The organism is Ruegeria sp. AM1, assembly GCF_056540745.1.
Genome location: NZ_JBQFXH010000001.1, coordinates 949,651 through 1,005,322 on the forward strand (window position 1 = coordinate 949,651; position 55,672 = coordinate 1,005,322).

Below are 55,672 nucleotides of genomic sequence, written 5' to 3' on the forward strand. Positions count from 1 at the left end.
GCCGCGCGCATGAAAAAAGACCAATTGAAAATCAGCCTGCGCATCTTCGACATGAATGCGATATGCGCCCCCCCGGTTGCGGGACGGACGATGCGGCCCAACGGTGACCTCAACCGTCAGGGTCGTCGGCAAATCGACCCCTTGAATGGTATCGCGTCGTCGCCGATCAATAACTGCATAAGGCAGCCCGAACAGAACGTCGCGCGGGGTCTCAACCCCGATCTGCACAAGCAGCTGCGCGGTCTTAGGCCCAACGCCGTCAAGCGTTTCTAACCCAGCAAACAACGGAAAGAGGAGTTCGGGGCGCCCGCTCATGCATCCCCGATCAGCTGCAACCAGCCATCTTCGTCCAGAGTTTCAATTCCCAGATCCGCTGCTTTCTTGGCCTTGGACCCCGCCCCCGGCCCGGCCACAAGCAAATCCGTCTTGGCGCTGACCGATCCCGAGACTTTGGCCCCCAGCGCCTCGGCCCGGGCTTTGGCTTCGGCGCGGGTCATTTTCTCTAATGTTCCGGTGAATACGACGGTTTTGCCTGCCACCGGGCTGTCAGAGCTGGGCGCTTCGGGGGGCACAACCTCAAGATGTTGCAGCAACTCATCAAACGCGGTGCGCTCTTCCGTGTTGGCAAATGCATCCGACAGGGACAGGCCCAGCGTTGCGCCGATGCCGTCGATCCCGATCAGGTCAGACCAGACCGAGGCGGCCTCGGGCCGTACCTCAGACGCGGCAATCGCAGCGTCGCGGGCTTCTTTGATCCTGGCCCTGCGCCCCTCTGCGGCTGCGGCCCGGCGTTCTGTGTCTTCGGCCTCGTCCGCGGCGCGCTGTGCCAGCGCCGCTGGGCGGGCCGTATCAACCGCCTGTGCCATCGCCTCCCAACTGCGATAATACAGTGCCAGATCGCGCGCGCCGACCTCACCCACGTGGCGAATGCCAAGCGCGAACAGCAAACGCGCAAAAGGAATCCGTCGCTTTTCCTGAATGGCGGCGAACAGGTTGCTGGCGGATGTATCACCCCAGCCATCCCGGTTTTTCAGACGCGAAAGGCTCTCTGCGTCGCGGCTTTGCAGGGTGAAAATATCGGCCGGTGTCCGAATGGGAAGTGCCGGGTCATCATAGAACATCTCGATCTGCTTTGCGCCCAACCCTTCGATATCAAAGGCCTTGCGCGAAACAAAATGCTTGAGCTTTTCCACCGCCTGCGCCGGGCAGATCAGACCACCTGTACAGCGGCGGACGGCGTCACCCTCCTCCCGGATCGCATCGCTGTTGCATTCTGGGCATTTGAATGGAAATTCAAATCGTTGCGCGCCATCAGGGCGCTTTGACAGGTCGACATCGGCGAGCTTTGGGATCACGTCACCGGCACGATAAACCTGCACCCAATCCCCGATCCGAAAATCCTTGCCGTCCCGGATTTCGCCCCCTTTTGCGTCGCGCCCTGCAATGTAATCTTCATTGTGCAGCGTCGCATTGGAAACGACCACGCCACCCACCGTCACCGGCTGCAGACGAGCCACGGGGCTGAGCGCACCGGTTCGTCCGACCTGGATATCGATCGCCACAAGTCGGGTCCAGGCCAGCTCGGCTGGGAATTTATGCGCAATCGCCCAACGCGGCGTGGTTGACCGAAATCCCAAACGCGCCTGCAAGGAAAGGTCATCGACCTTGTAAACCACCCCATCGATGTCATAGCCCAGCGTCGCGCGCTGTCCCTCGATCTTTCGATAGTGCTCCAGCATCTGCGCAGGCGTTTCACAGCGGCGGGTCAGATCGTTGGTTTGAAAACCAAGTGCTTTCAACCGCTCAATCGCCGCCATCTGTGTTTCGGCCAAAGGTTCTGAGACTGCGCCCCAGGCATAGGCAAAAAACCTGAGCGGCCGCGTGCGTGTAATACTGGAATCCAGCTGCCGCAACGATCCGGCCGCTGCGTTGCGCGGGTTGGCAAAGGTCTTGCCGCCTGTTTCCGTCTGGCGCGCGTTGAGCGCATCGAAGTCCTCGTGAGACATATAGATTTCGCCCCGGACCTCCAGGATTCCGGGGACGTTTTCCAAGTGTTTGGGAATGTCTTCCACGGTCAGCGCGTTGGCGGTTACGTTTTCGCCAACCGCGCCATCCCCTCGGGTGGCTGCCTGAACCAGTTGACCATCTTCGTACCTCAGCGAGAGTGAAAGCCCGTCGATCTTCGGCTCGGCCGTATAGGCCAGCGGCGCATCATCGCTCAGGCCCAAATACTTGCGGATGGACCGGTCAAAGCCAGCGACATCCTCATCATTAAAGCCATTACCCAACGACATCATACGCACGGCGTGCGTTACTTTAGCAAAGCCATCGCCGGGTCGTGCGCCGACCTGTTCGGTCGGGCTGTCCTGGCGTTTCAACGTAGGAAAACGGGCTTCGATTTCTTGATTGCGGCGCTTCAGAGAATCGTATTCAGCATCCGAAATCTCTGGATCGTCTTTGGCATGGTAATGCTCATTGGCGCGGCGCAGCAGCCCAGCAAGCCGCGCCAGTTCATCCTGTGCCTGCTCTTCCGTCAGGTCTTGTACTGCAATGGAATCGCTCATGCCCTCGCCCTGTCACATCTTTCTGGCCTAGTGATAGGGTGAGGGCATGAGCAGGTCCAGTGTCGTGCTGAGCCGTGAGTGAGCAAGATGCCGCCCTGGACCAATAGCGGCAATTTCAGGATTTGGTTCAGGCGCCGACCGCCATCCGCGTTTCTTCAACCGAGATGCTTTGCGGGTCGCGCAGGACATATCCCCGCCCCCAGACGGTTTCGATATAATTGTCGCCGTCGGTTGCGTTGCTGAGTTTCTTACGCAGTTTGCAAATAAACACATCGATGATCTTGAGCTCGGGCTCGTCCATACCGCCATAGAGGTGGTTCAGAAACATCTCTTTGGTCAGCGTGGTCCCTTTGCGCAGGCTCAGGAGTTCCAGCATCTGGTATTCCTTGCCCGTCAGATGAACAGTTTTTCCACCGACCTCGACGGTTTTGGCATCCAGATTCACAGCCACCTTACCGGTCTGGATAACTGACTGCGAATGCCCCTTGGATCTGCGGATGATGGCATGAATGCGGGCCACCAGCTCTTCGCGATGGAAAGGCTTAGTCAAGTAATCATCGGCGCCAAAACCAAATCCTTTGATCTTGCTTTCCGTATCATCCGCGCCGGACAGGATCAGGATCGGCGTTTCCACCCGCGCGATCCGCAATTGCCGCAGCACCTCATGCCCGTTCATATCCGGCAGGTTCAGATCCAACAGAATAAGGTCGTAGTCATAAAGCTTTGCGAGATCGATGCCTTCTTCGCCAAGATCGGTTGCATACACATTCAGATTGGCATGTGTCAGCATCAACTCAATGCTTTTTGACGTTGTAGGATCATCCTCAACAAGAAGTATGCGCATTATCACTGCTCCAGTTCGGGTCAATTATTCCTGTTCAAATTGAGCCTGAACAAAAATGGTTAATCTGACGTTACCGTTGAATCATTTATTCACTTTCTACCTTAGGTTGTCGATATTTTTTTAATGCGGTGACCTTCAAAGCGTCCACACCATGCTCGGCCACTGCGGAAACCCACGAGTTGAATTCCTCTTCGCTGATCCCATACCTTTTTTTTGCATCCGACAGCGTGATCAGCCCATACAGGACGCCCCGCACAACAATCACCTTTCGCGAAGCAACCCAGCGGCGTGTATCAGCCGGGGGCAAATCCGCACGTGTTAAAACCGTTCCATCCGGCAGGGTTACCGACCGAGGTCCTTCAACTTTGTGCAAATACATCTTCTCGACCCTTTCTTGCTGTCACAAAGCTGACCCCAGCCTACTTAATGCTGCGTGAAACCGCCTCTTGAGAGTGTGTAGAATTTTCTTATATTCTGCCGGTCTTCCTTAACCCGAAACGGAACCAACCATGGCCCTCGATACCGAGACCCCGCTGAACTCGCTTGGCTTTGCCAAACCGCCCTCGGAAACGCGGGTGGTTGTTGCCATGTCCGGTGGCGTCGACAGCTCGGTCGTGGCTGCGTATCTGGCCGATCAGGGTTATGACGTGGTGGGCGTGACGCTGCAGCTTTATGATCATGGCGCGGCGCTGGCCAAGAAAGGCGCTTGCTGCGCCGGGATTGATATCCACGATGCGCGCCGCGTGGCCGAGGAACGTGGCTTTCCACATTATGTGCTGGACTACGAGAATATCTTTAAAGACGCGGTAATTGACGAATTCGCTGACAGCTATCTTGCGGGAGCGACGCCGGTACCCTGCATTCGCTGCAATGAGCGGGTGAAGTTCAAGGACCTGCTGGAAACGGCCAAGGATCTTGAGGCCGACTGCATGGCAACCGGCCACTATATCCAACGCAAGATGGGCCCCAACGGGCCTGAACTGCACAGCGCCGAAGATGCCAATCGCGACCAGTCCTATTTCCTGTTCTCGACGACACCGGAGCAGCTGGATTTCCTGCGCTTTCCGCTTGGCCATTTGCCGTCAAAAGACGCCACGCGCGAGATGGCGGCGCAGTATGGGTTGGCCGTCGCTGACAAGCCCGACAGCCAAGACATCTGCTTTGTTCCCGACGGTAACTACGCCAGCGTGATCGAGAAACTGCGCCCCGGTGCCGCAGAACCGGGTGAGATCGTTCATGCTGATGGCCGCGTGCTGGCGCAGCATGACGGCGTTATTCACTATACAATCGGTCAGCGCCGCGGGCTTGGGATCGGTGGCCTCAGCGAACCGCTATATGTGGTGAAACTGGACGTCGACAAAAAGCAGGTTGTGGTTGGCCCCAAAGACCTGCTGGCCACCCGTACCGTTCCGGTGCGGGAAATCAACTGGCTGGGTGATGCGCCCCTCATGTCGCGAGAGGAATGGCATGTCTCGGTCAAGGTCCGCTCGACCCGCCCGCCGCGCGAGGCGATCATCCGGCCCCTGTCCGACACAACCGCCGAGGTCGAATTGCTGACAGCTGAGGAAGGGGTTTCCCCCGGACAAGCCTGCGTGTTCTATGAGACAGGTGGAAGCCGTATTTTCGGTGGCGGCTGGATTTGGCGCGGCTATTAAATAGCGTCAGTCCAGGAGTTGCTGAGGATATAGAAGCCAGCGCAGATCATCACATACGGCACCAGAGTTTCCAGCCGGCGTGCCAGGCCGCCGGTCATGATGGGCGTGCGTGCGCCGACAAATCCAAGAACGGCCAGCCCCAAAGCAGCCGACACCGCCCCAAGCGCACCGGCGACCCGAAAACTGGGGGCCGAGTCGGCCAGCAAGGGGGCCAGCACCGCGAACGTGTCCATCGACAGGCTGATGAACAATAACATGGTCATTAAAACGGGGGCGCCGGACGCGAGATGTGGCTCTCGCTGATCCGAGGCTCCCCGAAGCTGTCGCACGACCCCAATCAGCCCGAGCGTCAGAGGCAGCGCACCCAGATATCCGGCCCAGTGCGGGATCACATCGTCCACCCCAACGGCCAGCAAAAAGGCCGCGCAGATCACCAGCATCTGAGCCAGAAGGAACCCCAATACAGCACGACGCGGGCCAGAGACGAACATCAGGGCCAAAAGTGCTGCCAGATTATCAAGGTTCGTCAGGACCTGAGCCATGAAGGCAGACGCGGCAAAGACCACATGATCCAGCATCACGCGCGCATCCGCCCGATCACGGCTCGCGCGGCCCGCAACCCCGGAGCTTCACCCCCTCGGCCTAGGCGTTCCATCGTAATGGCCATCGCATCCTGTTGTGCGCCCGGATCTGAGACGACGGTGTTCAGTGCAGCTGCGATCTTGTCGGGCTGGCACTCATCCAGCAGGCATTCAGGAACGGCGCGGGTTTCTGAGACCAGATTGACCAGTGTCACCGTGTCCAGCTTAACCAGTCGCTCGGCCATTTTCTGCGTCAGCCAGTTCAGCTTGTAGGCAATCACCATAGGCGTGTTCTGGGCCGCAAGCTCCAGCGACACCGTTCCTGACGCAGCCAGCGCAAGCTCCGCTGCCCCAAATGCCGCACGTTTATAGGCTGTCGCCTCCGCCGCGCTCATGTCGCGCGGGTCTAGAACCACGGGATTACCGGGCCATTCTGTGACTACGGCTTGAATAAGATCTGTCACATGCCCAACCGTGGGCACAACAACCCGGTACTCCGGGTGATCTGAGGTAAAACGATGCAGGGCCTCTCCGAAACATCCGGCAAGCCGTTCCACCTCTCCCCGTCTTGAACCCGGCAGCGCCAGCAGAACCGGTGCATCCCCCAAATCAAAGGTGTCGCGAAAGGCCGAAACCTCTTGTTGGGTTGCAACCGCTTCGCTGGCGACCGGGTGGCCGACGAAATCGCACTCCATGCCTACGCGTTCCATATAGGGCGGTTCAAACGGCAGCAGCGCCAGAACATGATCGATGACCTTTGCCATCTTGTCCGCCCTGCCCGGTCGCCACGCCCAGACGCTGGGTGCAACATAGTGAACCGTACGGATCGTGCTGCTGGCCTTGACCAGTTTCGCGACACGCAGCGAAAAATCCGGGCTGTCGATTGTAATTAGGACATCTGGTTGGGTCTCAAGTACGGCTTGCGCCGTCTCGGATATGCGGCGTTTCAGATGAAAAAACTTGGGCAGAACCTCGACCAGTCCCATAACGCTGAGCTCGGACATCGGAAACCGGCTGACCAGCCCCTGCGCCTGCATCAGCGGGCCACCGACCCCGTCGAATTCGACGTCGGGGACCAGCGTTTTCAGCCCCTCCATCAAAGCACCGCCCAATCGATCGCCCGAAGGTTCCCCGGCGACCAGAAAGACGCGCATCAGACCGCCCGCTCGCGTACGAACAGAAACAGGCCAAGCCGGTCGCATTCTGCCACAACGCGTTCACGTTCAAGCACAATGACACCGCCTTTTTCGATCACAATCCCCGTCAATCCAGCCGCAACCGCCGCCGTGACCGTCTCGGGCCCGATGGCGGGCAGGTCTGCGCGGCGATCCTGATCCGGCTTGGGCCCTTTGAACAGGATTCCGCCCCCGGCATCGGGGCGTTGCGTGAGGGATTGGAGCATCCAGGCCGTGCCGAAAATGCCTTCAATCGCAAGGGCCTGCCCCTTAAGCACCGCGCAGGCCTGACCGGTATCTGCCGCCCCCATGGCGCGCAATATGCCAGCCGCCCGATCTGCATCTGCCAGATCACTTTCTGATGGTGCGGCCTGTGTCAGGCATCCCAAGGGCGGCAGTATCTGAGGCGCAACCTCATGCGCCGCACGAACCGTCAGACCGGCCTGTTCAAACACGCCGATGATGGCGCGCAGGGCATCATCATCCCCTGTCATCATAGCTTGCTGCAATATCGGCACCAAAGGCATCGTCGCCGCATCGATCCGCGCCGGATCAATAACCGGGCGGCGCACAGCCCCTGCCATACAAATCTCGGTAACGCCGCGCTGCTGCAGCTCGGCAATAAAACTGCCCAATTGTTCGAGCGGGAACACCAGATCAGCTGTCAGAGTGTCCGGCAAGAACCCTTCCATAGCGCAGATCAAGGGGCGTTCTGGCAGGCTGGCAACCAACTCATCTGGCAATATGCCCGTTCCTGCGATCAGCGCCAACATGCGTTCATTTCCTTGGGGTCAGGAAGGACCGGTCCGAATGGCCCGTGACAAAGTCAAAGATCTGACGGACATAGTCGCTGTCGATCTCCTGCAAGCGGTTAGCCCGATCCATAAAGGTGCCGTCGCCCTCAGACAGTTCGCGAAAGGCCGACCGCAAGGCCGAGATATCCGCACGCGACACGCCGCGTCGCTTGAGCCCCACCAGATTCAACCCGTCCAGTTCGCCACGAGAGGCCTGAACCAGGCCGTAGGGAATGACATCGTTTGCGACCATGGTCAGCGCGCCAATGATCGCACCGCGTCCAACGCGCACCCATTGATGCAGCCCCGAGATACCGCCAACGATAACATCATCTTCGATGATACAATGACCTGCGGCCCCGGCATGGTTCACCATGATGACCCGATTGCCGATCTGCACGTCATGCGCCACGTGAACGCCGGCCATGAACAGACAATCATCCCCGATCCGCGTCACACCACCGCCGCCTTCGGTGCCGGTGTTTATGGTGACATGCTCGCGGATACGGTTGCGTTTGCCGATCTCCAGCCGCGTATTTTCGCCGCCAAACTTCAAGTCCTGAGGGATCTCCCCGATGACAGAAAAGTTGAAGATAATCGTATCGTCACCAACCGATGTATCGCCCGTCACCACGGTATGAGACTTGAGCTCGACCCGATCCCCTAAACGCACCTGCGCGCCGACATAGCAGAACGGTCCGACTACACAGTCCCGACCAATCTGCGCACCGTCTTCGATGATCGCGCTGGGATGAACGCCGCTCATGTCGTCTTTTCCATGTCCCAATCGACATAGGCTGAAAACTCGGCCTCAGCCGCGACTTCACCATCAACGGTCGCGCGACCGCTGAACTTGAAAATCTTACCGCCTTTTTTGCCGCGCACCGTCTCGACATGCATTTCAAGTACATCGCCAGGCACGACCTTGCGGCGGAACTTACATTTGTCGATATTCATGAAATAGATCAGCAGTTCGCTGTCGATCACATCCATACCAACACCCAGCATGACGCCTGCGGTTTGCGCCATCGCCTCAACTATCGTAACACCCGGCATGATCGGCGTGCCAGGGAAGTGTCCCTGAAAGTGCGGCTCATTCATCGTGACATTCTTGATGCCCACAGCCGAGGTGTAGCCGGTAATGTCCACCACTTTGTCAACCAACAGAAACGGGTAGCGATGCGGCAGAATGCGCTGAATCAGCTGAATGTCAGCGCTCTTTGTTTCCGTGGTCATGATGCGGATGTCCTGTGCTGGATTTCTCTTTTGCGCGTGGTTAGCAATACCGTCTGACAAGAGCAAGCCAAGCTATTGGCCGTCATTGGCCTGCGCGGCGGTCCCATCGCCGATTGCAGCGTTAATCCGCGCGATGGCGATGTCGGTAATGTCCGAGGCGTCAGAGCTGAGAAATACGCTCGATCGTTCGATGATCATCGAGGCCCCGGTTTCACGCAGCAGATCAATCAGGACGGGCTGTGAAAGCTCAAAAAATCGGGCGCGCGCCTCTTCGCTGCGCCTTGCAAGCCCATCCAGTTTTGCGCGCTGGCTGTCCCGGTGCAACTGAACCTTTCGATCAAACGCGTCTGCCAGAGGCCGGAATTCCGTTGCCTCAAGCTGGGCACGCTGTTCGGTCAGAGCCTTCTCTTCCTGGCTCAATTCGGCAACGATCTTTTCGTTCTCAGCGGCTAGCGCGGCGCTCTCTGCTTCGATCTCGCCAAAGACACGCAGGCCAAAGGCGGAGTCTGAAAACAGGCGGTCGCTGGATATGGTAAGTACACCCGTTTCAGGCAACCCCAGCTGCTGGGCAGGCAGCGCACCCGGAAACAACAAGAGAAATAAAATGCACAGGGCCCGAAACGGGCCCCGAAACGTGATCTTAGTACCCTTCGACATACGCGTCAGAACTGAGCCTGGATGGTCAGGTCAAAGTTCTGCACCTTGTCGAATTCTTCCTTCTTCAGAGCCTGAGAAAAGTTGAACCGCAAAGGTCCAAACGGCGTGGTCCAAAGAACCGAAAGACCAACAACATGTCGAATAGAGCCGTCAGCGCCAACAATGTTGCCACCAGCAGTATTCACATTGTCGATGTTGTACAGGTTGCCCACATCATAGAAAACACCGCCCCGCAGGCCGAACTCTTCGGGCAGACCCAACGGGAAATCGGACTCGAAACGGGCGACCCAATAGTAGTTGCCACCGATTGCGTCATCCTGCCCGTTCGACAAATCCCGCGGACCGATACCGGCCGGCTCAAAGCCACGGAAGGTGTTGGGGCCCAAAACAAAACGATCAATCGTTCTGCTGAAGTCATTCCCTCGCCAATGCAGTGCGCCCAACTCCAGCGAAGCCCGCAACGTCACTTCTTCATTCAGCACTCTGGTCTGCGCGATCGAACGTGCCGTGGTTTTGAAGTATTGGTTGTCGCCACCAAGGCCGGCGGCATCGACGCCCACTTCGAACAACACACCCGCGTTGGGATTCAATCCACCAAGACGGCTATCGTAAATGTAGGATAGACCCAATGAACTGGTCACACGCTCGCCTTGCGCAATCTCCGAAGCGATCACTGCACCGTTTGTCTCACCGCTTTGCTGCGTCATCTCGCTACGATTCCAGTTATAGCGCAATCTCAAAGCCGACAATTCTCCAATCGCATAGCTAAGCTGCGGTTCAAAGAAGACGGTTTGGGTGTCATAGCTCGCAAAGCTCGAGTTTGTGCTGGCAAGGCCCAGCCCAAGATCAAATCGCAACTTACGGCCCAACAAATAGGGTTCAGTGAAGTTGATTGTATACTGCTCGGAATCCTGCGCGGTAGACAAATTGATACCCAGCGTCTGACCGCGTCCAAGGAAATTGGCTTCCTGAAGACCAAGCGCAAGCCCGAAACCATCTGATGCAGAAAAGCTCCCGCCGATACTCAACGACCCTGTTGGCTGCTCTTCAACATCCACATCAACAATGACCTGACTGGGGGAAGACCCTTCGCGCGGTTCGACATCTGCGACGGCAAAGAAGCCCAAAGCGCGAATGCGCTCGGCGCTCTGACGAATTTCTCGCGGATTGAACGGGTCACCTTCTACAGTATCGAACTGACGGCGGATCACCCGGTCAAGCGTGGTTGTGTTGCCCTCGATATCAATCCGCTCGACAAAGATGCGCGGACCTTTGGTCAGGACAAATTCGATATCCAGCGTCAGATCACGGTCATTGCGAGTCACCCGCGGCTCAACCCGCAGGAAATCAACGCCTTGCTTAACGCCCAGACGCTCTTGTCTGGCAATCGAGTTCTCAATCAGCGTCGGCGAATAAGTCACGCCAGGCTTGATCTTCAGCGCATTCTGATAGTCAGCCGCGTTAACGCCTGGGATTTCGCTGACAGTCGTGATTTTGCCGAACGAGAACTTTTGTCCTTCGGTGATATTCATGACCAAGAAGAAAGCATCCCGCTCACGGGTGAATTCAACATTCGCGCTGTTCACACGAAAATCTACGTACCCACGCGAAAGGTAAAAGTCGCGCAACACCTGCTTGTCGAATTCAACCCTATCCGCAATGAACGTATCGCTCCGCAGGAAAGTGCGTAGGAAATTCGCTTGTTTAGTCTCCAGTACGCGGCGCAAACGGCGGTCAGAATACGCGCGGTTGCCGACAAAACTGACCCGTTCGATTTCGATCGGGGTGCCTTCGGAGATTTCGAACACCAGATCGACACGATTCTCGTTGCGGCGGATGATCCTTGGAATAACTGTCGCCGCGACCCGGCCTTGCGCCGAGTAAATTTCTGCAATCAGATCTGCATCTGCTTCAGCAACCTGGGGCGTGAACACGCGGCGCGGCTCTGACGATATGGCCTGAAATAGAACGTCGTCCTTGATCCGGCGATTGCCCTCGATGCTGATTTGATTGATCGTGGGGTACTCTTCGACATTGATAACCAGGGTGTTACCGCGCGGCGTTAACTCGACTGTTTCAAAAACACCACTGTCAAGCACGCGCTGATAAGCGTCATTCAACTGCCCTGCGGTTACCGACTCCCCTGCCGTGATTCCCGTTCGGGCGATGATGGTCGAGGTTTCAATCCGTTGATTGCCCTCAACCTCGAACGAATTGATGGTGAAATTCTGAGCCTGCGCGACCTGCGGCAACGCCGCTAAACTCATTGCAAAAAAGAGGAAAAAAAACGTTAGGGCCTGCCACAAAATATTGCCTTGCGGTTGCTCTACACCGCAGGATGTGCCCGCGCCTCGCCTGTAAGCCATATTTTTCTCTACCTAGAACTTTCGGACTTTAGCAGTTGAGTAACGGGATTGGCGCGTCTTGTCAAAAGACCAAACGCAAACGCGGCCCGATAGGCCGCGCAATCAAAACTCAGGACGTTTCAGCAGGAATCAGAAAGTGAGGATGTTGGCGCTTGCTGCCAGATACGCGCCCGCCGCAAGGGCAAGCGTGGTGACACCAAAACTCAGCAAAACATCCCAGTTCAAAACGAACAGGAAACGAAAACTCTGATAAGATTTTTGCAGCACACTGGCCATGACACCAAATCCAACCCGAAAAATTGCCCCGATCTTATGAAGCTGAAATGAGGCAATTTTACGACTTTAACGTGCCACCGCCGCCACAATCAGCAAAACAGATCGTTGCTCACCGAAAACAGCATAAGCGACAGAATCAAGGTGACACCGACCCCCATCAGCACCCGCAAAGCTTTGTCGCTTGGTGGTTTACCCGCGACAGCCTCATAGGCGTAAAAGACAAGGTGACCGCCATCCAGAGCCGGAATTGGAAACAGGTTCAACAGACCAACCGCAGTCGACAAAACGGCGATAAAGAAAATAAAGCTCTGTGCGCCCTGGCTGGCCATGGCCCCCGACGTTTCGGCAATGCCAATCGGCCCGGACATATTGCAGGTACTGATCGCGCCCGTGATCATATGCCAGATGCCCGAAAGCGACCCTTCGATGATCCGATAGGTCTGTCGGACACCGCCCGTCAGGGAATCGACAAAATCCGCAGGCACGGTTGCGGGTTCCAGCATCATCCCTCCGACAATGCCGATGCGCCAATGGGTGACGAAACCGCCTTCTGATTGCGGCTCATCCGTACGCCGGGGCGCCAGTGCAAATTCCAGATCCGCGCCGTCGCGCCAGACATTCAGCAACAGAACTTTCCCGTCCGAGTTTTCTACGTGCTCTTTCAGCTGTTCAAACGCAAAGATCGGCTCACCGTTTACGGCCGTGATCACATCTCCGGCGGCAAGCTGAATATCCATGGCGGCACTGCGCGGGGACACCTGTTGAATCAGCGGCGGAAACAGCCATGGAGCCGCGACATCAAACTGCTCTCCGTCACGGATGACCGTGTAGTCCAGCACGGGCTCCACCGGCAGCGAGGAGGTAAACCGCCTCCATCCGCCCTCTTCGTCGAAATCCGGGGTCGGGATGCCTGCGATGGCAACGATCTCGTCCCCTTCCTGCAGTTCCTGAACCGTTCCGGGGATCGGGTGTAGTGACCCGACGGTCAGCGGCTCGCGAGAGACGCCCTCGGACCAGAAAATCAGCCCAAACACCAGTATCGACATAACGAAATTGAACACAGGACCCGCAGCGACCGTTGCCGCGCGCGCACAAAGCGGCGCGCCATGCATGGTGCGGCGCAACTCCTCTGGGCTCTGCTCGGCGATTTCCTCCATGGCGTCTTCGTCTTTGCCCGACGCCGCGTTGGCATCGCCCAGAAATTTGACATATCCGCCGAACGGCAGCAGAGCGATCTGCCATTTGGTACCCCGCTTGTCGACGCGGCTCCACAGAACAGGGCCGAACCCGATCGAAAACACCTCGGCATGGATACCGGACCAGCGCCCTACGATGTAGTGACCGTATTCATGCACCGCCACGATCACAGACAGCGCAACAACAAAGGCCACGATCGTGTAAAGCAAGCCGCCGAATTGCGGAATAAGCGAGAGTATGTCCAAGATTTTTATCCTGCTCTTTGTAATACGGCTTCATCGACCCATTCACGTGCGAGATGGTCCGTTTGAAATACGTTATCAAGGGTCAAAGGGGCATCAATGAGGCTAGTTTCAGCCTCGAACCGGTCAAGGACGCCAGCCACGGCATCCGCCATATCGAGAAACCCGATATGGCGTGCGATAAACAGATCAAGCGCGCGTTCCTTGGCGGCGTTGAACACGGCACCGGACAATCCACCACGCTCCATCACCTCGCGCGCCAGCCGCAGCGCCGGATAGCGCGCCTCGTCCGGGGCCTGAAACCGCAACTGTCCAAGCTGCGTCAGATCCAAACGGTTCACCGGCAAATCGCGCCGTTCCGGCCAGTGCAGCGCATAGCCGATCGCATGCCGCATATCGGGCGCCCCAAGATGGGCCATGACCGCGCCGTCACGAAAACCGACAAGCGAATGCACAATCGATTCCGGGTGAACAACCACTTCGATCTGGCTCGGCGCAACACCAAAGAATTCTTTGGTTTCAACCAGCTCCAGCGCCTTGTTGAACATCGATGCACTGTCGATGGTGATCCGTTGCCCCATATTCCAGTTCGGATGGTTCGAGGCCTGCTCGACAGTTGCCCCCGCCAGATCACCAAGCGGCCAGTCGCGGAAAGCCCCGCCGCTTGCAGTGATGATGATCCGCTCGACGGCGGTCATGTCTTCACCGACCAAAGCCTGAAACACTGCCGAATGTTCGCTGTCGACGGGCAAAAGACGCGCGCCGTGTGCCCGCGCGGTCTCAAGTACCAGCGCCCCGGCGCAAACCAGTGTCTCTTTGTTCGCCAGTGCCAGCGTCGCGCCCTGTTTCAAGGCTTCGATCCCCGGCGCCAGCCCGGCCGCGCCCACAATCGCAGACATCACCCAGTCTGCCGGCCGCGCGGCAGCCTCGATCAAAGCCGCGGTCCCGGCAGCAGCCTGAACGCCGCTGCCGGCCAATGCCGTGCGCAGATCGTCCAATCTGTCGTCAAACGCGGTGACCGCAATATCCGCTTTTAGCTTACGCGCATCGTCAGCCAGTTGCGCGATATTCGCACCGCCCGTCAGGGCCACAACATCATAAGCGTCAGGGGCTCGGGCAATCAGATCAATCGTGTTTTGACCGATCGAGCCGGTTGCACCCAAAATGGATACTTTGCGCATCACATCCCTCCGGGTGCGTAAAACAGCCCTGCTATCAGAACAAACAGCGCGGCGCCCATCATCCCGTCAAATCGATCCAGAAAGCCGCCGTGCCCGGGGATCAGGTTTGAGCTGTCTTTGACACTGAATTTTCGCTTGGTTGCGCTCTCAACAATGTCTCCGGCCTGGCTGGCCATCGAGGCGAGTACCGAGATCACCACGAACATGACGCCGAACCCCGCCTGAGCTGCAAACAGCGCACCGACTATCGCGGCGGCCACCCAGCCCCCAGCGGTACCGGACCATGTCTTTTTGGGACTGACTCTGGGCCAAAACTTAGGTCCGCCAATAGCTTTTCCCACAAAATACCCGGCGACATCAGTGGCAACGACAACCGAGATCAGCCAGACCATCCAGCCAAATCCCATATTCTCTCGAATCGACAGAAAGCCCAGACCCGCCGCCGCAATCCAGAACGCAAACAGGATATAGACGCCACGCGCCTTTTTAACCTGCCCTGCCCCGACCAGTGCCGGGGCCAACAGGAAGGGCAGCTTGTAAAGTGGCGGCAGGTGATAGCTGAGAACTACGGCGAGCCCGGTCAGAACACCCAGTTGGATCGCAACACCACTGCTGTCCGGATCGACCATCCGAACCAGTTCCCAAATCATCACACCACAGGCGGCAGCGATGAACGCTTCGAACCACAAGCCGCCCAGCCAGACTTCAATCGAGCCCACAGCGATCAGCACCGCAGCCGACAGAACGCGGGCCGTCAGATCAGACCATCGGCCCTCACTCATGCCAGAACCGCTCCAAAACGCCGTTCGCGTGAGCCATAGCTTTTGCACAGGCGTTCCAGTTCTGCAGCGGTAAAGTCCGGCCACAGCGTATCAATGAACTCATATTCCGAATAAGCCGACTGCCAGAGCAGAAAGTTCGAGATGCGCGCCTCACCGCTGGTTCGTATCACAAGATCCGGGTCGGGCAGAACGCGGGTATCAAGATATTTGGGCAGCGTTTCCTGATCGACATCTTCGGGGCGCAGTTTGCCATCAGCCACATCGCGGGCAAGCCGTTTCGTCGCACGGGCAACCTCATCCCGTCCGCCATAGTTCAGGGCGACGGTCAGGTGGACCAGGTCATTGTCCTGCGTTTCCCGTTCAAGCGTATCCATCAGTTCGGTCAGCTTTTTATCCAGCCGAACCCGATCACCGATAAAACGCACGCGGATGCCATTGTCTCTGAGGGTCCGGGTTTCCTTGACGATATAGCGCCGGAACAGGCTCATCAGGCCCGCGACCTCAACCTGAGTACGTTTCCAGTTCTCGGTCGAAAAGGCAAAGACTGTCAGATACTTAATGCCCAGACCCGGACAAGCCTCAACAACCTCGCGCACCCGCCGCGCGCCAGCGTGATGGCCAAACAGACGAGGCCGCCCCCGCGCCTGAGCCCAGCGGCCATTTCCGTCCATAATAATGGCAACATGGCGCGGTCCCTGGACCGGCGGAGTTTGGGGATCCTTGGGCATAATCGCGGCTCAGACCTGCATGATCTCAGCTTGTTTGGTTTCAAGCGCGCCGTCGACGGCCTTGATCATCTCGTCGGTCAAATCCTGCACTTCGCCCTCCCACAGCTTTTGGTCGTCCTCGGACATGCCATCAGCTTTGGCCTTTTTGATCTGATCCATACCGTCTCGACGGACATTGCGGATCGAAACGCGGGCGTGCTCGGCGTACTGACCAGCGACCTTGCCCAACTCGCGGCGACGTTCTTCGTTCAGCTCCGGAATAGGCAGCATGATGATGGTGCCGTTCAGTTGCGGGTTGATCCCTAACCCGCTTTCACGAATGGCTTTTTCCACCTTGCCCACAAGGCCTTTGTCCCAGACGTTCACGGTGACCATACGTGGTTCCGGAACGTTCACCGTGCCGACCTGATTGATCGGCGTCATCGAGCCGTAAGCGTCAACCATCACCGGTTCGAGCATCGAAGCAGATGCGCGCCCGGTTCGCAGCGAGGCAAACTCGGTTTTGAGGTTCGACATGGCGCCGTCCATGCGGCGTTTAAGGTCATCGGTGTCCAGTATAAAATCATCAGACATGCTGCTCACTCCCCGTATTCAGGTGCTGTTCGGATGGGTCTTAAGCCATCGCAAATGGGATGTATAGCAATCATGCTTAGGAATTGTACCAATGGCCAGAGGTGTTTCTTCCGTTTTGTACCATTTCCGAAAACAAAAAAACGGGCCAGCGCAGCCACTGGCCGGTCTGAAAATGTTGAACGCCGCACGAAGCAGACCCAACCGTCATAGTGTGACCAGAGGCCAGATGAGCGCCTATCCTCAGATCACAGGTTAATGCGAATATTTCTTTTGCGGTGAAGCAGGAATTGAGCGGGAGCCCCTTACGATGACGCGATGCAACAAATGTGGCTTGGGCTGAAAAGCTCGGGCTATTTCGGCGAGCGAAGCGGGAACCTTTCGTCCAATGGTTGCATCGGCTGGCACCCTCAGGCAACTTGCCGGGAAAAGGTGCCCAGTTATGTTCCCGCTCAACGACCATACAATTTTCTCTCTTGTCTTGACGGGTGCGGCTCTGCTTTCAGCCGTGGCGTTTCGTTTTCGATGGAAGGTCCGTGCGCCTCTTCTTCTTATTGCATTGGCGCTCCCGGCTGCTTTTTTATGGTCTATTTGGCCAACTGGTGAATACGCCGGGCTAGCGTATGTGCTTACTATTGTTCCATCTATTGTACTATTAATAGTTGGCGCGGGTTGGGGCAGTCTCATGAGATTGGCGCGGGTCCGTCCGTCGGTTTCTGTCTTGGTTCCGGTCATCGTTGCCGGTGCATATTCAGGCTACGTGCTATGGCTTCAATACGTTCCAAGCACTTGTCTTGAAACACCTCTTCAAGTTCGCACAGCCGGTGAAACCCTAAATATTCCACCGGAATTGCGCCCGCGCCTTGAGAGAGGAGCAGATATTAACTTCTTCGGTAGATTGGACAGAAAATCTGATTTTTCGCGTGTATGCCGGATTAGTCGCAACGGTACACAAGCTATCGATATGGATGTGGTTTGGATAACCCCAGCATCGAATTACTCACGTTTGACCTCCGCATGTGCAGCCGGTGAGCCGCCTAACTGGTGCAGCGGTTACTCCCCTTCTCCATACCGTCACATCGGGAAAGTTCTGATCGCGCCAGATTCAGAGACTGGCTTTCCAATGCCCTACTGGAAAGAGGGAGGATCACTTAAAAAAGAGCGGTTAGGTGATCTGACCAAAGGTTCCGTTTGTCTATTGTCGGAAAATGGAAGTAAAACTCAGTGCTGGGTTTGGCAACCATTTGGGAATGGCTCTCGTCTGACGGTCAGCACTAACAATTTGGATCCAGCATTCATTGACATGCCCGTTGAACAAGCTCGTGAAATGGCACACCAAGCGCTTGAGACCACACTTTCTATTGTCACGCCATAAGTGAATGGGCCAAGAGTTTTCTCGGAATTCTTCAATTTGGACATTGGGTTGCACGATTTGAACGGCAGCTTTGTCCACGCATCGCCCTAGGGCCAGAAATGTTTTACGTCTTGGGCCAACTGCGCTTGATGCGGTGCTCTGATTTGACTCAGAACAATCCGCATCAGGTGCTGTAAATTATGACGGTCCACAGACCGCTATGCTTTTGAATCAGTTATTTACATCGACCACGATCCGGCCCTTGACCTGACCTTGCAAAATATCGGCGCCCAGTTGCGGCAAATCTGACAGGGTCGCGGGGTGAACCATCGCGTCCAGCTTGTCCATCGGCAGATCAGTCGCGATGCGTTGCCAGGCGCGGACGCGGTTGTCGTAGGGTTGCATCACGCTGTCGATGCCCAAGAGGTTCACGCCGCGCAGCAGGAACGGGATCACTGTCGCCGGCAGCGCGGCCCCGCCCGCCAGACCAACAGCCGCCACCGAGCAGCCGTATTTCATCTGCCCCAGCACGCGGGCCAGCATCTCTCCGCCGACCGCATCGACGCACCCTGCCCATGTTTCGCTTTCGAGCGGGCGCTTGGTTGTCTCGTTCAGGTCCTCGCGCGGCACGATCGTTGTGGCGCCCAAAGCCTTGAGATAGTCGCCAGTTTCCGGGCGACCGGTCACTGCGGCGACCTCATAGCCGAGATTGGCAAGAATAGCCGTTGCCACAGATCCGACCCCTCCGGCAGCACCGGTCACCAGTACCGGGCCGTGAGACGGTGTGAGGCCATGATCTTCCAGCGCCATCACAGCCAGCATCGCGGTAAACCCTGCGGTTCCAACAGCCATGGCCTGACGGCTATCCAAACCATCCGGCAACGGCACCAGCCAGTCCGCCAGCGCATGGGCCTTTTGCGAATACCCGCCCCAATGCGCCTCACCCACGCGCCAGCCTGTCAGAACCACTTTGTCGCCGGGTTTGTAGCGGTCATCCGAGGACGCCTCGACCGTGCCAGCATAGTCGATGCCGGGGATATGCGGATAGTTTCGCACCAATCCGCCGCCCTTGGGCGACATGCAGAGCCCGTCTTTGTAGTTCACGGTCGAGTATTCGACCGCCACCGTGACCTCGCCATGCGGCAGCATATCTTCGGAGATCTGCTTGACCGACGCGCTCGCCAGGCCGCTTTCTTCATCTTTTTCAACGAGTAATGCCTTAAACATTATCTTTCTCCTTACGAGGGCACAATCGCCCATATTTCCTTGTCTGACCTGATCAGCGCCAGAATTTTTCCTGCACTTCGGCCCACCGCATTCCGTGTTCGGTCAACACCTCAACCCGCGTTCCGGGCGTCCAGTGAGAGCGGTTGACCATCCCAATGGCGACGTTGACCCCGAATTCAGGCGAAAACGCCGCTGACGTCACCTGCCCGATCTGATGCCCATCTGCCTTCAGCTGCCAGGCCTCGGTACAGGGGCCGATCTCTCCATCGATAATCAGCGGGCGGATCTGGCGCGGAGGGCCATTTTGCGCCTGTTCCTGCAACGCCGCTTTGCCGATGTAATCCTCGGGTGAATTGCAAAAGCGCGCCAAACCGCATTCATAGGGTGTATTCTCGCGCCGCATATCCGAGCCAAAGCTCAGCAAGCCGCTTTCAATGCGTTCAATCGTGTTCGGGCACCCTGCCCGCACATTAAGGTCGCGCCCAGCAGCAAACAAAGTATCCCACAACGGCATGCCGTAGTCGGCCCCTTCGATATAGATTTCAAAGCCGCCCTGCTTGGACCATCCCGACCGGGCAACCACAAACCGGGTATCCTCGAACGCGAGACGTTTATAGCGGAAGAACTTGATATCGCGGACTTCTTCGCCAAAGACCCGCGCCATGAGCTGCTCGGCTTTGGGGCCTTGTACCGCCAGCGGAGATACGTCCGGTTCGGTGATTTCGACATCCAGTTCCAGAGCGACAGCGATCCCCAGTGCAAACTGCCAGAAATCGCCGTCGGCCACCGAAAGCCAGTACCTGTCTTCGGCCATTTTGAGAGCCACCGGGTCGTTCAGCATGCCTCCGTTCTGGTCGGCAAGCGGCAGATAATAGCATTGATCGGCCTGCATCCGATCGATGTCGCGCGGGCTGATCTTCTTCATCAGGCGCAGGGCGTCCGGTCCTTTGATCTGCACCTGCCGTTCGCAGGACACATCCCAAACCTGAACATGCTGTTTCAGATGCGCGGCATCTGCCGCAACGCTATCAAAGACGGTTGCCAGCAGCATGTGGTTATAGACGGTGTAGCCCTGCACCCCTTCGGCTTCGACGCCAGCGGTGAACGGCGTTTTGCGCACCCGGCGGTTAGGGGTGATGGTGGCCATTTATTTGGGTCCGTGCCAGTCGATGGGGCAAATCTCGGCAGATTTGCCGCCGAAATCCCAAACCCGGCCATAGTCGCGCACTTTCGACTTGGTGCCACGTGCCACAATGATATCGGGACCCATCCAGTATTTCGAGTTTGAGACCATGACCGGATGGTCGGGGTCCTTCCCTGCTAACATCTCGATCTCGCCCTGAATTTTGCGGCCAATCATGATGCGGCGCTTGTTGCCATCGCGTTCGATTTCAACCGGTGCGCGTTCGGCGCCAATGATCTCGCTGACCAGCATGGTGAACAGACCCGTAGTGCCGCCAGCCTGACCGCTAAAGATTTGCAGCAGCCCGTTATAGGCCTTGCCGCTGGCGCGTTCATCCACATAGGCGGCGACCTTCCACTGACCTTCACCCATCCGGCCGGGAATATCGACCAGCAGGCCCACATTCAGACCCGAGATGTCTTCGCCCTCGTAATGCCCTTCGTCGATGATGATGCCCATCCAGGCATGGCAATGCCCTTCGGTCGGAGGGTGCGCGCCCAACGACACCACGCAGGGGCAGAAGACATCGCAGGAACAGTTGAGGATCAGCTCGCCCCTGATGGCCCAGTTGGTCGGGCTCATCTCGCGACGTTTGGGATTGGGCATCCGGCTGTCGATCCTCTGGCTGATCGGCAACCGGTCCGCTTCGGGTTTTCTGTTCTTTGCCATTGGCTTATCCTCCGTAAGCAACGGGATAGACGAGCAGGATCACGCCGCCCGCAATCAATATACCCCCCATCGGTCGGGTCACGACATGCCCGATCTGAGGGAGCTTTTCCAAAACCATAAACAGGGTCGCCAGACCCATCCACAACAGGCTCATCACACCGCCCACGAACCCAAGCGCCATGAAGCCCCAACAGCACCCCACGCAGAACGCACCGAGGCCAAGCCCCATGCGCAGCCCGCCGGTGAACCCGGTCCTCCAGTGCCCCAGAAAATAGGTCATGGGCGCGTGGCAGACACCGTGGCAGACCTCTTTCGCGCGGGTGAACTGGAAAGCGCCGACAACGATCATCAGGCCACCCGCCAGCAGACCGGATTTTGCGATCCCAAGCATATCCACCGCCCCGCCAAACAGCAGGATCAGTTGCACGCCGGTGATCAGCGCGGCAAAGCCGACCCAGACGACAAAATACCCGGTCAGCACACCGACCCACCCGGCGCGCGAGCCGTCCGCGCTGTGGATCAGGTCTTCGTAACTGCGCAGGGTCGGCACCAGTGTCGGCAGCATCATCGCCGCCATCATGATCGCCCACATCCAGAACAGCGGGCCGAATTCAGCCATGGGCATATACATGTCCATGCGCGGATCCATCGCCGCCATGGCCTGACCCATGGGTCCGGGCCGCCCGATCCAGTCGAGGTCCATGGCGCGGCTCATCGAGAACATCATCCACCACGACCACAGGATCGCGACATAGAAACCCAGCCACAAGCCATTGCGTAAAACGGCGCGATGCACGTGTCCCTCCCGACTCATCTCTTGCAAATCAAATGTCAGACTTTTAAATGTCAGACAAATGAAAATTTACCCTGACGACCGCGCCATGAAACAAAAAATCCGAAAACCTGCTGATTTATCTGCACAAATCGCCCAAGCCATTCGGGACGCGATTGTGTCGGGTGAACTGATTGTCGATGAACGCCTGCCGTCCGAAGCCGAGTTGTCCGATCAGTTCCAGGTCTCGCGCCCCACCGTGCGCGAGGCGCTGAAGCGGCTGGCGGCCCAGTCGCTGATCCGGACCCAGCGGGGCGCGGCCGGTGGGGCATTTGTCAACCGGCTGAGCTTTGAAGACGCCTATTCCCAGCAAGTCACCACCTCGACCCTGCTGCTGTCGATGAATGCGGTGAGTTTTGATACAGCCTGTGAGGCACGTTTTGCCTTGGAACGCGCCTGTGCGGCGCTGTCGGCGGAACGGCGCACGGCGGACCAACTGGCCACCATGCGGGCAGAGATTTTTCGGCAGTCGCAGCCCGGACTGACGGATGAAGCATTCTGCGCCTCTGACGTCGCCTTTCACCGGGCACTGGTCGATGGGGCGGGCAACCCGGTTCTGTCTTACCAGTTGGCCGGTGCGGTCGAGGCGATGCAGCCGCTGATGAATATGATCACTTTCACCGCCCGATCACGGGAAGAGATCATCGGACTGCACAATCGCATCGCCGACGCGCTTGAGGCGCGCGATGCAGCCACCGTGGACGCGAATTTGGTCGCGTTAGAGACATATACGCGTCAATTGGCGCAAGACGTTGCCCGCAAGAAAGGCCAGCCCATCTGAGGGGCCTCACGCCTTTTCGCCGACGCAATGCGCGCGCTTTCCTTTGCGGCTGAGCGGTATAAGTTGAACAAAACGTAAGTGAGGCGCAGGACCGCTATGACCGTATATCTGAACATGATTGCCGCAATTTTGACGATTGGCTTTGGCCTGTTCGGGTTTCTGGCCCCCGCATGGACAGCCGCCTCGCTGGATCTTGCCCCCACCAACAGCACCATGGGGCTGAGCGAAATGCGCGCCTCGGTTGGTGGGCTGTTTGTGGTAACGGGTATCGCCGTGCTGCTGCTGAACAATCCGATGGCCTATACGATGCTGGGTGTGGTTTATGCCGGGGCGGCGTTGGGGCGTTTCGTGTCCGTCATCCTCGATAACCCACCCCTGACCAAAGCGTTGGTCTTTGGCGGAATCGAACTGGCGCTGGCCGTCTGGCTGATTGCGGCGAACTTCAACAAAGCCCCGTAATCGATTGCTTTTAATCAGATCACAGCATCACATTAGAGAATTGCATCCCGCCTGTTCCTCACCTATATAAGATATGTCCTTCGGGACTATGGACATAAACGCGCTCGTAATAAGCGGATCGGACCCGGGGGCGGTACCCGGCGGCTCCACCAATCATCCTTCGTTTGGGGATTTTGGGGCCGAAACAGGATCGACGAACGTCTAAAGGGGTTAGCTTTGTCTCGGCTGTCTGCCACCGTTACCGGCGAAACTAGTACAATTGCAAACGACAATCGTGCTCCGGTTGCAGTTGCTGCGTAAGCAGTAACAAGACCGAAATCTAAGCCCTTGCGCCTAGCCGCGTAAGGCGGGGTTCGCAGGTACCTGGCAACAGAAACCTGCACCTTTCCCCTCTATTATCTGCATTTTTCCGGCAAAGCCCGATCAGATTCAGGGTTTATTCACTCATTTTCTGCATCTTCTGTCCCAAAGACAGGAGAACCGGGATGACAAACTCAGAAATACTCAGGACGTGGTACACTGAGGTTTGGGAAAACGGTAACACCGACGCCATTGATCAGTTCTTTGCACCAGAAACCATGGCAGAAGGACTGATCCCTGAAATGCAGGTGGGTGCAGATGATTTCCGCGATCTGGTGATGGCATTTCGGCATATTCTGGGTGAAATCACCGTTGCGCTGCCCAAAACGATCGAAGTTGGTGATTGGGTTTCCGCCATTCTGCACGTCAAGACATTCCGAGCAGACAATGGCGCCCCGCTTGAGGTGACCGGCCAGGTGATGGCCCGGTTCAAGGACGGAAAAATGGTTGAGGCCTATAACCAGTTCGATTTCATTTCGTTCTTCGAGCAGCTTGGACAATTCCCAGCCGATACCCTGCCCGTTTGCATGACCGGACAGCGGTTAGACTGGGCCTGAGACACCCCTGATCTTGACCCGTTGAACCCATACGCGCTAGCTAGACCCCATGGGGTCAGCTTGCGAACGCCCCGTGAGGCGCCTGCCCAAGTTTCGCATGTATCCGAACGACACAAGGAAACATGCAATGGCCGCCCCGACTGCAATATCGACACGTCAACTCGCCCGGCTGATCGGTACGCCTGGTGCCCCTGCCCTGATCGACATCCGCACCGATCCCGACTTTGATGAGGATCCGGTATTTATCCCCGGTGCCATACGCCACCCACACACGGATATCGGCGGGCTGCGCGCGCGGATCGGCGACCAGCCCTGCATTATTATCTGCCAGAAGGGCAAGAAACTGAGCCAGGCGGTGGTGTCCTGGCTGATCGGCGACGGGCACATTGCCGAATATCTCGACGGCGGCATGTTTGCCTGGCGCGACATGCCCGATCCCCCTTGCGTTCCGCACTCTGCCCTGCCCGACCCGGTTGACGGCAGCACGCTATGGGTAACCCGCTATCGCCCCAAAATAGACCGCATCGCCTGCCCGTGGCTTATTCGCCGGTTCGTCGACCCCAATGCTCGGTTTCTATTTGTGGCCCCGACCGAAGTACACGGCGTGACAGAGCAGTTCAGCGCAACGCCCTTTGATGTCGAGGATGTATTCTGGAGCCACCACGGAGATAATTGCACCTTTGACTTGATGCTGGATCAGTTCGGGCTGCGCATACCTGTGCTGGACCGTCTGTCGACTGTCATTCGCGCCGCCGATACCAACCGGCACGAGCTGGCACCTGAGGCCGCCGGTCTGCTGGCGATCTCGGTCGGGCTGTCCCGTCAATACAAGAACGATCATCAGCAGCTGGAGGTCGGAATGCAGCTCTATGATGCGCTCTATCGCTGGGCCCGCGACGGGTTTGACGAAGGGCATGACTGGCCAACGGACCGCAGGACATGACCCCAACGACACGCGAACTGATCCGGGTTTTCGGGCGCATCGGGCTGCTGTCTTTTGGGGGGCCGGCGGCGCAGATATCGCTGATGCATCAGGAACTGGTTGAGAAACGACCCTGGCTGGATGAACAGACCTATCTGCGCGCGCTGTCGCTGTGCATGTTGCTGCCGGGGCCAGAGGCCATGCAGCTGGCCACCTATGCGGGCTGGCGGTTGCGCGGCGTTGCGGGTGGCCTGATCGCCGGCAGCCTGTTTGTGCTGCCCGGCGCATTGATCATCGCTGTACTGGTGGGTCTTTATGCTGCTTACGGAGAGCTGCCGCTGGTGCAAGCGGCGTTTCTAGGCGTCAAAGCGACAGTTATCGTCATCGTCGTGCAGGCTCTGCGCAATCTGTCTCGCAAGGCGCTGACGGACACCGAACACCGAGCGATGGCCGCACTGGGCTTTCTAGCCATCTTCGCGCTGAACCTGCCCTTTCCTCTGATCATTCTTGCTGCGGCCATCTGGGGCTATGTCACCTCGAACTCATCCGCCACGGGGGCCGAAAACGCGCCTGAACCAGCGCTGACACGACCGTTTCGAACAGCCGCGCTCTGGCTGAGCCTGTGGCTTGCGCCACTCGTCCTGTTGACCGTCTCGGGGCACACACTGCTGAGCGATCTGGGGTGGTTCTTTGCCCGCCTCGCGGTCGTCACCTTTGGCGGAGCTTATGCGGTTCTGGCCTATATGACGCAGACCGTGGTCGATAGTTATCAATGGATCAGCACCGATCAGATGATCGATGCGCTGGGGCTGGCGGAAACAACACCCGGACCGCTGATACTGGTTACACAATTTGTCGCTATGCTCAGCGGTCAGATCGCAGGAGGCACGCCCCTGGCCATCGCCGCAGGTCTTGTGGCATTGTGGGCGACATTTGTTCCGTGTTTCCTATGGATTTTTCTGACAGCTCCATATCTGGACCGGATCGCAGCCCGCCCGCGTCTGGCCGATGCAATGCGGGGCATAACGGCGGCGGTGGTCGGAGTGATTCTCAACCTGTCCGTCTGGTTTGGGATGAATGTCCTCTTCGAGTCTGTCGAGGCGCGAACATGGGGGCTGATCTCCATACCTCTGCCTCAGACAGCAACTCTGAACGTCGCAGCGCTTGTTCTGACGGTCGCTGCTGCAGCCTTGATTTTCCGTCTGAAATTTGGGATGGCAGTGACGTTGACGATCATGGTGGTGGCCGGTATGGCGCTGTCTTTTCTCTGAAGATCAGGCGCAACCCGGTCTTTTGTTTCCCTTCAAATCCCTTATGCTGAGGATAACAACTTTTGAGGATGACCCATGTCGCAAGACATTGACTATGGCAACCTGATGCACACCGCCATGCGCGGCCTGATCAAAGACGTTCTGACAAGCGTCTCGGACAACGGTCTGCCGGGTGCCCACCACTTTTTTATCACTTTCGACACACGTCACGAAGGCGTCGATATCGCAGATTGGCTGCGCGAGCGCTACCCGGACGAGATGACGGTTGTGATGCAGCACTGGTTCGAGAATCTTGAGGTCGGAGACAACGGATTCGCAATCACGCTGAATTTCGGCGACGCGCCAGAGCCGCTGTATATCCCTTATTCGTCGATCAAAACCTTTGTCGACCCCTCGGTCGAGTTTGGGCTGCGCTTTGAAAGCCCCGAAGACGAGGATGAAGAGACCGATCACATCATCGAAGAGTCGATTGAGGTAGAGCCGGAGCCCGAGGCGCAACATGATGCCGAGGTTGTCTCGCTGGACAGCTTCCGCAAATAGACCTCTAAACCCCGCCCCGTGCGGGGTTTACTGTTTTTTCAGGAATGTATCGACGGACCGGGATTTTTCGCCGTTGCGGAAACGCGAGAATGACAGGTTCAGACCACCATCGGTCAGGGTCCGGTCATATTGCTGCAGTTCATAGTCACCGTTTTCGCTGATAAACAGGGAAAACACCGTCATCGTCGGACCCTCAATGCGCCCCCAGACAAAGGGTTCGCCCTTCATTGCGTCCAATGGCACCTCGTGGCCGAACACGTTCCGTTTCATCGCCGCCGAAAAGACATCCGGACGATCTGAAGGGCGGAAATCGACCGAGAATTTCTGCTCTTTGACACGACCATCCAGCTTGTAGGTTGTCGTCGTCCAACTGATGTTGAAGCCACTGTGTGTTTCGTGAATCGAGACACTCATGTCGCGCGGCGTTGTGGTTCCGTCTTCATCCACCACTTCGGCCGAGCCAATATAGACCCCAACAAAGGGTGCGATGTCAGCTGCATGTGCCCTTGGGGCCGGTGCCAGCAGCGCAACCAGAGCGACAAGGGCAAAAAACAAAGGGCGGGTCGGGTTTGAAACGAGCATGAATTCTCCACCGCAGGTACCCTTTCATTGTAGCCCGGCGCGCCGGACGCACAATGGCCCTGTTCCTGATAAGACAAGAAAAATTACACATCCGTTTTTCTATACCTTTGGTCCGCTTGAGTTTATGGTGCGCGCAACTGGCCGATTGCACTGTGGCTGAACGCCCGCTAAACGGCATACGACTGCATACAAGACGGAGTGACAGATGTCCCAGACCCGCACCGAATCCGACAGCTTTGGCCCGCTGGAGGTTCCGACCGACAAATACTGGGGCGCGCAGACGCAGCGCTCGATCATGAACTTCCCGATCGGTTGGGAAAAGCAACCCGTGGCCATTGTGCGCGCGCTGGGTGTGATCAAGAAAGCCTGCGCCATGGAAAACAAGGCGACCGGCAAACTGCACGCCAGGATTGCCGACGCGATTATTCAGGCCGCCGGCGAAGTGTTCGAGGGCAAGTTTGACGACAACTTCCCGCTGGTTGTCTGGCAGACCGGATCAGGCACACAATCGAACATGAACTCGAACGAGGTGATCGCCAACCGTGCGATTGAGATTCTGGGCGGCGTGATCGGCTCGAAAGACCCGGTTCACCCGAACGATCACTGCAATATGGGGCAGTCGTCCAACGACACCTTTCCCACAGCCATGCATGTCGCCACCGCCATGAGCGTGCGCGACGTTCTGATGCCGGGGCTTGAGAAACTGGCCTCGGGTCTTGAGCAGAAGTCTGAAGAATTCAAAGACATTATCAAGATCGGCCGCACTCATACGCAGGATGCGACGCCGCTGACTTTGGGTCAGGAATTTGGCGGCTATGCCCATCAGATTCGCCAAGGCATCGCGCGCGTCGAAGCCGCGATGCCTGCGATTTATGAACTGGCGCAGGGTGGCACTGCAGTTGGCACCGGACTGAACACACAACAGGGTTGGGGCGAAGCGGTCGCCGCAAACATGGCCGAAATCACCGGCCTGCCCTTTGTAACCGCACCCAACAAGTTCGAGGCGCTGGCCGCCCATGACGCGATGGTGTTCCTGTCAGGCGCTTTGGCGACGATTGCCGGATCTTGCTATAAAATCGCCAATGACATCCGCTTTTTGGGTTCTGGCCCACGCTCGGGTCTGGGCGAGTTGATCCTGCCCGAGAACGAGCCCGGATCGTCCATCATGCCGGGCAAGGTAAACCCGACTCAAGCCGAGGCGCTGACGCAGGTAGCCGCCCATGTGATGGGCAATGACGCGGCCATCAAGTTCGCCGGCAGCCAGGGGCATTTCGAGTTGAACGTCTATAACCCGATGATGTCCTACAACCTACTGCAATCCATCCAGTTGCTAGGGGATGCCACCGACAGCTTTACCGAACGGATGCTGCTGGGCACCAAGGCGAATGAGCCGCGCATCGACAAGCTGATGAAAGAATCGCTGATGCTGGTGACGGCGCTGGCGCCGACAATTGGCTATGACAATGCGACCACGGTTGCAAAAACGGCCCACAAGAACGGCACCACCCTCAAGGAAGAGGCGATCGCGCTGGGTTTTGTTGATGAAGCGACCTTTGACGCGGTTGTGCGCCCGGAACAGATGATCGGGCCCAAGGACTGATGGGCAAGCCGGTCAACCTGAACCGGTATCGAAAAGATAAGGCGCGGGCCCTGAGAAAGGCCCGCGCAGATGAAAACGCGGTGAAATTTGGACGCAGCAAGGCCGAAAAGACCGTTGTGAAGCTGCAGCAGGATAAGCTGCAGCGCGATCTGGACAATCGCGAGCTGGACGAATGAGCGGACGGCCTGTCAAACGCTCTCTGACCCTCAAAGGGCACCGCACCTCGGTGTCGCTGGAGGATGAGTTCTGGCAGGCATTTCGTGAGATCGCCAAATCAAAAGACTTTCCAATCAATGTATTAGCGGCTGAAATTGACGTGTCACGCGATCCCGAAACCGGGTTGGCTTCGGCCATTCGTGTCTTCGTGTTGGACTGGTATCGCCAGAATTCTTCGTAATCGCGATCTGTCAGGTTGACATGATTAGGACGCTTGTCCTAAAGCTCAATTAGGACAATCGTCCTATATCAGAAAGAGAGCTTCATGTCTGATCTCAGCACAAAAGATCAAATCGTTCAGGTTGCAGATGACCTGTTCTATCAGCAGGGCTACGCACAGACCTCGTTTGCCGATATCGCCAAGGCAGTTCAGATATCGCGCGGCAATTTCTACTATCACTTCAAAACCAAAGATCGGATTCTGGATGCAGTCATCGACCTGCGCCTGAACCGTACCCGGCAAATGCTGCGGGATTGGGAGGGTGCGTCGTCACCACAAGAGCGCATCGCGCGTTTCATCGGCATTCTGATCATGAACCGGGCCAAGATTGCGCGCTATGGCTGCCCGGTTGGTTCGCTGAGCACCGAATTGTCAAAGCTGGAGCACGACGCGCAGGATAACGCCAACAAGCTGTTTCAGCTGTTCCACGCTTGGCTGCAGCGACAGTTCGAATTGGCCGGTCGCTCAGATGCGGCAGAAACACTGTCAAAACGATTGCTTGCCCAGAGCCAGGGTGTCGCAACCCTGGCCCAGGCGTTTCAGGACGAAGCGTTTATCGATCAGGAGGTTCGCCACCTAAACGCCTGGGTGGACGCCCAGCTAAAGAATGATATTTCACATGAGGAAAGCAGTGCATGTATATAATTTTACTTCGATTCTCTGATAACAAACACACGGCTCCGGCGCATATGGAGGCCCATAAGCAATGGCTGCGGAAAGGGTTCGATGACGGTCTGTTTCTGCTGGCGGGTACGCTGACAGATGTTGGCGGCGGCGTTCTGGCGGTCTCGGATGATCGTGAAACGCTGACCGCCTTTGTGGATCAGGACCCGTTTGTTGCACACAATGTCGTCACCGCCGAGATTCTCGAGATGGACCCATCGCGCGCCGATGACCGGATGCAGTTTCTGTTAAACTGAGGGTCACATGAGCAAAACGATCATCGGCCCCGATGGCCAGCCGCGATGCGCCTGGTGTCAGGCAGCGCCCGAATTTTTCGACTATCACGACGCAGAATGGGGCTATCCGGTTGCGGATGACCAGCGGCTGTTCGAAAAACTGTGTCTTGAAAGCTTTCAGTCCGGGCTCAGCTGGCGCACGATCCTGGCCAAGCGCGAGAATTTTCGGAAAGCGTTCGAAGGCTTTGACTTCAACAAAGTCGCCAAATTCGCCGAGGCAGATATAGCGCGCCTCTTGCAGGACGCCGGGATCATCCGGCATCGGGGCAAGATTGAGGCGGTCATCAACAACGCCCGACGCGCGCAGGAACTGATTACCGCCGAAGGCTCGATTGCCGCTTATGTCTGGCGTTACGAGCCACAGACCCCACCGCCCCCGCAAACATCATCGACCTCGCCCGAGTCCGTGGCAATGTCGAAAGACCTAAAGAAACGGGGCTGGAAATTTGTCGGGCCGACAACCGTCTTTGCCTTTATGCAGGCGATGGGCCTTGTGAACGACCATGCGGAAGGGTGTGTGCAAAGAGAAAAAGCGGCACAACTGCGCCGCTCTTTCCAAAAGCCCGCTTAGACAGCCCCGTGTATCAGACCGACGCGCGGAAAATCTTATCGATATTCGCCCCCAACGCCGCATTGAATTCGGCGTTGGATTGCTGCTTGGACAACCCTTCGGTCAAGGCCCGCGAGAACGAGGCGATCATTTTGCCATTCTGGTTCAGCAGATCGCAGGCCTCGGCAGTCGAATACCCACCGGACAGGGCCACGACACGCAGAACGCGCGGATGATCGGCCAGTTCGTCGTACAGATCAGCCTGACTGGGAAGGGTCAGTTTCAACATGACATCCTGACCCTCAGAAAGCTGATCAAGGTTTTTCAGAAGCTCTGCCTTCAGAATGTCTTCGGCCTGGGCCTTGGTTTCGGAATGGATGTTCACCTCGGGCTCGACGATGGGCACCATCCCTGCCCCGATCACCTCACGGGCGACATCGAATTGCTGGGCGGTCACTGCTGCGATGCCCTGCGCGTTTGCCTCATGAATGACCGAGCGCTCTTTGGTGCCGAAAACACCCTCTGCCTTCGCCAGCGTAGCGGCAAGACCGGGGATCGGCTTCATCATCTGAACGCCGTTTTCCTGTTCCTCCAGGCCCTTGTCGATCTTCAGGAACGGAACGATGTTTTTGACCGACCACAGATAGTCGGCGACTTTGCGGCCATCAATCTCTTCGCCCAGAGTGCGTTCGAACAGGATTGCACCGATAACTTTGTCCTTGGTGAAATCATCGGCGAGGATGATACGAGCCCGCATTTTCTGAATTTCGCCGAACATCTCTTCGTCCGAGGTGTAGTCGGATGCCTCAACACCATAAAGCGCCAGCGCCTTGGGGGTTGAGCCACCACTTTGATCCAGAGCTGCAATAAAACCTGCACCGTTAGACATCTGTTCGCGCTGTTCAGCTTTGGACATAACTCATTTCCCGTTCAATAATGATTCCGTTTTTTCATCGCATACAGCAAGGCGTTACGCGATGGTAGCGTGTTAGCGCTCAAACAGGCGCAACCAAATGCCGTCTTTTGATCGCACCGTCAGATGTGCCACGGGAACCGGTCTGCGCCCGTCCACGATTTCGAACCGGAAGTGACGCAGTAGCATTGATAGGATCAGCGGCCCCTCGACCATGGCAAAGCCGGCGCCGGTGCAGACACGCGGTCCTGCGGAGAACGGCATATATGCCTCACGCTGGCATTTCCTACCGTTCTCAGAAGCCCATCGGGTCGGATCGAAATCGTCGGGCCTGTCCCACAGTCTTTCATGGCGATGCAAATGCCATGGGCTGAGCACTATCTGCGCACCTTTATCGATGTCGCGATCCCGAAATCGTTCGGGGCACGTGGTTTCGCGCACCATCATGGGGACAGGCGGGTACAGGCGCAACGCCTCGCGAAAGACGTCCCGGCTGAGCCTGAGTTTTGACACGACAGCAAAAGACGGATCCTCCAACGCCTGCGCCTCGGCCGCCAATTTTTCCTGCCATTCAGGGTAGAGCGCCATCAGATAAAGCGTCCACGCCAGCGCCGACGCACTGGTTTCATGTCCGGCGAGGAAAAAGATCGCAACCTGATCAACCATCTCCGGCGTGTCAAAACGCGCGCCGGTTTCGGGGTCGCGGGTTGTCATGATCTTGGTTGCCAGATCATCAGGGGCCCGTCCAGCGGCGATGGCAGCTGCGCGTTCGCGGGTGAGCTGCGCGATCAGAGTTCTGATTTCGCGCGCATTTTTGCGCGTCTTTCGTGAATGAAACCGCGGCAGCCAGCGTGGCATCGGCAGAAATGCCCCAAGGTTTAGCAGCGGTTGTGCGCGTTGATAGGCCCGGAACTTCTCAAATACCTGCGCGGCAATCTCATGCTCGATCGGTACCGAAAACAAGGTGCGAAAGATCACATCTGCCGCCACGTGGCTGGTGATCTCTTCGCATTCGACCTTGGCCCCGACCTGCGCGCGCAGCCGCGCGACACAGGATTGCGCCGCTACCAGCATGGCCGGGAACGTGTCCTTAAGCCGCCCGCCCTCGAACGCCGGATCGATGATCCGGCGCTGACGCTTCCAGGTGTCGCCATTGGTCAGAAACACCGAGTCGCCTAACAAAGGACGCAGCCCTTCACTGATGCGGGCTGATTTTGGGAAATCGTCAGGCCTCTTTTTAAGAACAGAATCAATCAGTTCAGGTTGATTGATCATATAAGACCGGAAGAACGGCGTTCGAAACTCGGCCATCCACGCGCGATAAAGGCGCTGGGGTTGCGCAGACAGCAGGTCTTGTCGGAATAGCCTGAGATACCGCCAGAGCGATACCTTGTCTGGCCGGGCCTTTGGCTTGGGCGGCGTCATGCGGTCACCGAGGTGTATTTGGAGGCGGGTACGTCAATCCGCGAGGCCGATGGGGCGCGGCCTTCAAACCTGCTCTGCAATGTTTCAGGGCCTGCGGTGATGCGGAAGTAGTCATAGCCCCCCGGCCGGTCGAATGCGCAGAGATACTGGAAGTGCAGACGAAAGAACCGCCAACGCAGCTCTTTCCAGCGCGCGGGCGATAGGGTTTGGGTGAATGCGGCGGACAGGACCAGCGGCCAGCGTTTCTCCGGGCCGGATACACCGCTTACGGCGACGGGATCACACAGAGCAAAGGCGCAGCCATCCCCCGGCGCGGTAACATCGATCCATGTCACATCTTTTTGCGCAGATAAAGCCTGCAGATCATGGCGCAGTTTATGCGCCCGGGGCAGGAATGACACCATCGGAACCACCTGCCCCAATGTCAGAAAGGACAGAACCGGCCCCTGCGTTGTATCGTGTTTCGCAAGCAGATCTGAGAGCACGGAAACCCCCAGATGCGCGCCCGAGCTGTGGCCGACGACCAGAACCTCGTCCACATCCGAGGTCAAAGCCTGCGCGATCAGGTCGGTGAACTGCGCGAGGCGGGCGTGCATATCAGGCGATGTCTCGCCCCAAAGCCGCGCGGAATGCGCATAGTCATGCATCAGGTAATACGCAAACAGGCGATTGTCGATTTTGCGAAACCAGTGCAACAGCGCATAGGTCACCAGAGCAGCAGGTACCAGGGCCAGCCAACCGATAAACGGCGCAAGACCGGATGTCACAGCCCAGCCTGCAAGCACTGCAATCATCAGTTGCAGCAAAAGCATTCCAACCGGATATAGGGCTGCGATAACCGGCCCTTTTCGCAGACGCATCAGACGTCTCAGCGTGCCGGTCGAGATATAAATCCAGGCCGTGCGCGCCAGTTGCAGATAGGTTGCCAGGATAGATTGCACCATGCTGCCCCGCACGATGTCGGACCAGACAAGAACGTCGATTTCCGCCCTTACCTCGGCCCCATCCTGACGCGCGCTCACATGCCAGCCATAAGGCCCATCGCCCGTCTTGGCGGACACTGCAATCTCATAGCCTGAGATTTCAGCCTGCGCCTGCCCCTCTTTCCGATAAAGCTCGCGATAGCGTCGGGGATGAATCGGGTCGTAGCCGGGGATGTAGAAAACCCTGCGCCTGCGCACCGTTGGTTGTTGTTGCCGACCGCTCATTCACCTGCCCTTTTCCGGGCAGGTTAGCTTAGCAATTCCCGCAAGGTAAGAGGTATCCGGCGTCGTGGTCGCCGTGTTTAGCCAAAGGTTGCAAGAACCGGGAAGGTTTCGAGCAGCCACCAGCTGAATTCCGTGAACAACCCGGTGATCAGCATGATCCCAACAAACAACAGCAGCCCGCCCATTACCTTTTCAATGGTTCCCATATGCGGCTTGATGCGGTTCATCACGGCCATTGATCGGTTCAGGAACATCGCGGCCAACAGGAACGGAATACCCAGGCCTGCCGCATAGACACCCAGCAACAGGGTTCCGCGCGCAACGGATGCCTCGGACGCGGCGAGCGAGAGGATCGCCCCCAGCTGAGGCCCGATGCAGGGCGTCCAGCCGAATGCAAAGGCAAGCCCGAGGATATAGGCACCAAAGACTGAACCACCGGAATCGCCGGTCTCGACCCGCGCTTCGCGATCCAGCAGCGGGATGCGGAATACGTTCAGAAAGTGCAGACCGAAGACGATGACCACCGCGCCTGAAAGTTTGGCGAAAAGCACCTGATTTTGCAGGACAAATGCTCCGAACGCTGACGCGGTGAAGCCAAGCAGCAAAAATACGGTCGACAGACCAAGAACAAAGAACAGAGCCGACAAGGTCGCTTTGCGCCGGGCGCGCGCCTCATCCTGCATCTCATTGATGCTGACACCGCTCATATAGGCCAGATACGGCGGCACAATCGGCAGAACGCAAGGTGACAGAAAGCTGATCAGCCCCCCGAGCATTGCGATAAACATGGCGGGCAGCAGCCCTGCGTCGATGATATCTATTCCGAACATGTTTCAGCACATAGGGTATCGATTGACCAACGTCACGAGGCCAATAGGTCACATCCTCGTGGTTGCATGCTGGACACCATGCCCAACTGGCCATATCTGAGCTGCATGACAGACGATATCGAAACACTGGATGCGCTGGGACTGTTGTGCCCTTTGCCGGTTCTTAAAGCGCGCAAGCGCTTAAAAACGCTGCCCTCCGGAGGCATCTTGCGGATTCTTGCGGATGACCCCGCAGCCGTTGTCGATGTTCCGCATTTCTGCGCCGAGGCCGGACATCGACTGATCAGCCAGGACGATATTGGCGCTCATCAGGTTTACGTTATCGAAAAGCGCGCCTGACACTGTCTCATGGATACCCTGAACGAAAAAGGCGGGTCTTATGGCCCGCCTTTTGCTGTTACTGGCCCAATGACCACCATCCGCGCCGTTTGGGCTTGGCCGGGGCGGGCTCGGGGTCTTCCGCGACACTTTCAAGGACAGGCTCAGGCTCTGATACCTCTGCCTCGGTCGGTTGCTCATCCTGCACCTCGGGTGCAACCGGTTCCTCTGACGCAGTTTCGGCTTCTGCGGCAGCTTCGGCCTCAACCGGCTCAGGGGCGGGTTCGGGCTCGGAGGCAACTGTTTCAGGTGCCGTTTCTGCGACCTCAGCTGGCGCTTCCTCGACGGGCTGTTCCGGCTCGGACGCGGCAGTTTCCTCTGCAGGCGTTGCGGCGTCAGCCTGATCCGCTGCGGCCTCTTCAGGCTCGGCATCTTTCTTCCTACGACGGGGCGCGCGCGTTTTCTTGGGCTTTAAGGGTTTCTTTTCCTCGGCCTCAGGTGCGCCTTCTGCACCTTCGGCAGCCTCTTCTTTTGCTTCGCCCTCGTCCTGATTGTCGTCCTGAGGCTTATCGCCCTCGTCCGCAGAATTCTCCTGTGCCTCACCATTGCCGCCGCTCTTCTTCCGACGACGGCGCCGACGCTTGCGCTTGGGTTTGGTCTCTTCTTCGGCCTGTGCGACGTCGTCCTCTTCCTCTTCGGTCGCGTCAACCATTTCCATGAGCGACGCATCGACCGACACGACTGGCGCGGTGGCCTCGGGCACAATCCGACTGGCGGTCTTGAATTTCTCCATCGAGAAATCGGGGCTGACGAGATGCACATCGCCTTCGATCCGGACCGACAGCCCATAGCGCGCCTCGATCTGTGCGATATGCTCGCGCTTCTGGTTCATCAGGAAGTTAGCGATACTGACCGGGCAACGCACCAGAACCTCGCGCGAGCGGCGGCGAGTGCCTTCCTCTTCGATCTGGCGCAGAATCGACAACGCCATGTTGTCATCCGAGCGGATCAGTCCTGTGCCGTGGCAGGCCGGGCAAGGCTGCGTCGTCGCCTCAAGCATACCGGGGCGCAGGCGCTGGCGGCTCATCTCAAGCAGGCCAAAGCCCGAGATACGGCCCACCTGAATGCGGGCGCGGTCGGTTTTCAGTTTGTCTTTCAGGCGCTTTTCAACGGCCGAATTGTTCTTGCGCTCGTCCATGTCGATGAAATCGATGACGATAAGGCCCGCAAGGTCGCGCAGACGCAACTGGCGCGCCACCTCTTCAGCGGCTTCCAGATTGGTTTTGAGCGCGGTTTCCTCGATCGAGCCTTCTTTGGTGGCCCGACCCGAGTTCACGTCGATCGCCACCAGAGCCTCGGTCACGCCGATCACGATGTAACCACCAGATTTCAGCTGAACCGTCGGGTTGAACATCCCGGCCAGATAGCTTTCGACCTGATAGCGCGCGAACAGCGGCAGCGCGTCCTCATACCGTTTCACGTTCTTGGCGTGGGACGGCATGATCATTTTCATGAAGTCCTTGGCGATGCGGTATCCGCCCTCGCCTTCGACCAGAACCTCGTCGATGTCACGGTTATAAAGATCGCGGATCGAGCGTTTGATCAGGTCGCCTTCTTCATAAATCTTGGACGGCGCAATGGATTCTAAGGTCAGCGCGCGGATTTGCTCCCACAGGCGCTGGAGGTATTCATAGTCGCGCTTGATCTCGGATTTGGTGCGCTTGGCGCCAGCGGTCCGAATGATCAAACCGGCACCGGTCGGCACATCAATATCCGAGGCGATGTCTTTCAGCTTTTTACGGTCGGCGGCGTTGATGATCTTGCGGCTGATGCCGCCGCCACGCGCCGTGTTCGGCATCAGGACGCAATAACGCCCGGCCAGTGACAGATAGGTGGTCAGCGCAGCGCCTTTATTGCCGCGCTCTTCCTTTACAACCTGCACCAGCAGAACCTGGCGGACCTTGATGACTTCTTGAATCTTGTACCGGCGTGGGCGCGGCTTGCGCGGCGGACGAATGTCTTCGCTGTCATCCTCATCCGCAACCGATTCGATCGACGCATCCTTGTCGGTTGCATCTGAGCGTACTTCTGCATCATCAGCCTCGGCGTTTGCGTCGTCGCTGGCTTCGCTGGCCTCCTGCTCGGCGCTTGCGTCCGCAGCTTCTTCAGTAGCTTCCTCGGCAGGCGCCGCCTCTTCAACAGGCGCTTCATCCGCGCCTTGTTCCTGTTCGCCGGTCTCAGCACCAGCGTCCTCGGCGTCCGATGCCTCTGGTGTCGGAGCGGTTTCTTCCTCAGCCGGGCTTTCAGGTTCCTCAACCGGGGTCTCTGCAACCAGATCTACCGGCGACGTGCCTTCGGGCACCGCCACATCCGAGGCCTCGTCGCTCTCGTCCAGATCGATGGTTTCCATCCCGGTTGGTTCCTGGGACGGGTCCATTGTCTCGACCGGATCGTCAGATTTCACATCCGCAGCCTTGGTGCGGGATCGCGAGCGGCGTTTCTTGGGCTTGGCCTCATCCGCCTCATCGCGCGCTTTCATTGCCTCGGCATAAGCGCGCTCTTCCTCCATCAGCGCCTCACGGTCGGCGACGGGGATCTGATAGTAATCCGGGTGGATCTCGGAGAAAGCCAGGAACCCATGCCGGTTCCCGCCATAGTCTACAAAAGCCGCCTGTAGCGACGGTTCGACCCGCGTTACCTTTGCGAGATAGATGTTTCCTGCAAGCTGACGCTTGTTTTCGGATTCAAAGTCGAACTCCTCGACCTTGTTTCCATCGACCACCACGACGCGGGTTTCCTCCGCGTGGGTGGCATCGATAAGCATTTTCTTAGCCATGTGTCCTTGATGCACCGCGCCAAACGCGTTGTCCTGGCCCGTCCGGGTGGACAGGCGCATTTGGGGTGGTGTCTTGTCAGGGCGATATCGGACGGCGCGCGGCAAGGTCTGGCGCTGTGGCCCCCTGCCCGTATACTCAATCGTTGCGCGCGCGTCATCGCGGTTCTTCTCCGACAGGCGCGAACCAAATCGCGACCTGCCCATTTATTCCTTTCGCCCGGTCGTTCCGGGCTCAGGTGCTCCAGATACCCCATAGGGGCACAATCGGTCTGCTTGCCCCGTGGGATAGATCACCAACAATGGTCAAGCAGCGAAACTCAAAAAGCGGGACTTCTGGGCGCAAATCTGCCCGGCCCGTCCGCCCACAATAAAAGCAGTCCTGTGGAAAAGACAATGGGCAAACTGCACGGCATGCGCTGAACGCCGCGCAGGATCTCTTTGTCGGGCCGTAAATATACCGGAGGATGACTTGAGCCGAAAAGCTCAGGGGGGGGGGCTCCCCCCCCCCTCTCTTTACAGATAATCCGAACGCTGAAGGCCGTATTTGGCCATTTTCTCGTTCAAGGTCCGGCGTGGCAGGCACAATTCCTCCATCACCGAAGCGATCGAACCTTTGTGGCGCCGCATGGTGTTGTCGATCAGCATCCGCTCGAACGCTTCGACATACTCTTTCAGCGGTTTGCCCTCGGTCGTCATCACTGGCTGCATCTCTTCGTGATCCGACATCAGCAGCGATGCGATCGTGCCCGATCCGCGACGCGATTGCAGCACAGCGCGTTCCGCGATGTTGATCAGCTGACGCACATTACCCGGCCACGGGGCCTGCAGCAGCTGAGCCGCTTCCTGCGCACTGACTTGCGGGGCGTCACAGCCATATTCCTCAGCGAACTGTTCGCTCAAGCGCGTGAAGAGCGTCAGGATATCTTCGCCCCGCTGGCGCAGAGGCGGCATGGTGATCCGCAAGGCCGCGAGACGGTAAAACAGATCCGGACGCAGAACATCCTCGCTGGTCTTTCCAGCTTCCTGCAGGTTTGAAATGGCAACGATCCGCGTCTCGGCCGGGGTGCCCTGCTCGTTCATCACGCTCAGCAGGCGCGCCTGCAGCGTATCGCTCAGCGCCTCTACATCCTCCAGAACCAGCGTGCCGCCGCGCGCCTCTTCGATGGCGGGCAATTGCGCGTCCTCTGGCATCATCGGGCCAAACAGGCGCTTGGACAGCGCCTCCTCCTCAAGCGCAGCACAGGACACCAGAACGAATTTCTTTCCTGCCCGGCTGCCAACTGCGTGCAAAGCGTGCGCGACAAGTGTTTTGCCTGTACCAGTTTCGCCATCAATCAGAACGTGGCCATCCGCCTGCCCCAGATCGAGAATATCCTCGCGCAGGCGCTCCATCACCGGGCTGGCGCCGATCAGCTTGTTCATGATTTGCGTGCCACCCGACAGCTCGCGCCGCAGGGCCCGGTTGTCGAGCGTCAGACGCCGGACCGTGCTGGCGCGTTTGGCCAGCTCGGACATGCGATCAGGATTAAACGGCTTTTCCAGAAAATCAAAAGCGCCAACCCGCATCGCCTCAACTGCGATTGGCACGTCGCCATGCCCAGTTATCATGATCACGGGCAGTGTGCTGTCAGCGCCCATAAGCTTTTTCAGCAATTGTATACCATCCATACCCGGCATCTTGATGTCAGAGATTACGATACCAGGATAGTCCGGCCCTAGGACCTTGAGCGCATCCTCGGCGCTGGCGAAGGTTTCGGTGTCATATCCCGACAATGCCAACCATTGGCTGATCGACTGGCGCATGTCCTGTTCATCATCAACGATCGCTATTTTCATGGCCTGTGCCATAGTCATTCCTCGTTATTCAGCGGCCTCTAGGCCGTCGCTTTCCAGTATCGGCAGCTGCATTTCAAATACGGCACCCCCGTGATGCCCATTGCGCGCCGTTAGTCGTCCTCCATGGTCGTTCACGATCCCTGATGAGATGGCAAGCCCCAGTCCGACACCGTCGCCGGGTCGCTTGGTTGTGTAAAACGGTTCAAACAGGTTCTCGATGTCTTCGATCCCATGACCATTGTCGCGCACTGTCAGCACAGCCTGATCGCCGGCGGCGAGGATGATTTCCACATCCGGTTCAGGCACCGACTTGGTGGCATCCAAAGCGTTTCTCAGGAGGTTCACCATGACCTGCTCAATCCGCATCCGATCACCCATAACTATGACAGGTTGCTCGGGAAGAATCTGAGTGATCTTCACATGCCGCTGGCGCAGTTGCGGCTCCATCATGGACAGGGATGAAGCAAGCGCCTCACCAAGATTCACAGGTGAAAACGCATCCGCACCCTTTCGGGCATAAGATTTGAGCTGACGGGTGATCGCGCCCATGCGTTCGATCAATCCGTCAATTCGACCAAAGCTGGCCAATGCCTCTTCGGGGCGGTTGCGCCGCAGCAAAAGACGGGCCCCGGCCAGATAGGTTTTCATCGCCGCCAGCGGCTGGTTCAACTCGTGGCTGACAGCGGCCGACATCTCGCCCAGAGCAGCCAGTTTCGAACTTTGGGCAAGGGTCTGCTCGGCAACTTCCAGCGTCTTTTCAACCCGTTCCCGCTCAGCGATTTCCCGCTGTAGCCTTGTGTTCAATGCGCGAAGCTCTGCCGACTCGCGCTGGAACAGGGTCATCCGCAACGTCGCCCGGCGGCTGAGGGCATAGAAGGCCAGCGCCAGAAGAATCGCGAATCCCATAATTTCGAGCGCTAGGACGCTGTTTACCTTTTCACGGATCGAGGCATAGGTGGTGAACGAGGTCATCTGCCAACCCCGGAACGGAATGCGGGTTTCCATGCGCATCACCGCTTCACCCTGCAGATATGCGTCGGGTGGCAGTGCCGTCCAATCGGTTGTCGCACGAATGGCACGTTGGATAGCGCCTTGTGGCGGCTGCCGTAACAGGGCTGCGTCTTCGTTCAGCCCGCGCCATTGCGGCTCGGTCGACAGGATGATTGTGCCGGTGCTGTCGGTCACCATTACGGCATCTGAGATGCCTGCCCAGGCGCGTTCGAACTTTTGCAGATCAACCTCGACAACGATGACGCCCAGGTTCTCTGAACCGCCCTCTAACCGTCGCGAATAGACAAAACTATAGCCGCCAGATTCTTTGGGAATCACCGAAAAAACCGTAGAATTTGAGCGGATGGCGCCGATAAAATATGACTCACTGCGATGCGGTTCGCCCAGCCGGTTCCGATCCGTCGCGGCGACTGTCCGACCATCGCGGTCCAGCAGCATCAGTGAGGCGGCTCCGATCTCTTCCACAAATGAAATCAGGCGCTGGGTCGAGAGCGAAAAATCGCTCGACTGCAATGCAGAAATCAGCGTCGGGTCGCGCGCCAGCAATTGCGGCACAATCGCGTTGCGGCGCAGTTCGCTCAGCAGGTTACCAGAGTACAGCGCCAGCCGCACTTCGGCTCGATTGCGCGTCGATTCGGTGAAGCGGTTCGTCAGCAGGCTGTTGGTGATCCAGATGGTGGCAACCGTGACCACCAGCAGTAAGATAACGGCAATGCGCAGCCTCCAGCCCAGCGGCGCACCGCGGAACCTGCCCAGGAAATTTGCCCAACCTGATGGTGTTTCGGAATTCATCCCCAGAGGCTACGCGCCCGTGGCCACGACCTCAAGTCAGGCTGGCGCCAGAACACCCGACAATGCGCGGAAGAGCGCCGTTCCATCCGTGCCGCCATGGCCTTCGTCGGCGGCGCGCTCCGGGTGTGGCATCATGCCAAGCACGCGGCGGTTGTGCGATAGGATGCCCGCAATATCCCCACGCGATCCATTGGGGTTCTCGGTATAAGTAAAGGCGACGCGATCCTCGTCACGCAGGCGGGCCAGCGTTTCATCATCGGCGAAATAGTTGCCATCATGATGGGCAATCGGAATACCGATGACATCGCCGGCGTTGTAACCTTGGGTAAAGGCGCTATCGCTGGTTTCGACTTTCAGCCCGACGGTGCGGCAGATGTACTTCAGCCCCGCATTGCGCAGCAGCGCTCCTGGCAGGATGCCGGTTTCGGTCAGGATCTGAAACCCGTTGCAGATGCCAACCGCATAGCCACCACGTTCCGTATGATCGACGACCGCCTTGCAGATCGGCGACTGCGCCGCGATGGCTCCGCAGCGCAGGTAGTCGCCATAAGAGAAACCGCCGGGAACCCCAACGATATCGACGCCCTCGGGCAGTCGAGCATCTTTGTGCCAGACCATATCGACCTGAAAACCCGCCTGTTCGAAAGCAACGGCAAGATCACGGTCACAATTGGAACCGGGGAAAACGATGACGGCTGCACGCATGGCGAACCCTCCTTGGTGGGTAAACTCAGACCAGTTCGATCTCGTAGCGTTCGATGACTGTGTTGGCCAACAGCTTTTCGCACATCTCGGTTACGTCAGCCTCGGTTGCGCCGTCCTGCAGTTCCAAATCGATCACCTTGCCCTGACGCACGCCTTCAACCTTGTCAAAGCCCATGGCGCCGAGCGCGTGGCGGACAGCCTCACCTTGCGGGTCAAGCACCCCGTTCTTGAGCATCACGTGTACCCGTGCTTTCATCTTAGCAACTCCACCTGTGACCCACGCGCGGGGCCTATTCCGTTGCGCGGGGAATACCTTGGTTGCCTGCGTTGAACAACCCTATTTGAACAGCAGTTTGCCGTAGCCCCTATCCGCCTTGTGCCTCTTTCGACAGCAAAGCGGGGTAATGGGTGTCGATGGCGTTGAATACGCCAGTTAAAACCATCTCTACCGCGACGGCAACCAGCAGAATTGCCATGATCCGGGTCAGCACATTGATCATGGTCTCTCCCAAAAAACGAGATATCTGATCGGCGAAAAGAAGCCCCAAACCAACAATTGCGCACGCTATTAGAATAGCCGCGCCCAAAGTCACAATCTCTGCCCCGTTCGACAATTGATGCGAGAAGACGATGGTCACCGCGATAGTTCCCGGACCAATCGTCAGCGGAATGGCCAACGGTACAACCGCAAAGTTCAGTTTTCGCTGGTGCCCGTCCTCGACCGCGGCCTGATCCCCGGGTGGGCGATCTTCGGCTTTCAGCATCGACATGCCAATTCCGAAAATAATGATGCCGCCCGCAATCCGAAACGACGGAACGTCGATCCCAAAGATCGCCAATACTTCTTCCCCGATCAAAACAGCAATCAGCGCGATAATCGTGACCGATATGGTTACAATGACCGCCACGCGCCGCCGCTCGGATTGCGAGCAGTTTTTGGTCATGCTGAGGAATATCGGGATATTATAAAGAGGGTTAAAAATGGCCAGAACAGCCGCGAGGAACTTTAGAAAGATCGCTTGATTGAACAGATCGACCATGTCGCTCATTACCTTGATATTTAATCCAGATCGGCCGCTTTGAGGGAAAGTGCTTTAAGTGCTCTGACTCTGTCAAATGAATAAACGACAAAAAATGCGCCGACCCATCCGGGTGGCGCATTTCGCAAGGACCAGCATCTGGGTGGTATCAGTTGATCAACGTCGGCTTGGTCACGTTAGTTTTAGGCAGTACGCCAAGGCGGCGGGCCACTTCGGAATAAGCGTCCGTCAGATTGCCCAGATCGCGGCGGAATACATCCTTGTCCAGCTTTTGCCCTGTCTCGATATCCCACAAGCGGCAGCTGTCTGGGCTGATCTCATCGGCGACCACGAGGCGCTGAAAATCACCGTCATAGGCGCGGCCGATTTCGATCTTGAAGTCAATCAGACGGATACCGACGGCCAGCATCATGCCGCTCATGAAATCATTCACGCGCAGGGCAAGGCTAAGGATATCATCCATGTCCTGCTGACTGGCCCAGCCGAACGCCGCGATATGTTCTTCGGTCACCAAAGGATCGCCAAGCGCGTCGTCTTTATAGCAGTATTCAACAATCGGACGCGGCAGTTGCGTGCCTTCGGCGATGCCCAGCCGTTTCGACATGGACCCGGCGGCATAGTTGCGCACGATCACCTCAAGCGGCACGATTTCACAGCTGCGCACCAACTGTTCCCGCATGTTCAGGCGCCGGATGAAATGAGTGGGCACGCCAATCTGGCTGAGACCGGTCATGAAGAATTCGCTCAGACGGTTGTTCAGAACGCCTTTGCCGTCGATCACGTCCTTCTTCTCGGCGTTGAACGCGGTGGCATCGTCTTTGAAGTATTGCACGATCGTTCCCGGCTCGGGGCCTTCATAGAGTATCTTGGCCTTGCCTTCGTAGATCTTTTTGCGACGCGCCATAGTCGACCTTTCCAATCCTGAGCAAGGGGATGAGTCCCCGAGCGTTGGCGCTCTCATAGTCCAAGCCCCCCTATCCCGCAAGTTTATGCAGCCGGGTGGCTTTGACGCAGCGCAAATCCCTTGCACCGGTACGCGCCTATAGTCATATCATAATGACAGAAGTTGTAATCCAAGAGGTCCCCAACCAATGACCACATTTGACGAACGTGAAGCCGCGTTTGAAAGCAAGTTCGCCCATGATGAAAAGATGCAATTCGTCGCCCGAATGCGCCGCAACCGGTTCATGGCAGTCTGGGCATCGGCCCTGAAAGGCGAAACCGTGGAACAGGCCCGCAAATACGGGCAAGAGCTGGTGCAGACAGACCTTCAGAACGTCAGCGAAGATGACGTCGTCGAGGCGGTCAAAAAGTACTTGGGCGATCTGGCTGACGAGCAGAAAATCCGCGAAAAGATGGCGGAACTGCTGGTCGAGGCCAAAGAGCAGGTCGTGGCCGAGGCCGCCGACTAGCTTTGCTCTGCTCATGATCATCATGAGTTTTATGAATTTGATTTGACGCTCCGGTCGTGGGACACGGGGCGTCTCTGTTTTAAACGGCGCTTTGGCGCCTTTTCTGGATTCTTCCAATGACAAACGCGCTGACCAAACTTCTGGAAACCAACGGTGCCCTTCTTGCCGATGGGGCAACCGGCACCACCCTGTTTAACATGGGCCTGCAGTCTGGCGATGCGCCTGAACTGTGGAACGTAGATGCGCCCGAAAAGATCAAGACTTTGTATCGGGGATCGGTCGATGCCGGCAGCGATCTGTTTCTGACCAATACATTCGGAGGCACCGCAGCACGGCTGAAACTGCATGACGCGCAGAACCGCGTGGGCGAACTTAACCGCATCGGCGCAGAGCTTGGTCGCGAGGTGGCAGACAAAGCGGGCCGCCCCGTCGTGGTCGCCGGATCGGTCGGCCCCACCGGCGAGATCATGGAACCGGTCGGCAGCCTGTCGCACAGCGACGCGGTCGAGATGTTCCACGAACAGGCCGAAGCGCTGAAAGAAGGCGGCGCAGATGTTCTGTGGCTGGAAACCATCAGCGCACCCGAGGAATTCCGCGCCGCCGCCGAAGCCTTTGCGCTGGCGGGTATGCCCTGGTGCGGCACGATGAGCTTTGACACCGCCGGTCGCACCATGATGGGCGTCACCTCTGCCGATCTTGCAAAGCTGGTTGAAACGCTGGACAACCCGCCGGTCGCTTTTGGGGCCAATTGCGGCACCGGCGCATCCGACATCCTGCGCACGGTGCTGGGCTTTGTCGCTCAGGGAACCGAGCGGCCAGTCATCTCGAAAGGCAACGCGGGTATCCCAAAGTACGTGGACGGGCATATTCATTATGACGGAACGCCCGACCTTATGGCGGACTATGCGGCCATGGCGCGCGATGCGGGTGCAACCATTATCGGCGGGTGCTGTGGTACCATGCCGGAACATCTGGAAAAGATGCGCGACGCTTTGAATACCCGCCCACGCGGAGAGCGCCCGACGCTTGAACAAATCACGGATGCGCTTGGGCCGTTCTCTTCCGCCTCGGACGGCACCGGAGAAGGCGAAGCAGCGCCCGAGCGGCGCACGCGCAGGCGTCGCCGCGCCTGAGAATCGATGGATCAGCGCCCCTCGAACTTTGGGGGGCGCTTTTCGATAAAGGCCACAACACCCTCGGAGAAATCACGGGTCCGGCCGCAATCCCCCTGCAGATGCGCTTCGACTGCCAGTTGCTGTGGCAGCGTCCGGTCATAGGTCGAACGCAGCGCCTTTTTGATCGCGCAAAAGCCAGCTGTGGGGCCATTCGCCAGGTATGCGGCCCGTTCGCGCCAATGCTGATCAAACGCATCGTCGCTGACGGCTTCCCAGATCAACCCCCAGTCATCAGCCTGTTGCGCGGTGATCTTGTCGGCAAACAGCGCCGCGCCCATCGCCTTGGCAAACCCCATCTGCCGCGGCATGAACCACGTCCCCCCTGCGTCGGGCAGCAAGCCGATCCGGGCAAAGGCCTGCAGGAAATACGCGCTGTGCGTGGCGATCACCACATCGGCGCAGAGCGCAAGATTGGCCCCTGCCCCGGCCGCGGCACCGTTGACCGCCGCAATCGTCGGCACGGGACAATCATAGATCGCCCGCAACATAGGCTCGTATTCGTCACGCAACGCACGCTCAAGATCGATTTTTCCGGTGCTGGACGCATCGCCCAAATCCTGCCCCGAACAAAACGCCGGGCCTGCACCGGTGATAACAATGGCTCTGGAGTGGCGCGCGGCATGTGTCAGCGCATGGGTGATCTCGGCACGCATCTGGGTCGTCAGCGCATTCATCTTGTCAGGCCGGTTCAGCGTAAGCACCGCCAACCCATCAGTGATATCCAAAAGGACCGCTTCGTATTCCATCGACAAACCTCATCTGCGCAGAGCTGTGCAGACCCTGACGCAGATGTACGGCGAGGAAAAGCGAAACCAAACGTCAGTCTTCGAGAATCTGACGCAAGCGTTCCTTCTCGTCCTCGCTCAACGTGTCGATTTCTCCGCTAGCGTGTTTTTCTGCGCGCGTACGCAAAAAGTTCCAACCAACGCCAGCTGCAATCAATAACATCAGTGGGCCGGCCAACCACAGCAAGAGGTTTGAACCTGTGACCGTGGGCTTCAGCAGAACATATTCGCCATACCGATCAACAATAAAGGCTATCGCATCATCGTTTGAATCACCTGCGACAAGACGCTCGCGCACCAGCAGGCGCAAATCGCGCGCCAAATCGGCGTTGCTGTCATCAATGCTTTCGTTGCGACAGACCAGACAGCGCAGCTCGGCGCTGAGCTCGCGCGCCCGCGCTTCCAGCTCTGGATCGTCGAGCACCTCATCAGGCTGCACCGCCAGCAACGGCGTGGCAGCCAGTAACAGGATCAGGATCAGACGTTTCATTCTGCCGGCACCCCGGATCTTGGCGCTTTGCGCGCACCTGCGGCCACTCTGAAGCGCCGATCACACAGACTGAACAACCCGCCCAGCGACATCAGGATACATCCGCCCCAAATCCAGTTTGCCAAGGGTTTGATATACGTGCGGATCACCCAGCCGCCATCTGCCTGCTGATCCCCGATCACCACATAGAGGTCGCGCAGAAAACGATAGTCGATGGCGGCCTCGGTGGTGGGCATCCTTGCCACCGGATAGTCTCGCTTCTCAGGATGCAGCGTGGTGATGGATTTGCCATTTTGGGTGACCGCGACATCCGCCATGGTCGAGAAATAATTGGGCCCCTGCACCCGGCGGACATCCTGCAGTGTCAGCGTGAATTGCCCGACCTCAAATGGCTCGCCCGGCTGCACAACGCGAATATCCTCGACCTCCCATGCCAGAAGGCCCGCTATCGCAAACATTGTAACGCCCAATCCGGTATGCGCTACTGCTTTACCCCAGTCCGCGCCTGGCAGGCGCAGAAGGCGGGCAAGGCTGCGATCGCGTCCGGTGCGGCTCCACAAATCGACGATTGCGCCGAACGTGATCCAAGCCCCAAGGAAAAGACCAATCGGGCCCAAGGCGCTGCGCCCGGTTTGCATCACCCAAACCAGTATGGCCAGCGCCACAGCAAGCGCGCAGGCATAGCGTAGTGACCAAGCCGTCCGTCCCAGCTTGCCACGTTTCCAGGGCAGCATCGCGCCAACCGGCAGAACAATGCCCAAGGCAACCATGAACGGTGTGAAGGCTGCGTTAAAGAACGGCGCGCCAACCGAAAGCTTCCGATCAAACGCCATCTCGGCGACCATCGGCCAGAGGGTACCGAAGAACACCACAAAGCAACTGACCGCCAGCAAGACGTTGTTCAGGACCAGTGCGCTTTCACGGCTGACCATGCCAAAGACGCCTTTGGCCTCCATCGATTGCGCGCGCGCGGCAAACAAGGTCAGCGCGCCGCCCATAAAGAACACCAGAATGATCAGGATAAACACACCGCGCTCGGGATCGTTGGCAAAGGCATGGACCGAGGTGAGCAGGCCTGACCGGACAATGAACGTCCCGATCAGTGAGAACCCAAACGCAATGATCGCGAGCAGGATGGTCCAGCTTTTCAGCGCCTCTCGTTTTTCGACCACGATGGCCGAGTGCAACAGCGCCGCTGCCAGCAGCCATGGCATGAACGAGGCGTTTTCCACCGGATCCCAGAACCAGAACCCACCCCAGCCAAGCTCGTAATATGCCCACCACGACCCCAGTGCGATCCCGATGGTCAGGAAAATCCACGCCGCCAGAGTCCACGGCCGCACCCAACGGCCCCACGCCGCGTCGACGCGCCCTTCGATCAGGGCGGCGACGGCAAAGCTGAAGGCCATACTCAGGCCCACATAGCCCAGATACAGAAACGGCGGATGGAAGGCCAAACCCGGATCCTGCAACAGCGGGTTCAGGTCGCGCCCGTCAAATGGCGGCACGATCAGGCGGTCAAACGGATTGGATGTGAACAGGATAAAGGCAAAGAAAGCCACACCGATAGCCCCCTGCACCGCTAGAACACGCGCCTTAAGCGTGGGCGGCAATCCGCCCCCGAAGAACGCTGCCATCGCCCCAAAAAGTGCAACGATCAAAACCCAGAGCAGCATGGAACCTTCGTGGTTCCCCCAGGTCCCGCTGATCTTGTAGAGCATTGGTTTTGCCGAATGGCTGTTCTCAACCACGATGCGCAACGAAAAGTCGGACGTAACAAACGCCCAGACCAGTGCGCCAAAGGCAAAAGCCGTCAGCAGGAACTGGGATATCGCCGCAGGTTCGGCAAAAACCATCCAACCTGTCCAGCGTTTGGCAGCCCCAATCAGGGGCACAACGCTTTGAACGATTGCGACAAAAAAGGCTAGGATCAGTGCGAAGTGGCCGAGCTCTGTAATCATGAGCCCGGTATACTCTTGTCTCAGGATGAGCGCCAATCACTTTCGCCCGGATTCGGCGCACATAGTGTCGCGGGTCAGGGCCTCTGTAAGAGCCGCCAATCGTCCAAAGCCGGGTTTGCGTCGGGGTTTGACGCCAGCAGAACGTCATCGGCCGGAGCACCTACATCTGCGGCGCCTGGAGTGTCCGCTCGCAGCTGATTCAGGGCCTCAATATTGGCCATTACGACTGGCGTTCGCGACATGGTCGACGCGATCTCGCGCTGAAGATCCTGCACCTTGGTTTGATGACGCGCACCAAAATAAAAGGAAACAACTACACCCAACAGCCACCAGAGCGGTTCCGGCACCAGCGCTATGCCCTGCATACGGGCCGCGAACCAGATCGGGTCGATCATCGCCGCCGCGAACAACCCCAAAGTTCCCAGCGCCAGCGCCGGGCGGGGCAGCCTGTTCAACCCATCCATGAACCGATCAAACCCGCCTTTGCGCGGCGCCTGAAACTCGTCCCCGAACTGCGCCATAGCCTGACCTTGGGTGACCACCGCGCGCTGGGCCCCGGCCTCAGAATTCTCGCGAAACACCTCGGCCGTTTCGCGCACCACATTACGACCGCTGCCAAAGAGCAGCCCCAAAAGCCCTGAAATCAATCCCATCCCGAAACCCTTTTTTGAAATTCTGCGTCACTCAGGTGATATGTTGGCGAGAGGAACTCTTCGGCCCGCCTGATCCATCCCCCCTTGCCCCCCGACCGGCTGCGGGCGTATTTCCGGGAGGCCGGTCTGCGATCCGCGAGTCTGAAGTAGTAATTGCGCCGGGCGACGCCATATGAATCCCGCAGGACAACCGGATCGGGATGCGATGCTGCGTCTGCGGCCCGTGCAGTCTGCGGCCCGAGCGCGCCATCAACTTGAATGTCAAACCCCATGTCACACAACAGCCGCTGCAGGATTTTCACCGCCTGCGCACCGGCATTGACATACATGTCAAAGACCGAAGGCTGCAGCACCTCAGGCAGCAGAGCAACGCGCGGTTTCTGAAAATAATGTTTCAGGAAGATATCGACCGCCTGCTTGCGGCTGAGCGCGCGCACATCGGCCCGGTCCACTACTCTGTCCCCAGTCAAATCCAGTCCCAGACGACGCATCGTGTGAATTGTCACGCCGTATTTGGTGGCCCCACCCGGATCATCCGGATCATCCACAAACCCCCCTTCGCGCGCCACAATCTCTTGTGCGATTTGACGGACCGTCTGCATGCCGACACCTCCCTTTGCTGCAGCAAACGGTCCAGCAACTTGATTAAGGTGAGGAAACCAGACAGGGCGCTGCCCGGTATCCCCAGGCAACGCCCCATCAAATCATCAGAGATGTGGTATCAGCTGTCTTCAGCTTCTTTGTACACGCCCTGCTCTTTCAGGGCGTCGACGACCTCTTTCGGCATGTAGGTTTCGTCATGTTTGGCAAGAATTTCAGTGGCTTCGAACACGCCATCGACGTAACTACCCGTACCTACCATGCCCTGATTTTCCGAAAACAGATCGGGCAGTACGCCGGTAAAGGCCACTGGGACACTTTCACCACCATCGGTCACGACAAAATGCACAGTCTCGCCCTGTCCGCGAATGATCGAACCCTCTTCGACCAGCCCGCCAATCCGAAACACCTCAGTCGGTTTGGGCGGCTCAGCGATGACCTGCGATGGGGACCGGAAAAAGTTGATCCCGTCCCGCATCGCGTACCCAATCAACGCCGTCGACAAAGTAAGGGCTGCGACAGCCAGAACAATAATCTGTACGCGACGGCGTTTCTTGAGCGTTTTCATCACATCCTCATGGGAACAAAGGGGCCATCATCAGGCCCGTCATTTCAGTTTCACCTAACATCAGGTTGGCGTTCTGCAAGGCTTGGCCGCTGCTACCTTTTGTCAGGTTATCCAGCGCTGCCACCACTATCGTGCGGCGTTCAATCCGATCCGCCACAACACCGATGTGACAGAAATTCGAGCCACGTATGTGACGGGTCGAAGGCGCCTCGCCAAAAGGCAGCATCTGGATAAAGGGTTCACCTTCATAAGCGTTGCACAGCGTCTCATACACGCTTTGCGGATCGCCCTTCACATAGGTCGTGGCCAGAATCCCGCGATTGCTGGGCACCAGATGCGGCGTGAATTGTATATGCACAGTCCGCCCGGCGATCTTTGAAAACTCCTGATCGAATTCGCCCAGATGCCTGTGCGCACCCCCGACGGCGTAGGCGTGATACCCCTCGCTCAGCTCGGAATGCAGCAGGTTTTCCTTGAGCGCCCGCCCTGCCCCGGAAACCGCGCATTTCAGATCCAGAATGATATCGTCCAGATCAATCACGCCCGCCGCAATCAAGGGCCGCAGCGCATACTGACCGGTCGCCGCGTTACAGCCGGTGCCCGCGACCAGCCGCGCGTTGCGGATGTCGTCGCGATAGAATTCGGTCAAGCCATAGACCGCTTCTTCCTGCTGGCTGAGCGCCGTGTGCGGGTTTCCGTACCATTTTTCGTATTCCTCGGGATCGCTCAGCCGGAAATCTGCTGACAGATCAACGATTTTCAGGTCGGCGGGCAGTGCGCGAATAACCTCCTGACTGGTTTTGTGCGGCAGGGCACAGAAACACAGATCGATCCCGGAAAAGTCGATTTCAGAGATTTTGCACAAGACCGGCAGGTCGAGATGACGCAGATGCGGGAACACCTGAGCCATGGATTGGCCGGCCTTACGTTCTGCTGCCAGCGCTGAGATATCCATATTCGGGTGCTCGGCGATCAGCCGCACCAGTTCCGCCCCGGTATAACCGGATGCGCCAAGAATTGCGATTTTATGGGTCATGTCAGACCTCTTGTACCTACGTGCCACATTTTACGACCGCCAGTGTGACGGTCATCGAATTACAGAATCGAAACGGTGGTCTCCTTGACCTAAATCAGGCCGCTTCGAATGAGATTTTTCGTCGGAGAAATTGCGTTGCCCGGTCGCTGACAAAGGCAGGTTGTCCCGTTGTCAGAAATCCAGCCGCACTGTTGCCCAGCATCTGAGGATGACGTTGCAGGTAATCCGCCAGGCTTTCAGCGACCAGATCGCCCTGGCTAAATACCTGAACGTCCGGTCCCAGCGCCCGCTGGAAGGTTTCCGCCATGAGCGGATAGTGCGTGCAACCCAGAATGGCCGCCTGCGGCTCGGGCATCTTGCGTTTCAACGCGTCAACATGCGAACGCACCAAAGCCTCGGCCAGAATCATGTCGCCGTCTTCGATGGCATCCACGACACCGCCGCAGGCCTGCCCTTCGACGTCCACGCCGATGGCGCGAAAGGCCAATTCACGCTGAAACGCGCGGCTTGATACTGTTGCGGGCGTGGCAAACAGTGCCACGTGCTTGACCTGGACCTCACGCGGCGGGCTGTTGTCGCCCCATTCCCGCTCGGTCAGCGCCTCGATCAGCGGCACAAATACGCCGAGGACGCGTTTGCCTTGGGGCACGCCCTCTTCCTGCATCCGCCGCAGCGCAGCGGCGCTGGCCGTGTTGCAGGCCAGAATCACCAGATTGCATCCGCGCGCCCACAGGTCTGAGACCGCCTTGCGCGTCAGCTGATAGATATCTTCGGCATCGCGCACGCCATATGGCGCGTGGGCGCTGTCTGCAAAATACAGGAAATCAACGTCCGGCAGACGTTTCTGCGCGGCGTTGAGAACGGTCAGCCCGCCCAATCCAGAATCAAAGATACCTACTGCCATTTGCCCTTCAGGCGCGATGCCGTTCCTCGAATTCATAGCCGTAGTCATAGGACTTTAGCGGCTTTGGAGATAGCTCATACGTTGCTTCGCGCAGGAAATCCATCATCTTGCGCGTATCCTTGGCCAGCGGGTCCAGAACGTCGCGGCCAATCGGCTCGCCGACAACCACTTTGACCGGGGTATCAACGCGTTTCTTGAACTCTTTGATCAGCAGCCCCATGCGCAATGTGCTGTGCAGGTGACTTGCAATCTGGAACAGGCGCGATGTGTGGCCGTCGAAAAACACCGGCACAACCGTTGCGTCGGATTTTGCCACCATTCGCGCGGTAAACCCGCGCCAGCCGGGGTCCATGGGGTGGGCAAAAGGTTTGGCCGCCGTGCTGACCGTACCACCGGGGAAAATCCCGATGGCTCCGCCTTCGGACAGATAGTTCAGCGCGGTTTTGCGGGTCTCAAGGTTCAGTCTTACGGCCTCTTTCGTGTCGTCGAACGAAATCGGCAGAATGATCCTGTTCAGATCTTCGGCTTTCCGAAACACACGATGCGCCAGAATGCGAAAATCGCCGCGTGTCTGGGACAGGATGTGCCCCATCATCAATCCGTCGAGGATACCATAAGGATGGTTCGCGATCAGGATCAGGGGTCCGTTCTTGGGAATGTTCGTCAACGCACCGCCAACGACATCCAGCATTAGCCCGTAGCGTTCAACCATCACGGACCAGAAATCGCGCCCATTGGCCACGTCACGTTCGTACCCGTCGGCGCGTTTGATCAGCCCCAGCCGACCGGTGGTGTTTTCCATCAGCTTGATAACCATCCGGCCAGTTCTGGTTTCGGCCGAATAGGCGTAGGAAATGTCACGCGCGATATGGCTGCGCAAAGGCATGAATGTCTCCGGTATGCTGCCCGCCAGATAAGTGTTCGTAACAGTTTTGCCTAGCGCGCATGACACGCCTGTGACATTTTACTCGGCCGCTGCCTTGAGCCCCTCTCCGCCCTGACGGATGACTGACAGCAATTCTTCGCGGCGCTTGGCGGCCTTTGCTTCGTTTGCTTTCAGAACCGGGCCAAAGCCGCGAATATCCAGTGGCAGCCGGGCCAGAGCGACAATTGCGTCTTTCGTTTCGTCAGACAATTTCGGCAACACCACTTTCATGTCTTTTTCGTACTGACGGATCAGCGCCCGCTCCATCCGCCGTTCGGCAGTGTATCCAAAGATATCCAACGGCGTTCCGCGCAAACCTTTGAGTTTGGTAAGAAACTTAAGCGGTTTCAGCATCCATTCGCCAAACGCGCGTTTGCGCGGACGACCATCCGCACCTGTTCCCCCAAGAATGGGCGGTGCCAGATGGAAGGTCATTTTGAAATCGCCATCAAACTCTGCTGCCGCTTTCTCGCGACTGTCCAAAAGCAGCCGAGCGACCTCATACTCATCCTTATAGGACAGCAGCTTGTGATATCCTTTTGCGATGGCTTCTTTGACATCCACGTCATCGACCGTGTCGATCATCTTGCGATAGCGTTTGGCAAGGCGCGGTCCTTGATAGGCGATCAGATGCTCGGCGCGAAGATCGATCTTTTGATCCAGCGTTTTCGGCAGCTCAACAATGGCAGGTTGCAGGATGCTGGCCACCTCATCAGGATGCAGCACGGCCCAGCGACCCACATCAAAGGCACGCTTGTTGCGTTCGATGGCGGTGCCGTTCAGCTCGATGGATTGCATGATCGCCGCGTGGCTGACGGGCAGCAAGCCGCGCTGCCACGCCGCGCCAAACATCATCATGTTAGAATAGATCGAGTCGCCCATCACTGCACGCGCAAGATCGGTGGCATCGAACAGAGACAACCCGTCCTTCAATCGCGCCTCAAGCGCCAGCTCCAGGCGGTCTCTCGGTATCTGAAACTCGGTATCGCGGGTAAAATCACCGGTGATGATCTCGTGACTGTTGACCACAGCCCCGGTCTGACCGGTTTGCGTGAGGCCAAGTGTTTTCGAACCCGCCGACACCACCAGATCACCGCCGATCAGCGCATGCGCCTCGCC

General features: G+C 57.8%; 60 protein-coding genes and 1 other RNA gene (2 of these 61 running past the window's edge). 18 read left to right on the forward strand and 43 right to left on the reverse strand.

Annotated elements, in window-relative coordinates:
* The 4 genes from recG to sciP form a co-directional block, all read right to left on the reverse strand.
* Positions 1-315, reverse strand: partial view of an ATP-dependent DNA helicase RecG gene (recG, locus tag ACR0I7_RS04755; RefSeq protein ID WP_480508930.1) — the start only. The gene continues 1,776 nt to the left of window position 1, outside the view; only the first 315 of its 2,091 coding nucleotides appear in the window; the start codon lies at positions 313-315; the stop codon falls past the left edge of the window.
* A complete protein-coding gene (gene ligA, locus ACR0I7_RS04760; protein WP_480508932.1) occupies positions 312-2,564 on the reverse strand; it encodes an NAD-dependent DNA ligase LigA in 2,253 nt (750 codons plus the stop codon). Before ligA ends, recG begins: the two co-directional genes overlap by 4 nt.
* A 127-nt stretch (positions 2,565-2,691) precedes the next feature.
* The gene (gene ctrA / locus ACR0I7_RS04765; RefSeq protein WP_480508934.1) at positions 2,692-3,408 is read right to left on the reverse strand and encodes a response regulator transcription factor CtrA; all 717 of its coding nucleotides are present in this window, start codon (positions 3,406-3,408) and stop codon (positions 2,692-2,694) included.
* 85 nt (positions 3,409-3,493) lie between these two features.
* Positions 3,494-3,787, reverse strand: coding sequence for a CtrA inhibitor SciP (gene sciP / locus ACR0I7_RS04770; RefSeq protein WP_480508936.1), 294 nt, complete (start codon positions 3,785-3,787; stop codon positions 3,494-3,496).
* A 130-nt stretch (positions 3,788-3,917) separates the two neighbouring features.
* Between sciP and mnmA the strand changes: the two genes are divergently transcribed.
* Positions 3,918-5,063, forward strand: coding sequence for a tRNA 2-thiouridine(34) synthase MnmA (gene mnmA, locus ACR0I7_RS04775; protein WP_480508937.1), 1,146 nt, complete (start codon positions 3,918-3,920; stop codon positions 5,061-5,063).
* Here mnmA and ACR0I7_RS04780 read toward each other — a convergent pair.
* The 13 genes from ACR0I7_RS04780 to frr all read right to left on the reverse strand — a co-directional run bounded on the left by ACR0I7_RS04780 (position 5,060) and on the right by frr (position 16,851).
* Positions 5,060-5,641, reverse strand: coding sequence for a hypothetical protein (locus tag ACR0I7_RS04780; protein ID WP_480508939.1), 582 nt, complete (start codon positions 5,639-5,641; stop codon positions 5,060-5,062). The two genes, mnmA and ACR0I7_RS04780, sit on opposite strands and share 4 nt — an antisense overlap.
* Positions 5,641-6,798, reverse strand: a complete 1,158-nt coding sequence (gene lpxB / locus ACR0I7_RS04785; RefSeq protein WP_480508941.1) for a lipid-A-disaccharide synthase — start codon at positions 6,796-6,798, stop codon at positions 5,641-5,643. The genes ACR0I7_RS04780 and lpxB overlap by 1 nt, the downstream gene beginning before the upstream one ends.
* The gene (locus ACR0I7_RS04790) at positions 6,798-7,592 is read right to left on the reverse strand and encodes an LpxI family protein (protein ID WP_480508943.1); all 795 of its coding nucleotides are present in this window, start codon (positions 7,590-7,592) and stop codon (positions 6,798-6,800) included. Before ACR0I7_RS04790 ends, lpxB begins: the two co-directional genes overlap by 1 nt.
* 4 nt (positions 7,593-7,596) lie before the next feature.
* Positions 7,597-8,379: an acyl-ACP--UDP-N-acetylglucosamine O-acyltransferase gene (lpxA, locus tag ACR0I7_RS04795; protein ID WP_480508945.1), complete on the reverse strand. Its 783-nt coding sequence runs from the start codon at positions 8,377-8,379 to the stop codon at positions 7,597-7,599.
* The gene (gene fabZ / locus ACR0I7_RS04800; RefSeq protein ID WP_480508947.1) at positions 8,376-8,849 is read right to left on the reverse strand and encodes a 3-hydroxyacyl-ACP dehydratase FabZ; all 474 of its coding nucleotides are present in this window, start codon (positions 8,847-8,849) and stop codon (positions 8,376-8,378) included. Before fabZ ends, lpxA begins: the two co-directional genes overlap by 4 nt.
* 72 nt (positions 8,850-8,921) lie before the next feature.
* Positions 8,922-9,506: an OmpH/Skp family outer membrane protein gene (locus tag ACR0I7_RS04805; RefSeq protein WP_480508949.1), complete on the reverse strand. Its 585-nt coding sequence runs from the start codon at positions 9,504-9,506 to the stop codon at positions 8,922-8,924.
* 5 nt (positions 9,507-9,511) lie between these two features.
* Positions 9,512-11,872, reverse strand: a complete 2,361-nt coding sequence (bamA, locus tag ACR0I7_RS04810) for an outer membrane protein assembly factor BamA (protein ID WP_480508951.1) — start codon at positions 11,870-11,872, stop codon at positions 9,512-9,514.
* Between the two features lie 129 nt (positions 11,873-12,001).
* Complete coding sequence (locus ACR0I7_RS04815) at positions 12,002-12,148, reverse strand: hypothetical protein (protein WP_480508953.1); 147 nt, start codon at positions 12,146-12,148, stop codon at positions 12,002-12,004.
* An 89-nt stretch (positions 12,149-12,237) separates the two neighbouring features.
* Positions 12,238-13,590 (reverse strand): RIP metalloprotease RseP, encoded by a 1,353-nt coding sequence (gene rseP / locus ACR0I7_RS04820; RefSeq protein WP_480508955.1) that lies wholly within the window; start codon positions 13,588-13,590, stop codon positions 12,238-12,240.
* A 5-nt stretch (positions 13,591-13,595) separates the two neighbouring features.
* Entirely contained in the window at positions 13,596-14,768 is a 1,173-nt protein-coding gene (dxr, locus tag ACR0I7_RS04825; protein WP_480508957.1) for a 1-deoxy-D-xylulose-5-phosphate reductoisomerase, read from the reverse strand.
* Positions 14,768-15,550 (reverse strand): phosphatidate cytidylyltransferase, encoded by a 783-nt coding sequence (locus ACR0I7_RS04830; RefSeq protein ID WP_480508959.1) that lies wholly within the window; start codon positions 15,548-15,550, stop codon positions 14,768-14,770. Before ACR0I7_RS04830 ends, dxr begins: the two co-directional genes overlap by 1 nt.
* Positions 15,547-16,278 carry an isoprenyl transferase gene (locus ACR0I7_RS04835; protein ID WP_480508961.1) on the reverse strand — a complete coding sequence of 244 codons (732 nt, stop codon included), beginning with the start codon at positions 16,276-16,278 and terminating at the stop codon, positions 15,547-15,549. The genes ACR0I7_RS04830 and ACR0I7_RS04835 overlap by 4 nt, the downstream gene beginning before the upstream one ends.
* Before the next feature lie 9 nt (positions 16,279-16,287).
* Entirely contained in the window at positions 16,288-16,851 is a 564-nt protein-coding gene (gene frr / locus ACR0I7_RS04840; RefSeq protein ID WP_480508963.1) for a ribosome recycling factor, read from the reverse strand.
* Positions 16,852-17,290: 439 nt separating this feature from the next.
* Between frr and ACR0I7_RS04845 the strand changes: the two genes are divergently transcribed.
* On the forward strand, positions 17,291-18,223 hold the full coding sequence (locus ACR0I7_RS04845; protein ID WP_480508965.1) for a hypothetical protein: 933 nt from the start codon (positions 17,291-17,293) through the stop codon (positions 18,221-18,223).
* Between the two features lie 210 nt (positions 18,224-18,433).
* On the opposite strand, the gene acuI is transcribed toward ACR0I7_RS04845, so the two are convergent.
* The 4 genes from acuI to ACR0I7_RS04865 are packed head-to-tail and all read right to left on the reverse strand — an operon-like array spanning position 18,434 to position 22,095.
* Positions 18,434-19,429, reverse strand: a complete 996-nt coding sequence (gene acuI / locus ACR0I7_RS04850) for an acryloyl-CoA reductase (protein WP_480508967.1) — start codon at positions 19,427-19,429, stop codon at positions 18,434-18,436.
* 52 nt (positions 19,430-19,481) lie between these two features.
* Positions 19,482-20,576, reverse strand: coding sequence for a dimethylsulfoniopropionate demethylase (locus tag ACR0I7_RS04855; RefSeq protein WP_480508969.1), 1,095 nt, complete (start codon positions 20,574-20,576; stop codon positions 19,482-19,484).
* Positions 20,577-21,281: a DUF1326 domain-containing protein gene (locus tag ACR0I7_RS04860; protein WP_480508971.1), complete on the reverse strand. Its 705-nt coding sequence runs from the start codon at positions 21,279-21,281 to the stop codon at positions 20,577-20,579. It abuts the gene before it with no gap.
* A gap of 4 nt (positions 21,282-21,285) precedes the next feature.
* Positions 21,286-22,095 (reverse strand): DUF2182 domain-containing protein, encoded by an 810-nt coding sequence (locus ACR0I7_RS04865; protein ID WP_480508973.1) that lies wholly within the window; start codon positions 22,093-22,095, stop codon positions 21,286-21,288.
* 40 nt (positions 22,096-22,135) lie between these two features.
* On the opposite strand from ACR0I7_RS04865, the gene ACR0I7_RS04870 reads away from it, so the two are divergent.
* The 7 genes from ACR0I7_RS04870 to ACR0I7_RS04900 all read left to right on the forward strand — a co-directional run bounded on the left by ACR0I7_RS04870 (position 22,136) and on the right by ACR0I7_RS04900 (position 27,003).
* Positions 22,136-22,894 carry a FadR/GntR family transcriptional regulator gene (locus tag ACR0I7_RS04870; protein ID WP_480508975.1) on the forward strand — a complete coding sequence of 253 codons (759 nt, stop codon included), beginning with the start codon at positions 22,136-22,138 and terminating at the stop codon, positions 22,892-22,894.
* A 96-nt stretch (positions 22,895-22,990) separates the two neighbouring features.
* Positions 22,991-23,353 carry a DUF4345 family protein gene (locus tag ACR0I7_RS04875; RefSeq protein WP_480508977.1) on the forward strand — a complete coding sequence of 121 codons (363 nt, stop codon included), beginning with the start codon at positions 22,991-22,993 and terminating at the stop codon, positions 23,351-23,353.
* A gap of 36 nt (positions 23,354-23,389) precedes the next feature.
* Positions 23,390-23,737, forward strand: a transfer-messenger RNA (tmRNA) gene (ssrA, locus tag ACR0I7_RS04880).
* A 101-nt stretch (positions 23,738-23,838) separates the two neighbouring features.
* Entirely contained in the window at positions 23,839-24,270 is a 432-nt protein-coding gene (locus ACR0I7_RS04885) for an ester cyclase (protein ID WP_480508979.1), read from the forward strand.
* 127 nt (positions 24,271-24,397) lie between these two features.
* The gene (locus tag ACR0I7_RS04890; protein ID WP_480508981.1) at positions 24,398-25,213 is read left to right on the forward strand and encodes a chromate resistance protein ChrB domain-containing protein; all 816 of its coding nucleotides are present in this window, start codon (positions 24,398-24,400) and stop codon (positions 25,211-25,213) included.
* Entirely contained in the window at positions 25,210-26,463 is a 1,254-nt protein-coding gene (chrA, locus tag ACR0I7_RS04895; RefSeq protein WP_480508983.1) for a chromate efflux transporter, read from the forward strand. The genes ACR0I7_RS04890 and chrA overlap by 4 nt, the downstream gene beginning before the upstream one ends.
* 75 nt (positions 26,464-26,538) lie before the next feature.
* Positions 26,539-27,003, forward strand: coding sequence for an SspB family protein (locus ACR0I7_RS04900; protein ID WP_480508985.1), 465 nt, complete (start codon positions 26,539-26,541; stop codon positions 27,001-27,003).
* Positions 27,004-27,030: 27 nt separating this feature from the next.
* On the opposite strand, the gene ACR0I7_RS04905 is transcribed toward ACR0I7_RS04900, so the two are convergent.
* Entirely contained in the window at positions 27,031-27,585 is a 555-nt protein-coding gene (locus tag ACR0I7_RS04905) for a hypothetical protein (RefSeq protein ID WP_480508987.1), read from the reverse strand.
* A 205-nt stretch (positions 27,586-27,790) separates the two neighbouring features.
* Here ACR0I7_RS04905 and fumC point away from each other — a divergent pair, with 205 nt between their 5' ends.
* The 6 genes from fumC (at position 27,791) to ACR0I7_RS04935 (ending at position 31,151) form a co-directional block, all read left to right on the forward strand.
* The gene (gene fumC / locus ACR0I7_RS04910; RefSeq protein WP_480508989.1) at positions 27,791-29,185 is read left to right on the forward strand and encodes a class II fumarate hydratase; all 1,395 of its coding nucleotides are present in this window, start codon (positions 27,791-27,793) and stop codon (positions 29,183-29,185) included.
* On the forward strand, positions 29,185-29,361 hold the full coding sequence (locus ACR0I7_RS04915) for a DUF4169 family protein (protein ID WP_480508991.1): 177 nt from the start codon (positions 29,185-29,187) through the stop codon (positions 29,359-29,361). Before fumC ends, ACR0I7_RS04915 begins: the two co-directional genes overlap by 1 nt.
* Entirely contained in the window at positions 29,358-29,582 is a 225-nt protein-coding gene (locus ACR0I7_RS04920; protein WP_480508992.1) for a ribbon-helix-helix domain-containing protein, read from the forward strand. The genes ACR0I7_RS04915 and ACR0I7_RS04920 overlap by 4 nt, the downstream gene beginning before the upstream one ends.
* Before the next feature lie 84 nt (positions 29,583-29,666).
* A complete protein-coding gene (locus ACR0I7_RS04925; protein WP_480508994.1) occupies positions 29,667-30,266 on the forward strand; it encodes a TetR/AcrR family transcriptional regulator in 600 nt (199 codons plus the stop codon).
* Positions 30,257-30,541, forward strand: a complete 285-nt coding sequence (locus ACR0I7_RS04930) for a YciI family protein (protein ID WP_480508996.1) — start codon at positions 30,257-30,259, stop codon at positions 30,539-30,541. Before ACR0I7_RS04925 ends, ACR0I7_RS04930 begins: the two co-directional genes overlap by 10 nt.
* A gap of 7 nt (positions 30,542-30,548) precedes the next feature.
* Positions 30,549-31,151 carry a DNA-3-methyladenine glycosylase I gene (locus ACR0I7_RS04935; protein WP_480508998.1) on the forward strand — a complete coding sequence of 201 codons (603 nt, stop codon included), beginning with the start codon at positions 30,549-30,551 and terminating at the stop codon, positions 31,149-31,151.
* Positions 31,152-31,164: 13 nt separating this feature from the next.
* Here ACR0I7_RS04935 and ACR0I7_RS04940 read toward each other — a convergent pair whose 3' ends face one another.
* From ACR0I7_RS04940 to ACR0I7_RS04955, 4 genes are all read right to left on the reverse strand, one after another.
* A complete protein-coding gene (locus ACR0I7_RS04940; RefSeq protein ID WP_480509000.1) occupies positions 31,165-32,046 on the reverse strand; it encodes a fructose bisphosphate aldolase in 882 nt (293 codons plus the stop codon).
* A gap of 72 nt (positions 32,047-32,118) precedes the next feature.
* Entirely contained in the window at positions 32,119-33,468 is a 1,350-nt protein-coding gene (locus tag ACR0I7_RS04945) for a cytochrome P450 (protein ID WP_480509002.1), read from the reverse strand.
* Positions 33,465-34,676: a hypothetical protein gene (locus ACR0I7_RS04950; RefSeq protein WP_480509004.1), complete on the reverse strand. Its 1,212-nt coding sequence runs from the start codon at positions 34,674-34,676 to the stop codon at positions 33,465-33,467. Before ACR0I7_RS04950 ends, ACR0I7_RS04945 begins: the two co-directional genes overlap by 4 nt.
* A gap of 77 nt (positions 34,677-34,753) precedes the next feature.
* Complete coding sequence (locus tag ACR0I7_RS04955) at positions 34,754-35,506, reverse strand: cytochrome c biogenesis CcdA family protein (RefSeq protein ID WP_480509006.1); 753 nt, start codon at positions 35,504-35,506, stop codon at positions 34,754-34,756.
* A gap of 105 nt (positions 35,507-35,611) precedes the next feature.
* On the opposite strand from ACR0I7_RS04955, the gene ACR0I7_RS04960 reads away from it, so the two are divergent.
* A complete protein-coding gene (locus tag ACR0I7_RS04960) occupies positions 35,612-35,845 on the forward strand; it encodes a sulfurtransferase TusA family protein (RefSeq protein ID WP_480509008.1) in 234 nt (77 codons plus the stop codon).
* A 58-nt stretch (positions 35,846-35,903) separates the two neighbouring features.
* On the opposite strand, the gene ACR0I7_RS04965 is transcribed toward ACR0I7_RS04960, so the two are convergent.
* The 7 genes from ACR0I7_RS04965 to purC all read right to left on the reverse strand — a co-directional run bounded on the left by ACR0I7_RS04965 (position 35,904) and on the right by purC (position 44,948).
* Positions 35,904-38,660, reverse strand: a complete 2,757-nt coding sequence (locus tag ACR0I7_RS04965; RefSeq protein WP_480509713.1) for an Rne/Rng family ribonuclease — start codon at positions 38,658-38,660, stop codon at positions 35,904-35,906.
* A 513-nt stretch (positions 38,661-39,173) separates the two neighbouring features.
* Complete coding sequence (locus ACR0I7_RS04970) at positions 39,174-40,508, reverse strand: sigma-54-dependent transcriptional regulator (RefSeq protein WP_480509010.1); 1,335 nt, start codon at positions 40,506-40,508, stop codon at positions 39,174-39,176.
* A 12-nt stretch (positions 40,509-40,520) separates the two neighbouring features.
* A complete protein-coding gene (locus ACR0I7_RS04975; RefSeq protein ID WP_480509012.1) occupies positions 40,521-42,299 on the reverse strand; it encodes a sensor histidine kinase in 1,779 nt (592 codons plus the stop codon).
* Between the two features lie 36 nt (positions 42,300-42,335).
* Positions 42,336-43,004, reverse strand: a complete 669-nt coding sequence (purQ, locus tag ACR0I7_RS04980; protein ID WP_480509014.1) for a phosphoribosylformylglycinamidine synthase subunit PurQ — start codon at positions 43,002-43,004, stop codon at positions 42,336-42,338.
* Between the two features lie 25 nt (positions 43,005-43,029).
* Positions 43,030-43,260, reverse strand: coding sequence for a phosphoribosylformylglycinamidine synthase subunit PurS (purS, locus tag ACR0I7_RS04985; protein WP_480509016.1), 231 nt, complete (start codon positions 43,258-43,260; stop codon positions 43,030-43,032).
* 109 nt (positions 43,261-43,369) lie between these two features.
* Positions 43,370-44,053 carry a MarC family protein gene (locus tag ACR0I7_RS04990; protein ID WP_480509017.1) on the reverse strand — a complete coding sequence of 228 codons (684 nt, stop codon included), beginning with the start codon at positions 44,051-44,053 and terminating at the stop codon, positions 43,370-43,372.
* Between the two features lie 139 nt (positions 44,054-44,192).
* Positions 44,193-44,948, reverse strand: a complete 756-nt coding sequence (purC, locus tag ACR0I7_RS04995; RefSeq protein ID WP_480509019.1) for a phosphoribosylaminoimidazolesuccinocarboxamide synthase — start codon at positions 44,946-44,948, stop codon at positions 44,193-44,195.
* A 187-nt stretch (positions 44,949-45,135) separates the two neighbouring features.
* On the opposite strand from purC, the gene ACR0I7_RS05000 reads away from it, so the two are divergent.
* The gene (locus ACR0I7_RS05000; RefSeq protein WP_480509021.1) at positions 45,136-45,456 is read left to right on the forward strand and encodes a DUF1476 domain-containing protein; all 321 of its coding nucleotides are present in this window, start codon (positions 45,136-45,138) and stop codon (positions 45,454-45,456) included.
* 116 nt (positions 45,457-45,572) lie between these two features.
* A complete protein-coding gene (gene bmt, locus ACR0I7_RS05005; protein ID WP_480509023.1) occupies positions 45,573-46,589 on the forward strand; it encodes a betaine--homocysteine S-methyltransferase in 1,017 nt (338 codons plus the stop codon).
* A gap of 11 nt (positions 46,590-46,600) precedes the next feature.
* Here bmt and ACR0I7_RS05010 read toward each other — a convergent pair whose 3' ends face one another.
* From ACR0I7_RS05010 to ACR0I7_RS05055, 10 genes are all read right to left on the reverse strand, one after another.
* On the reverse strand, positions 46,601-47,377 hold the full coding sequence (locus ACR0I7_RS05010; RefSeq protein ID WP_480509025.1) for an enoyl-CoA hydratase-related protein: 777 nt from the start codon (positions 47,375-47,377) through the stop codon (positions 46,601-46,603).
* A gap of 73 nt (positions 47,378-47,450) precedes the next feature.
* On the reverse strand, positions 47,451-47,906 hold the full coding sequence (locus ACR0I7_RS05015) for a cytochrome c-type biogenesis protein (protein ID WP_480509027.1): 456 nt from the start codon (positions 47,904-47,906) through the stop codon (positions 47,451-47,453).
* Positions 47,903-49,867: a heme lyase CcmF/NrfE family subunit gene (locus ACR0I7_RS05020; RefSeq protein WP_480509029.1), complete on the reverse strand. Its 1,965-nt coding sequence runs from the start codon at positions 49,865-49,867 to the stop codon at positions 47,903-47,905. The genes ACR0I7_RS05015 and ACR0I7_RS05020 overlap by 4 nt, the downstream gene beginning before the upstream one ends.
* Before the next feature lie 74 nt (positions 49,868-49,941).
* Positions 49,942-50,520: a holin family protein gene (locus ACR0I7_RS05025; protein ID WP_480509031.1), complete on the reverse strand. Its 579-nt coding sequence runs from the start codon at positions 50,518-50,520 to the stop codon at positions 49,942-49,944.
* Positions 50,511-51,122, reverse strand: a complete 612-nt coding sequence (locus ACR0I7_RS05030; RefSeq protein WP_480509033.1) for a holin-associated N-acetylmuramidase — start codon at positions 51,120-51,122, stop codon at positions 50,511-50,513. Before ACR0I7_RS05030 ends, ACR0I7_RS05025 begins: the two co-directional genes overlap by 10 nt.
* 119 nt (positions 51,123-51,241) lie before the next feature.
* Positions 51,242-51,688: a cytochrome c maturation protein CcmE gene (ccmE, locus tag ACR0I7_RS05035; protein ID WP_480509035.1), complete on the reverse strand. Its 447-nt coding sequence runs from the start codon at positions 51,686-51,688 to the stop codon at positions 51,242-51,244.
* A 7-nt stretch (positions 51,689-51,695) separates the two neighbouring features.
* Complete coding sequence (argC, locus tag ACR0I7_RS05040; RefSeq protein WP_480509037.1) at positions 51,696-52,724, reverse strand: N-acetyl-gamma-glutamyl-phosphate reductase; 1,029 nt, start codon at positions 52,722-52,724, stop codon at positions 51,696-51,698.
* A 94-nt stretch (positions 52,725-52,818) separates the two neighbouring features.
* The gene (gene murI / locus ACR0I7_RS05045) at positions 52,819-53,628 is read right to left on the reverse strand and encodes a glutamate racemase (protein ID WP_480509039.1); all 810 of its coding nucleotides are present in this window, start codon (positions 53,626-53,628) and stop codon (positions 52,819-52,821) included.
* A gap of 7 nt (positions 53,629-53,635) precedes the next feature.
* Positions 53,636-54,514: a lysophospholipid acyltransferase family protein gene (locus ACR0I7_RS05050; RefSeq protein ID WP_480509041.1), complete on the reverse strand. Its 879-nt coding sequence runs from the start codon at positions 54,512-54,514 to the stop codon at positions 53,636-53,638.
* Between the two features lie 78 nt (positions 54,515-54,592).
* Positions 54,593-55,672, reverse strand: the 3' end of a protein-coding gene (locus ACR0I7_RS05055) for an indolepyruvate ferredoxin oxidoreductase family protein (protein ID WP_480509043.1). 2,340 nt of this gene lie beyond the right edge of the window; only the last 1,080 of its 3,420 coding nucleotides appear in the window; the start codon falls outside the window, past its right edge; its stop codon occupies positions 54,593-54,595.

Bases quoted from the DNA above. Each gene is read 5' to 3' on its own strand.
- ligA (WP_480508932.1), bottom strand. From the start codon at position 2,564: ATGAGCGATTCCATTGCAGTACAAGACCTGACGGAAGAGCAGGCACAG.
- ctrA (WP_480508934.1), bottom strand. From the start codon at position 3,408: ATGCGCATACTTCTTGTTGAGGATGATCCTACAACGTCAAAAAGCATT.
- sciP (WP_480508936.1), bottom strand. From the start codon at position 3,787: ATGTATTTGCACAAAGTTGAAGGACCTCGGTCGGTAACCCTGCCGGAT.
- mnmA (WP_480508937.1), top strand. From the start codon at position 3,918: ATGGCCCTCGATACCGAGACCCCGCTGAACTCGCTTGGCTTTGCCAAA.
- ACR0I7_RS04780 (WP_480508939.1), bottom strand. From the start codon at position 5,641: ATGCTGGATCATGTGGTCTTTGCCGCGTCTGCCTTCATGGCTCAGGTC.
- lpxB (WP_480508941.1), bottom strand. From the start codon at position 6,798: ATGCGCGTCTTTCTGGTCGCCGGGGAACCTTCGGGCGATCGATTGGGC.
- ACR0I7_RS04790 (WP_480508943.1), bottom strand. From the start codon at position 7,592: ATGTTGGCGCTGATCGCAGGAACGGGCATATTGCCAGATGAGTTGGTT.
- lpxA (WP_480508945.1), bottom strand. From the start codon at position 8,379: ATGAGCGGCGTTCATCCCAGCGCGATCATCGAAGACGGTGCGCAGATT.
- fabZ (WP_480508947.1), bottom strand. From the start codon at position 8,849: ATGACCACGGAAACAAAGAGCGCTGACATTCAGCTGATTCAGCGCATT.
- ACR0I7_RS04805 (WP_480508949.1), bottom strand. From the start codon at position 9,506: ATGTCGAAGGGTACTAAGATCACGTTTCGGGGCCCGTTTCGGGCCCTG.
- bamA (WP_480508951.1), bottom strand. From the start codon at position 11,872: ATGGCTTACAGGCGAGGCGCGGGCACATCCTGCGGTGTAGAGCAACCG.
- ACR0I7_RS04815 (WP_480508953.1), bottom strand. From the start codon at position 12,148: ATGGCCAGTGTGCTGCAAAAATCTTATCAGAGTTTTCGTTTCCTGTTC.
- dxr (WP_480508957.1), bottom strand. From the start codon at position 14,768: ATGCGCAAAGTATCCATTTTGGGTGCAACCGGCTCGATCGGTCAAAAC.
- ACR0I7_RS04830 (WP_480508959.1), bottom strand. From the start codon at position 15,550: ATGAGTGAGGGCCGATGGTCTGATCTGACGGCCCGCGTTCTGTCGGCT.
- ACR0I7_RS04835 (WP_480508961.1), bottom strand. From the start codon at position 16,278: ATGCCCAAGGATCCCCAAACTCCGCCGGTCCAGGGACCGCGCCATGTT.
- frr (WP_480508963.1), bottom strand. From the start codon at position 16,851: ATGTCTGATGATTTTATACTGGACACCGATGACCTTAAACGCCGCATG.
- ACR0I7_RS04845 (WP_480508965.1), top strand. From the start codon at position 17,291: ATGTTCCCGCTCAACGACCATACAATTTTCTCTCTTGTCTTGACGGGT.
- acuI (WP_480508967.1), bottom strand. From the start codon at position 19,429: ATGTTTAAGGCATTACTCGTTGAAAAAGATGAAGAAAGCGGCCTGGCG.
- ACR0I7_RS04855 (WP_480508969.1), bottom strand. From the start codon at position 20,576: ATGGCCACCATCACCCCTAACCGCCGGGTGCGCAAAACGCCGTTCACC.
- ACR0I7_RS04860 (WP_480508971.1), bottom strand. From the start codon at position 21,281: ATGGCAAAGAACAGAAAACCCGAAGCGGACCGGTTGCCGATCAGCCAG.
- ACR0I7_RS04865 (WP_480508973.1), bottom strand. From the start codon at position 22,095: ATGAGTCGGGAGGGACACGTGCATCGCGCCGTTTTACGCAATGGCTTG.
- ACR0I7_RS04870 (WP_480508975.1), top strand. From the start codon at position 22,136: ATGAAAATTTACCCTGACGACCGCGCCATGAAACAAAAAATCCGAAAA.
- ACR0I7_RS04875 (WP_480508977.1), top strand. From the start codon at position 22,991: ATGACCGTATATCTGAACATGATTGCCGCAATTTTGACGATTGGCTTT.
- ACR0I7_RS04885 (WP_480508979.1), top strand. From the start codon at position 23,839: ATGACAAACTCAGAAATACTCAGGACGTGGTACACTGAGGTTTGGGAA.
- ACR0I7_RS04890 (WP_480508981.1), top strand. From the start codon at position 24,398: ATGGCCGCCCCGACTGCAATATCGACACGTCAACTCGCCCGGCTGATC.
- chrA (WP_480508983.1), top strand. From the start codon at position 25,210: ATGACCCCAACGACACGCGAACTGATCCGGGTTTTCGGGCGCATCGGG.
- ACR0I7_RS04900 (WP_480508985.1), top strand. From the start codon at position 26,539: ATGTCGCAAGACATTGACTATGGCAACCTGATGCACACCGCCATGCGC.
- ACR0I7_RS04905 (WP_480508987.1), bottom strand. From the start codon at position 27,585: ATGCTCGTTTCAAACCCGACCCGCCCTTTGTTTTTTGCCCTTGTCGCT.
- fumC (WP_480508989.1), top strand. From the start codon at position 27,791: ATGTCCCAGACCCGCACCGAATCCGACAGCTTTGGCCCGCTGGAGGTT.
- ACR0I7_RS04915 (WP_480508991.1), top strand. From the start codon at position 29,185: ATGGGCAAGCCGGTCAACCTGAACCGGTATCGAAAAGATAAGGCGCGG.
- ACR0I7_RS04920 (WP_480508992.1), top strand. From the start codon at position 29,358: ATGAGCGGACGGCCTGTCAAACGCTCTCTGACCCTCAAAGGGCACCGC.
- ACR0I7_RS04925 (WP_480508994.1), top strand. From the start codon at position 29,667: ATGTCTGATCTCAGCACAAAAGATCAAATCGTTCAGGTTGCAGATGAC.
- ACR0I7_RS04930 (WP_480508996.1), top strand. From the start codon at position 30,257: ATGTATATAATTTTACTTCGATTCTCTGATAACAAACACACGGCTCCG.
- ACR0I7_RS04935 (WP_480508998.1), top strand. From the start codon at position 30,549: ATGAGCAAAACGATCATCGGCCCCGATGGCCAGCCGCGATGCGCCTGG.
- ACR0I7_RS04940 (WP_480509000.1), bottom strand. From the start codon at position 32,046: ATGTCCAAAGCTGAACAGCGCGAACAGATGTCTAACGGTGCAGGTTTT.
- ACR0I7_RS04945 (WP_480509002.1), bottom strand. From the start codon at position 33,468: ATGACGCCGCCCAAGCCAAAGGCCCGGCCAGACAAGGTATCGCTCTGG.
- ACR0I7_RS04950 (WP_480509004.1), bottom strand. From the start codon at position 34,676: ATGAGCGGTCGGCAACAACAACCAACGGTGCGCAGGCGCAGGGTTTTC.
- ACR0I7_RS04955 (WP_480509006.1), bottom strand. From the start codon at position 35,506: ATGTTCGGAATAGATATCATCGACGCAGGGCTGCTGCCCGCCATGTTT.
- ACR0I7_RS04960 (WP_480509008.1), top strand. From the start codon at position 35,612: ATGACAGACGATATCGAAACACTGGATGCGCTGGGACTGTTGTGCCCT.
- ACR0I7_RS04965 (WP_480509713.1), bottom strand. From the start codon at position 38,660: ATGGCTAAGAAAATGCTTATCGATGCCACCCACGCGGAGGAAACCCGC.
- ACR0I7_RS04970 (WP_480509010.1), bottom strand. From the start codon at position 40,508: ATGGCACAGGCCATGAAAATAGCGATCGTTGATGATGAACAGGACATG.
- ACR0I7_RS04975 (WP_480509012.1), bottom strand. From the start codon at position 42,299: ATGAATTCCGAAACACCATCAGGTTGGGCAAATTTCCTGGGCAGGTTC.
- purQ (WP_480509014.1), bottom strand. From the start codon at position 43,004: ATGCGTGCAGCCGTCATCGTTTTCCCCGGTTCCAATTGTGACCGTGAT.
- purS (WP_480509016.1), bottom strand. From the start codon at position 43,260: ATGAAAGCACGGGTACACGTGATGCTCAAGAACGGGGTGCTTGACCCG.
- ACR0I7_RS04990 (WP_480509017.1), bottom strand. From the start codon at position 44,053: ATGAGCGACATGGTCGATCTGTTCAATCAAGCGATCTTTCTAAAGTTC.
- purC (WP_480509019.1), bottom strand. From the start codon at position 44,948: ATGGCGCGTCGCAAAAAGATCTACGAAGGCAAGGCCAAGATACTCTAT.
- ACR0I7_RS05000 (WP_480509021.1), top strand. From the start codon at position 45,136: ATGACCACATTTGACGAACGTGAAGCCGCGTTTGAAAGCAAGTTCGCC.
- bmt (WP_480509023.1), top strand. From the start codon at position 45,573: ATGACAAACGCGCTGACCAAACTTCTGGAAACCAACGGTGCCCTTCTT.
- ACR0I7_RS05010 (WP_480509025.1), bottom strand. From the start codon at position 47,377: ATGGAATACGAAGCGGTCCTTTTGGATATCACTGATGGGTTGGCGGTG.
- ACR0I7_RS05015 (WP_480509027.1), bottom strand. From the start codon at position 47,906: ATGAAACGTCTGATCCTGATCCTGTTACTGGCTGCCACGCCGTTGCTG.
- ACR0I7_RS05020 (WP_480509029.1), bottom strand. From the start codon at position 49,867: ATGATTACAGAGCTCGGCCACTTCGCACTGATCCTAGCCTTTTTTGTC.
- ACR0I7_RS05025 (WP_480509031.1), bottom strand. From the start codon at position 50,520: ATGGGATTGATTTCAGGGCTTTTGGGGCTGCTCTTTGGCAGCGGTCGT.
- ACR0I7_RS05030 (WP_480509033.1), bottom strand. From the start codon at position 51,122: ATGCAGACGGTCCGTCAAATCGCACAAGAGATTGTGGCGCGCGAAGGG.
- ccmE (WP_480509035.1), bottom strand. From the start codon at position 51,688: ATGAAAACGCTCAAGAAACGCCGTCGCGTACAGATTATTGTTCTGGCT.
- argC (WP_480509037.1), bottom strand. From the start codon at position 52,724: ATGACCCATAAAATCGCAATTCTTGGCGCATCCGGTTATACCGGGGCG.
- murI (WP_480509039.1), bottom strand. From the start codon at position 53,628: ATGGCAGTAGGTATCTTTGATTCTGGATTGGGCGGGCTGACCGTTCTC.
- ACR0I7_RS05050 (WP_480509041.1), bottom strand. From the start codon at position 54,514: ATGCCTTTGCGCAGCCATATCGCGCGTGACATTTCCTACGCCTATTCG.